Origin of the sequence: Streptomyces violascens (assembly GCF_014649955.1) — a bacterium.
GTDB classification, from domain to species: domain Bacteria; phylum Actinomycetota; class Actinomycetes; order Streptomycetales; family Streptomycetaceae; genus Streptomyces; species Streptomyces violascens.
The window spans coordinates 1-44769 of record NZ_BMUA01000042.1; the positions used below are offsets into that span (position 1 = coordinate 1).

General features: G+C 68.1%; 43 protein-coding genes and 4 pseudogenes. 26 read left to right on the forward strand and 21 right to left on the reverse strand.

Annotated features, from left to right (window positions below):
- Positions 1 to 367: 367 nt before the first annotated feature.
- Positions 368 to 607 carry a hypothetical protein gene (locus tag IE206_RS39165; RefSeq protein WP_189971011.1) on the reverse strand — a complete coding sequence of 80 codons (240 nt, stop codon included), beginning with the start codon at positions 605 to 607 and terminating at the stop codon, positions 368 to 370.
- A 163-nt stretch (positions 608 to 770) separates the two neighbouring features.
- Between IE206_RS39165 and IE206_RS39170 the strand changes: the two genes are divergently transcribed.
- The 5 genes from IE206_RS39170 to IE206_RS39190 all read left to right on the forward strand — a co-directional run bounded on the left by IE206_RS39170 (position 771) and on the right by IE206_RS39190 (position 5138).
- The gene (locus tag IE206_RS39170; RefSeq protein WP_189971013.1) at positions 771 to 911 is read left to right on the forward strand and encodes a hypothetical protein; all 141 of its coding nucleotides are present in this window, start codon (positions 771 to 773) and stop codon (positions 909 to 911) included.
- The gene (locus IE206_RS39175) at positions 911 to 1132 is read left to right on the forward strand and encodes a transposase (RefSeq protein ID WP_189971014.1); all 222 of its coding nucleotides are present in this window, start codon (positions 911 to 913) and stop codon (positions 1130 to 1132) included. Before IE206_RS39170 ends, IE206_RS39175 begins: the two co-directional genes overlap by 1 nt.
- A gap of 404 nt (positions 1133 to 1536) precedes the next feature.
- Positions 1537 to 3744: a tetratricopeptide repeat protein gene (locus IE206_RS39180; RefSeq protein ID WP_189971016.1), complete on the forward strand. Its 2208-nt coding sequence runs from the start codon at positions 1537 to 1539 to the stop codon at positions 3742 to 3744.
- 236 nt (positions 3745 to 3980) lie between these two features.
- Complete coding sequence (locus tag IE206_RS39185; protein WP_229853361.1) at positions 3981 to 4142, forward strand: hydrophobic protein; 162 nt, start codon at positions 3981 to 3983, stop codon at positions 4140 to 4142.
- A 717-nt stretch (positions 4143 to 4859) separates the two neighbouring features.
- Entirely contained in the window at positions 4860 to 5138 is a 279-nt protein-coding gene (locus tag IE206_RS39190; RefSeq protein ID WP_189971020.1) for a hypothetical protein, read from the forward strand.
- Between the two features lie 932 nt (positions 5139 to 6070).
- Here the strand turns inward: IE206_RS39190 and IE206_RS39195 are convergent.
- The 4 genes from IE206_RS39195 to IE206_RS39210 all read right to left on the reverse strand — a co-directional run bounded on the left by IE206_RS39195 (position 6071) and on the right by IE206_RS39210 (position 9168).
- Positions 6071 to 6496: a hypothetical protein gene (locus IE206_RS39195; RefSeq protein ID WP_189971022.1), complete on the reverse strand. Its 426-nt coding sequence runs from the start codon at positions 6494 to 6496 to the stop codon at positions 6071 to 6073.
- Between the two features lie 27 nt (positions 6497 to 6523).
- Entirely contained in the window at positions 6524 to 6790 is a 267-nt protein-coding gene (locus IE206_RS39200) for a hypothetical protein (RefSeq protein WP_189971024.1), read from the reverse strand.
- Positions 6791 to 7282: 492 nt separating this feature from the next.
- Complete coding sequence (locus tag IE206_RS39205) at positions 7283 to 7969, reverse strand: response regulator (RefSeq protein ID WP_189971026.1); 687 nt, start codon at positions 7967 to 7969, stop codon at positions 7283 to 7285.
- Positions 7966 to 9168: a sensor histidine kinase gene (locus IE206_RS39210; protein WP_189971028.1), complete on the reverse strand. Its 1203-nt coding sequence runs from the start codon at positions 9166 to 9168 to the stop codon at positions 7966 to 7968. Before IE206_RS39210 ends, IE206_RS39205 begins: the two co-directional genes overlap by 4 nt.
- A 144-nt stretch (positions 9169 to 9312) precedes the next feature.
- Between IE206_RS39210 and IE206_RS39215 the strand changes: the two genes are divergently transcribed.
- The 3 genes and pseudogenes from IE206_RS39215 to IE206_RS43330 all read left to right on the forward strand — a co-directional run.
- A complete protein-coding gene (locus IE206_RS39215) occupies positions 9313 to 10059 on the forward strand; it encodes an ABC transporter ATP-binding protein (protein ID WP_189971030.1) in 747 nt (248 codons plus the stop codon).
- A 169-nt stretch (positions 10060 to 10228) separates the two neighbouring features.
- Positions 10229 to 12550 (forward strand): ABC transporter permease, encoded by a 2322-nt coding sequence (locus IE206_RS39220; RefSeq protein ID WP_229853362.1) that lies wholly within the window; start codon positions 10229 to 10231, stop codon positions 12548 to 12550.
- Between the two features lie 155 nt (positions 12551 to 12705).
- A pseudogene (locus IE206_RS43330) lies at positions 12706 to 13129 on the forward strand (serine dehydratase beta chain); the annotation flags it as partial.
- 125 nt (positions 13130 to 13254) lie between these two features.
- On the opposite strand, the gene IE206_RS39230 reads toward IE206_RS43330, so the two are convergent.
- Positions 13255 to 13737 (reverse strand): transposase family protein, encoded by a 483-nt coding sequence (locus tag IE206_RS39230; protein WP_308433983.1) that lies wholly within the window; start codon positions 13735 to 13737, stop codon positions 13255 to 13257.
- Here IE206_RS39230 and IE206_RS39235 point away from each other — a divergent pair.
- The 7 genes and pseudogenes from IE206_RS39235 (at position 13640) to IE206_RS39265 (ending at position 20992) form a co-directional block, all read left to right on the forward strand.
- Positions 13640 to 14428 (forward strand): alpha/beta hydrolase, encoded by a 789-nt coding sequence (locus IE206_RS39235; RefSeq protein WP_268254468.1) that lies wholly within the window; start codon positions 13640 to 13642, stop codon positions 14426 to 14428. The genes IE206_RS39230 and IE206_RS39235 overlap by 98 nt on opposite strands.
- A gap of 175 nt (positions 14429 to 14603) precedes the next feature.
- Positions 14604 to 15797 (forward strand): alpha/beta hydrolase family protein, encoded by a 1194-nt coding sequence (locus IE206_RS39240; protein WP_189971034.1) that lies wholly within the window; start codon positions 14604 to 14606, stop codon positions 15795 to 15797.
- 41 nt (positions 15798 to 15838) lie between these two features.
- Positions 15839 to 16757, forward strand: a pseudogene (locus IE206_RS39245) (IS5 family transposase).
- Between the two features lie 301 nt (positions 16758 to 17058).
- Positions 17059 to 17589: pseudogene (locus IE206_RS39250) on the forward strand (transposase); the annotation flags it as partial.
- Between the two features lie 109 nt (positions 17590 to 17698).
- Positions 17699 to 17890, forward strand: a complete 192-nt coding sequence (locus IE206_RS39255) for a hypothetical protein (protein WP_189971036.1) — start codon at positions 17699 to 17701, stop codon at positions 17888 to 17890.
- A 537-nt stretch (positions 17891 to 18427) separates the two neighbouring features.
- Entirely contained in the window at positions 18428 to 19591 is a 1164-nt protein-coding gene (locus tag IE206_RS39260) for a hypothetical protein (protein ID WP_189971038.1), read from the forward strand.
- A 96-nt stretch (positions 19592 to 19687) separates the two neighbouring features.
- The gene (locus IE206_RS39265; protein WP_229853364.1) at positions 19688 to 20992 is read left to right on the forward strand and encodes an MFS transporter; all 1305 of its coding nucleotides are present in this window, start codon (positions 19688 to 19690) and stop codon (positions 20990 to 20992) included.
- Positions 20993 to 21055: 63 nt separating this feature from the next.
- Here IE206_RS39265 and IE206_RS39270 read toward each other — a convergent pair whose 3' ends face one another.
- The 10 genes from IE206_RS39270 to IE206_RS39315 all read right to left on the reverse strand — a co-directional run bounded on the left by IE206_RS39270 (position 21056) and on the right by IE206_RS39315 (position 31723).
- Entirely contained in the window at positions 21056 to 21616 is a 561-nt protein-coding gene (locus IE206_RS39270) for a CGNR zinc finger domain-containing protein (protein WP_189971040.1), read from the reverse strand.
- Positions 21617 to 21748: 132 nt separating this feature from the next.
- Entirely contained in the window at positions 21749 to 23350 is a 1602-nt protein-coding gene (locus IE206_RS39275) for an AMP-binding protein (RefSeq protein WP_189971041.1), read from the reverse strand.
- Entirely contained in the window at positions 23347 to 24564 is a 1218-nt protein-coding gene (locus tag IE206_RS39280; RefSeq protein ID WP_189971043.1) for a multidrug effflux MFS transporter, read from the reverse strand. The genes IE206_RS39275 and IE206_RS39280 overlap by 4 nt, the downstream gene beginning before the upstream one ends.
- Positions 24565 to 24625: 61 nt before the next feature.
- Positions 24626 to 25267: an NAD(P)-dependent oxidoreductase gene (locus tag IE206_RS39285; protein ID WP_189971045.1), complete on the reverse strand. Its 642-nt coding sequence runs from the start codon at positions 25265 to 25267 to the stop codon at positions 24626 to 24628.
- Between the two features lie 44 nt (positions 25268 to 25311).
- Complete coding sequence (locus tag IE206_RS39290) at positions 25312 to 26121, reverse strand: class II aldolase/adducin family protein (RefSeq protein ID WP_229853365.1); 810 nt, start codon at positions 26119 to 26121, stop codon at positions 25312 to 25314.
- A gap of 15 nt (positions 26122 to 26136) precedes the next feature.
- Positions 26137 to 27663, reverse strand: a complete 1527-nt coding sequence (locus IE206_RS39295; protein ID WP_189971047.1) for an FAD/NAD(P)-binding protein — start codon at positions 27661 to 27663, stop codon at positions 26137 to 26139.
- A gap of 3 nt (positions 27664 to 27666) precedes the next feature.
- On the reverse strand, positions 27667 to 28668 hold the full coding sequence (locus IE206_RS39300) for a DUF5602 domain-containing protein (RefSeq protein ID WP_189971050.1): 1002 nt from the start codon (positions 28666 to 28668) through the stop codon (positions 27667 to 27669).
- Positions 28665 to 29174, reverse strand: coding sequence for a flavin reductase family protein (locus tag IE206_RS39305; protein WP_189971052.1), 510 nt, complete (start codon positions 29172 to 29174; stop codon positions 28665 to 28667). The genes IE206_RS39300 and IE206_RS39305 overlap by 4 nt, the downstream gene beginning before the upstream one ends.
- 95 nt (positions 29175 to 29269) lie before the next feature.
- Complete coding sequence (locus tag IE206_RS39310) at positions 29270 to 30796, reverse strand: 4-hydroxyphenylacetate 3-hydroxylase family protein (protein WP_229853366.1); 1527 nt, start codon at positions 30794 to 30796, stop codon at positions 29270 to 29272.
- Between the two features lie 252 nt (positions 30797 to 31048).
- The gene (locus IE206_RS39315; protein WP_189971054.1) at positions 31049 to 31723 is read right to left on the reverse strand and encodes a TetR/AcrR family transcriptional regulator; all 675 of its coding nucleotides are present in this window, start codon (positions 31721 to 31723) and stop codon (positions 31049 to 31051) included.
- Between the two features lie 181 nt (positions 31724 to 31904).
- Here IE206_RS39315 and IE206_RS39320 point away from each other — a divergent pair, with 181 nt between their 5' ends.
- The 7 genes from IE206_RS39320 (at position 31905) to IE206_RS39350 (ending at position 38806) form a co-directional block, all read left to right on the forward strand.
- Positions 31905 to 32489 carry an isochorismatase family protein gene (locus IE206_RS39320; RefSeq protein ID WP_189971056.1) on the forward strand — a complete coding sequence of 195 codons (585 nt, stop codon included), beginning with the start codon at positions 31905 to 31907 and terminating at the stop codon, positions 32487 to 32489.
- An 834-nt stretch (positions 32490 to 33323) separates the two neighbouring features.
- On the forward strand, positions 33324 to 35930 hold the full coding sequence (locus tag IE206_RS39325; RefSeq protein WP_189971058.1) for a P-loop domain-containing protein: 2607 nt from the start codon (positions 33324 to 33326) through the stop codon (positions 35928 to 35930).
- A gap of 92 nt (positions 35931 to 36022) precedes the next feature.
- On the forward strand, positions 36023 to 36889 hold the full coding sequence (locus IE206_RS39330; RefSeq protein ID WP_189971060.1) for a WD40 repeat domain-containing protein: 867 nt from the start codon (positions 36023 to 36025) through the stop codon (positions 36887 to 36889).
- Between the two features lie 481 nt (positions 36890 to 37370).
- A complete protein-coding gene (locus IE206_RS39335) occupies positions 37371 to 37739 on the forward strand; it encodes a hypothetical protein (protein WP_189971062.1) in 369 nt (122 codons plus the stop codon).
- Positions 37736 to 37903: a hypothetical protein gene (locus tag IE206_RS39340; RefSeq protein ID WP_189971064.1), complete on the forward strand. Its 168-nt coding sequence runs from the start codon at positions 37736 to 37738 to the stop codon at positions 37901 to 37903. The genes IE206_RS39335 and IE206_RS39340 overlap by 4 nt, the downstream gene beginning before the upstream one ends.
- 117 nt (positions 37904 to 38020) lie before the next feature.
- Positions 38021 to 38218, forward strand: coding sequence for a hypothetical protein (locus IE206_RS39345; protein ID WP_189971065.1), 198 nt, complete (start codon positions 38021 to 38023; stop codon positions 38216 to 38218).
- 192 nt (positions 38219 to 38410) lie between these two features.
- The gene (locus tag IE206_RS39350) at positions 38411 to 38806 is read left to right on the forward strand and encodes a hypothetical protein (RefSeq protein WP_189971066.1); all 396 of its coding nucleotides are present in this window, start codon (positions 38411 to 38413) and stop codon (positions 38804 to 38806) included.
- 170 nt (positions 38807 to 38976) lie between these two features.
- Here the strand turns inward: IE206_RS39350 and IE206_RS43755 are convergent, their stop codons facing one another.
- The 4 genes from IE206_RS43755 to IE206_RS39370 form a co-directional block, all read right to left on the reverse strand.
- A complete protein-coding gene (locus tag IE206_RS43755) occupies positions 38977 to 39192 on the reverse strand; it encodes an RICIN domain-containing protein (RefSeq protein ID WP_373301057.1) in 216 nt (71 codons plus the stop codon).
- Positions 39193 to 39294: 102 nt separating this feature from the next.
- Positions 39295 to 39675, reverse strand: a complete 381-nt coding sequence (locus IE206_RS39360; RefSeq protein ID WP_373301058.1) for a DUF2267 domain-containing protein — start codon at positions 39673 to 39675, stop codon at positions 39295 to 39297.
- 114 nt (positions 39676 to 39789) lie between these two features.
- Positions 39790 to 40185, reverse strand: a complete 396-nt coding sequence (locus IE206_RS39365) for a DUF2267 domain-containing protein (protein WP_189971073.1) — start codon at positions 40183 to 40185, stop codon at positions 39790 to 39792.
- Positions 40186 to 40287: 102 nt separating this feature from the next.
- Positions 40288 to 40719 (reverse strand): Hsp20/alpha crystallin family protein, encoded by a 432-nt coding sequence (locus IE206_RS39370; protein WP_189971076.1) that lies wholly within the window; start codon positions 40717 to 40719, stop codon positions 40288 to 40290.
- Between the two features lie 128 nt (positions 40720 to 40847).
- Between IE206_RS39370 and IE206_RS39375 the strand changes: the two genes are divergently transcribed.
- Positions 40848 to 41480 (forward strand): type III effector protein, encoded by a 633-nt coding sequence (locus IE206_RS39375; protein ID WP_189971078.1) that lies wholly within the window; start codon positions 40848 to 40850, stop codon positions 41478 to 41480.
- Between the two features lie 122 nt (positions 41481 to 41602).
- Here the strand turns inward: IE206_RS39375 and IE206_RS39380 are convergent, their stop codons facing one another.
- A complete protein-coding gene (locus tag IE206_RS39380) occupies positions 41603 to 42187 on the reverse strand; it encodes a transposase (protein ID WP_189971080.1) in 585 nt (194 codons plus the stop codon).
- 455 nt (positions 42188 to 42642) lie between these two features.
- On the opposite strand from IE206_RS39380, the gene IE206_RS39385 reads away from it, so the two are divergent.
- The 3 genes and pseudogenes from IE206_RS39385 to IE206_RS43760 all read left to right on the forward strand — a co-directional run.
- Complete coding sequence (locus IE206_RS39385) at positions 42643 to 43284, forward strand: LysM peptidoglycan-binding domain-containing protein (protein ID WP_189971082.1); 642 nt, start codon at positions 42643 to 42645, stop codon at positions 43282 to 43284.
- A 375-nt stretch (positions 43285 to 43659) separates the two neighbouring features.
- Positions 43660 to 43785, forward strand: coding sequence for a hypothetical protein (locus IE206_RS43335; RefSeq protein WP_268254469.1), 126 nt, complete (start codon positions 43660 to 43662; stop codon positions 43783 to 43785).
- An 800-nt stretch (positions 43786 to 44585) separates the two neighbouring features.
- Positions 44586 to 44769 (forward strand): annotated as a pseudogene (locus IE206_RS43760) (HNH endonuclease); the annotation flags it as partial.

The window sequence follows — 44769 nt, forward strand, 5'->3', positions numbered from 1 at the left end:
CGTCCACGAAAGACCCACGGCTACCGCGCTCCGGCCGAGCTGACCTTCTGAACGGCGGTGATGCGCGGACCGCTTGAGCTCGCCTTCGTTTGGCGACGGGCAAGGAAGCGCCAGGCCGGTGGGGCAGCGCTGTGGGCTGCCTGCCCCGGGGCCTACGGACGGGAGCCGCGAGTGAATGCTGCGGCGTCGGTGAAGGTGTGGATGGACTGCGCCTTCTTGTCTTCCGCTCCCAGTGAAACGCGGCGCTCGCCCGGGAAGAGGCCGTGCCACGAACACCCTTCGACATGGGGCAGCTCGTGCCACGCCATGCAGACGGACGTGCGGTTGATCCAGGAACTGATGGCTTTGTTGTACTGGCCGACGAGGTCTAGGTCTTCGCGTCGTCCTGGACAAGGATCTCCCAGCCGGAGGCTTGCGCGTTGAAGTCCGGGTTCTGGAAGAAGCATGCCCATCCGTCCGGGCAGGCGTCCGCCCCGCTCACGTCGTGCGCAACGAACCAGCGGTAGGGGCCGGGCAGCGCAATCCTCCTGGCCACCGCCCGCGACCGACGCCCCACCGGCGTCCTCGCCCCGTTCAGGGCATACGCCACCGCCAGCTTCACCGACACCGGCGGCAGCATCACCGCACCCCAGGTCCTCGCAGAGATCCGCGAGCAGGGCTATCGCGGCAGCGTCCAGGCCATCCGCAAGCACTTCGCCGCCCTCCGTGACGGCACCGCCGAACCCGTCCGCGCCGACATCCCCAGCCCCCGAAAAATCACCTCGTGGATCATGTGCCGCCGGGAAGACCTCAGCACGAAAGACGAGGAACGACTCCTCCAAGTCCGGCTCGCCTGCCCGGACATCACCCGCGCCTGCGACCTCGCCCGCATCTTCCACGACCTGGTCACAAACCGCCGCGGGCATCTCTGATGGACTGGATCCGCCAGGCCGAACAGGACGCCCCCGCACCCGTCCGCAGCTTCGCCGGCTGCCTCCGCCAGGACCTCGACGCCGTCACCGCCGGCCTCACCCTGGAATGGAGTTCTGGCACCGCCGAGGGCAACGTGAACAGAGTGAAAACGATCAAGCGGAGCATGTACAACCGGGCATCCTTCCGGCTCCTCCGGATCCGCATCCTCACCCGACCATGAGCTTCACGAAACTGCGGCCAGAACCTTGAAAACGGGCCGCTCCCCTCTTCGGGTCCCCACCTAGTTGCTGTTGGCAACAAGGACCGAGGCCGCCAGCTCGTCGAGCGTGCGGACGTGACGCCCCGTCTGTCGGTTCGCTCCGCCATGAGTTTCGCTAACCATGTACGGCTCGCCTTGTGTGGGGACAACCGGAGCACGGATGAATCTTCGTACGGCCCGGACTGGTCCCAGTTCGAGCACCAGCAGCCAATCTCCGTCGAGTTCTCGTCCGAAGCCCTTACTCTCGCGCCTGCTGGGCACAATGACCTGGCAGAGGGGGCGCGATGAGCGGTTCGCGACGTCGTGCGGTAATCCGGGCAGGAGCACTGGTGCTCGTTCCCGTGGCCGCATCCGTAACTCAGGTAGTGGCGACGATCATCACGGCGCGATTTAACTGGTGGCTTTTCGCCGTGCTTGTCGTGCTCAGCGCCGCACCCGCGCTCGGGCTGGTCGTGGAAGCGCGACGCCCGGATCGCGAAGAGAGCGACCCTGCTCCTGGCAGGAGCAGCCTGCGACCAGGAGCGGGGCTGCCTCCGCCGGTCGGGACACGGGTGTTCACCGGCCGTGCCGAGTGTCTGCACCAACTTATCGGCCCCGAGGCAGCGAGGGCGACTGCAGGCCCGCTCATCCTCGCGATCACTGGACTCGGTGGCACTGGCAAGACCGAACTCGCTGCGCGAGCAACACGCGAGTTGACAGCTCGTTACCCAGACGGTCAGTTCTGGCTTGAGCTACGCACCTACGCGGCAGCCGAGTCCCGCATGCGCACAGCACAGGCGTTGCGGCTGCTGCTGAATGCCCTAGGCGTGTCTCCAGATCCGCAGATGACCGGTGCGCTGGCGTTGAGTCGGGTATGGCGCTCAGCCACGGCTGGCAAAAAGCTGCTCGTGGTGCTGGACGATGTGGACCATGCCGACCAGGTCCGGCCGCTGTTGCCAGCCGGACAGACCTGCGCCGCCCTCGTCACCAGCCGTCACGCCTTGACCGGCCTCGATCCCGATATAGCGGTCGCGTTGGACGTGTTTTCGCAGGATGAGGCACGCACGCTCGCGAACCGGATCCTGGAACGTACGGGCCACCCCGACCCGAGCACTGCCACGGTGATCGCGGCGTCCTATCGGCTGCCGCTGGCCGTGCGCCAAGTGGCCGACCTGAAGGCCGCCAATCCAGGCGTACGCCTTTCGGATCTCCTTGCCCGCGACGACCGAGCCATCAGCGAAGCCACAGCCAGCGTCGGCCTGTCGGTGCGTTCCCTGCCAGCGGAGGCCAGGCTCGTTCTGCGCCGCACGGCGAACTACCCCGGCTCACTGATCAGCCCGGAGATCGCCGCGGTCGTGGCCGACAAGCCGCTTCGCACCGCCCAGGCGCTGCTGGCGGATCTCTACCACCATGGTCTATTGCTACCCGACCGCCGCGTCGGCTACCGCATGCATGACCTGGTCCGGGCGGCAGCTCAGGGTGCTGCGACGGCCCGTGAGACCGGCAGAGAGCGAGCCGCCTGCGACGATCGTCTCTTTCGATACGCCCACGCTGTTGCATCGGAAGCTACCCGCGCGCTGTACTGTGCCGACGACGTGGCCATGCCCGCCCGGAATGACGTCCAGAACCTGCGCGTTGCCCCGCCTCATTTCCCCTCCACCGGCGCTGCGCTGGCCTGGCTGGACGACCAGCACAGCGACCTCCTCGCGATCGCGCGACGCAGCGTCGCGCAACGCTCCCCGTGCACCTGGCGGCTGATCTACCAACTGGAGTACTACCAGCGCCTGCGTGGCTTCTACGACGAGATCGTCGACTTGCACAGCCAGGCACTACGGCTGACGGAAGAGACAGGCGACCTTCTCGGCCAGGCCGGCATGCATCAAAACCTCGGCCTCGTGAGCATGCGCACGGGCAACTACCCGGCTGCCCGCACGCGCTTCCAGCGCGCACTGGATCTGTATGCCGCGACAGGGAATCCAACCGGGCAGGCAGAGATCCACCACGAGTTGCACCACATCGACTGCTGGCTCGGTGACCTGGCTTCCGCTCGCGTGCACGCCGAGGCGGAGTTCCAGTTCGCACAGGCCGGAGGAACCCTCATCGACCTGGCAGCAGCACACGTCGACCGCGGCCTTGTCGACCGTCTGGAAGGCCAGCACGACGGCGCACACCGCCACCTCTCGACCTCGTTACACCTGTACGAGCAAGCTGGCCAGCCACGAGGGATCGCCACCGCGCACCGTCACCTGGGGCTGCTTGCCGCCGATGTGGGTGAGCACGTGGAAGCCCACACCCACCTCGACCAGGCCATGGCCCGCTACCTAGAACTCGGCGACATCCTCAACCAGGCAGACACTCACATCGGGCTTGCCATCCTCCAGCGACACGTCGGAGACCTCGATGCGGCGTCTCACCACGCTTCCAGGGCCCTCGATCTGAGTGGCTCAGTCAGCCACTGGCGTGGCCAAGCCGAAGCCCACCACGAATTGGCAACCCTCGCGCAGACCCGTGGGCGCCATGACGCTGCAGCGCGCCACCGGCAGGAGGCTTCTGCGATCTACGAACGTCTCGGCATACCAACCCACCATGGGTGAGGCAGCCCGTGTCCTTGAACTCACCCTTCTCCAGTTCGCTGCACCACTTGCTCAATGCCACGACCCACCCGCCTCGGATCTTGGCTGACTATCGGATGTTTCCTCCCGTGTGGCGCTCGTCCTCAGGTCATCGGCCTGTCGGTGGGGAGACAAAGTGAGCAGGTCTGGCAAACCTCTGAGCAGGACCTGGGGAATTTCAATTTCAACGAGCCCTGATGGCTCGGAGGTTGATAACTATGGTTCCCCTGCTTCTCGTTCTTCTGCTGGCCCTGATCCTCTTCGGTGCGGGTTCCGCACTCAAGGCACTGTGGTGGATCGCCGTCATCGTGCTCGTTGCCTGGCTCGTCGGGTTCATCGGCTGCCCCAAGGGCGGAAGCACCCGCTGGTACCGCTGGTAGACACCAACCGCACATCACCACCATGTGTGGGGGCTGCCCATCCCGACGGGACGGGCAGCCCCCCACACGAATATCCACGCAGACGCCGAGAAACCCGCACGGGCACGGCCCGGGTCATGCACCGATTCCCGGGTACCAGCACTCAACGACCGCGGCGTCGGCCTCCGCGCACCGGAACCACGCCTCCAGGAAGCCGCCGCCGCGGTCACGCCTGCGATCTCTCGCCTTGGTGTCAGCATCTTGCACCTGTCGCTGCAGAATGCGGCTGTGTCGACGTTCACGTATTTCGTGCGTTCCATATGAGTTGGCTCTTGCATCGAACTGTGTCACCGCCTGCCGTGGACAGCACGCCATATGCTGCTCGGCTATGAGAGACAATCCACACGAAGCCAGCGCATGGCACCAGGGGCGCAACCCGCGGCGCAGTAAAATTGGGATACTCGGCTGGGCGCTTCTGATCCTACTCATGGCCGCGCTGTTCACACTGTGGCCGCGCTGAGTCGACGCTACCGCCGTCCAACTCACAAACGTTTCATTCTCGTGTTCACGGCAGCACCAGACACACAGGAGTCCCGGACGGGGCCGCCCGCCCAAGCAGACCCGCCACATCAACGTGATCAACGTTGATGGCAAGGTGGCCTTCCTCGGCTTCCGGGTAGGGCGAGTGAATCCCGCCAAACCGACCTACCGGGGCTACTACCTCATGAGGGCCAACTGATGCTCGACCGGAAAGAAGCACAGGAACGGGCCGCAACGTTCCTTGCCGAGCAGAGCCAATCCTGGCCGTCCAGCAACGTTCGGATCACCTCTGAGCACTGTTTCGTGGAAGGAGGGCGGTTCATTGCGCCGTACGACCGCATCGAGTTCCTCGACCACGGTGACGAGCACTCCCGACTCGCGGGCAACTTGCCAATCTGCGTCGACCTCGCCACAGGGGCGTGCGCCTTCATCACATGGGCCGAGGCAGACGACTTCATGGAACGCGATCTGCTCTGAGCGCACGCCCGGCTGACCCCATGCAGTGCCCGGCATGCACCGCTGACGATGCCGGACACTGCGCATCGAGCGGCAACATGTCCCTGACGGCCCCGGCATGCACCGCCAGGGACGCCTTGGCAGGACGAGCCAACCTTGGCACATCGAGGCTGACGTTGACACTGAAGTGCACAGGTTCTCATGTTGATGAAGCAGCTGCCGAACGGCGCCGGGCCGCCGAGGCGGAGCGGGTCTCGTCCTCCGCCGGGCCACTGTCGCCTTGCGTCACTCGCCTGGAAGGGCGGGCAGGCCTTCCCCGGCGGAACGAGACTGTGCATCGTCTTCAACAAGGCACCCGGCGACAACCCCCTGCGCCATCATCCACCGCTAGCACAAACATCGAATCCCGCGTACAGGACGCGGTGGTTGGTCGCCGTTCAGCGTAACCGCGAGTGTGAGGCCACCGATCGGCGGAATGCTCGTCTTCGCCGCCATGGCCCTGCCCGCCTGGATCAGCGCCGTACGCCGCCGATGAACCACCCCGCCAGCTCTCCCTACCGAAGCGGCGGCCCGCGGTGCCCCGGCCAGGGCACCGCGACAGTCGACGAACACCGCAAGGCAGGCTCTCGGTCCATGAACCTCGGCAGATTCCGCGTAACCACCCAGTCCGGCCCAACGGTGCGTACGTACAGGGCTACTGGGACGACAGCGAGGTGGTCGAGAAAATGTTCCTCGACCAAGTCGGCCTCTACGGCTGAGGCCACGCCGTCGTCACGCTCGCCGAGAAGACCGCCGACGGTAACTACCCGGTCATCAAGTCATGGTCACAACAGACCGGTGTGGTCACGGGATATGCGGCAGCAGCGGCTCCAGCACCGCCCACTCGTCATCCGTCAGATCTCCCCTGCTCAACATGACCCGAACAACGAATCACATGATCGGAGAGACACGACTTAGATGACGGCTGCGTCTCCTGCTGAGGCTGTGGCAGATGAGACCCGTTCCCCGGTGTACCAAGTCAGGTCGTCCGGATACCAGTTGCGTTCGCGGTCGCTGGCCCGGACCTCGGCGGCAGGCGTCGATGTGGGTGCGCTGTGGACGATGTCCCGGATGGTGAGGTCCAGGATTTCCACCGCGGTCTGCCGCCATCGCTCCCACTGATGCGCGTCGGCGGTGTTCATGCGGTTCACGTCGGTCACGCGCAGGTGACACGGCTCGGCAGGGTCGAAGTCGTGGGTCGGGCGCAGGTTCTTCAGGTCGCAGGCGCGCTCAGGGCTGAGTGTGGCGACTGCTTCGGTCAGCCGGATCTCGACCATTTTCGTGGCTCGCACTTGGAACGCGGCCTCGTACAAGGCCAGGGCTACGAGCAGCGTGGCCATATGGGCGTCGACGGCGTTCCCGCCGGCCTAGGGGTAGAGACGGGTGTAGATGTCGGTGTTCGAGGCGATGGCGAAGCTGGCCAGGTGCCGGGCGGCCCGGAGGCAGTGTGTGAATGTCGTGTCCGGGGAGATCAGACAGTTGATCTCCCATTGGACCCGGGGGTCGTCGTCCCAGTCCGGTTGCGGGGCGAGGGTCCGGTCCTCGTCGAGCGCGGGGAAGACGACAGTCCGCATCCGACCGTTCGGGAAGAACACTTCCTGTCCGATGGCGGCCCGGTGGAGCATCTGCCTCACGTCACGAACGGTGACGCGATCGTCTGTCCACTCGTGGTCGCAGGAAGAGCAGACGACCAGAACTTCGCCCCCTTGTGTGCCAAGAATGAGTGCTTCGGTCGCCCCGCATGAAGGACAGTGCAGGGGTGCGCTCAGGCTGTCTCCGATCTCCCTCGCGTATCTGGTGATCGCAAGCTCGCCCGAGAACTGAATACGACCCCAGTCTGCCAGCGCCATTGCGTCCCCTACCCCAGTGATCGGCCCCGAAGGGCCATCTCACTCTGTACGGCAGGGGGTTGCCAAGGCCTGATCATGTTTCCGGCAAGGTGAGGCCAGGGAGGTAAGGCACCGTGCAGTGGGGCAAGATCGTCCATCACGGGGAGGAGTTCGACGAGTCGGTCGGTGGGGTTCCTGAACAACCTCGCCCCGAATCCCGCCGCGGCCAGGTGGGTGAGCTCGCGCATCTGGCGAACGCGGCGAACTCGTGGTCGGCGTCGTTCTTCTCGCCCTGTCCTACCGTCTACCCGGCGTGAGTCCGTTCTCGAAGGCGATGATCGCCAGGTGGACGCGGTCCCGAGCTTCGAGCTTGGCGAACAGGCGCGCGACATGGGTCTTCGCCGTCGCCGCGCTGATCACCAACCTCTCGGCTATCTCAGCGTTCGACAGTCCCTGTCCGACCAGTGCCAGCACCTCGCGCTCCCGGTCGGTGATCCCCGCGATGAGACTCGAGCCCGCGTCGGGCTCGGCGTCCGGTTCGGGGGCCGCAGGGGTGGCGGAGGTTCCGGCGAAGTCGGCGATCAGCCGTCGGGTGACGCTCGGCGCGATCAACGCGTCGCCGGCCGCTACCACGCGGATCGCGTCCAGGATCGCGTCCAGGGCCATGCTCTTGAGCAGGAATCCGCTGGCGCCGGCGCGCAGAGCGCCGTAGACGTACTCGTCGTCGTCGAAGGTCGTCAGCACCAGCACCCTGGGCGGGTCCGGCTCGGCGGTCGCTTGCCGGGTCGCCTCGATCCCGTCCATGCCCGGCATCCGGATGTCCATCACCACGACGTCCGGCCGCAGTTCACGTACCAGGCGTACCGCCTCGCGGCCGTCGCCGGCCTCGCCGACCACCTCCAGGTCGTCGGTGTCGCCGATCAGGATCCCGAGCCCGACCAGCATCAGCGGCTGGTCATCGACCAGCAGTACCCGCACGCTCATGCCGGGAGCCTCGCCGTCACCCGGAATCCGCCCTCCGGACGCCGGCCCGCGCTGAACTGGCCGGACAGCAGCGACACCCGCTCGCGCATGCCGAGCAGGCCGAAGCCGCTCCCGCCGGCCGCCGCCGAGTGCCGGGGACGGCCAGGCCCGCCGGGACCGTCGTCCCCGTCGTCCACCACCTCGATCGTCACTCCCTCCGGCTCGTAACCGACCGCGACCCGGCACGTGGCCGCCCCGGAATGCCGCACCACGTTCGTCACCGACTCCTGGATGATCCGGAACGCCGACAGCTCGACCTCCGGCGGCAGCAGACGCCGCTCGCCCCGCCAGGCCACGTGGACCCGCACCCCGGCGTCGGCCGTGCGTTCGGCGAGCCGCGGGATATCGGCCAGGCTGCCGGCCGGCGCCAGCGGAGCGGCCTGCGGCATGGCGTCGTCCGGCTCGGCGCGGCGGAGCGCCCCGAGCATACGCTGCAGCTCCAGCAGCGTCTGGCGGCTGGTGGACTCGATGCCGGTCAGCGCCTGCCGCGTCTGCTCGGGCTTGGTGTCCACGACCCGCGCCGCCGCTCCCGACAGCACCGTGATGATCCCGATGCTGTGCGCGACGCTGTCGTGCAGTTCACGGGCGATCCGCAGCCGCTCGGCCATGACGGCGCGGGCCGCCCTCTGCTCGTGCAAGGCTCCGAGGTATCCACGGCGTTGGCGATACACCCCCCCGAAGACCCACGCGACCGCGAACCACAACGCGATCCCCCCGGTCCACTGCGCCGCGTCGCCGACAGTCTCCCCGGGGTAGCCGTGGATGTCGTTGACGAACGCGGCCGCGACGCCCACGACGGAGCCGACGGCGGCAGCCTTCGGCCGCCGGGCGGCGAGGTACCCGCTCAAGGCGACGAGCAGGACGAACACGATCACGGGCCGCGCGCCGAAGGCCGCGCCGAGGACTGATTCGCCCAGGATCACCGCGAAGACGGTCGCCGGCAGACGGCGCACCAGCAGAACCGGAAGGGCGAGCACGACGTACAGACCCACCATCTGGACGGGCTCGAGGTCGGGGAACCGGAACAGACCGTCCTCAGGGGTCGGCATCGTCCAGGGGAGCAGCAGCGCGTAGAAGCAGGCGGTGGCCGGCACCACGGCCTGTGACATCAGCCAGGTCACGCGCTTCGATGTCGAGAGACGCTGCAGAAGCTCTTCCATACGGAGATCGTATTCAGTGGCGTCGGCTCTGCGCGTCACCCCGGGGATGTACGCGGGGTACGCCGCCGGGCCGATGGCCTGGGGTAAGAGGTGACATCCGCCGGCCGACGCGATGGATCGTGGTCCGTTCATAGGTTCATGGCCATGACGAATCCGCCGATGATCGCTCTCCAAGACGCGATGAAGAAGTATGACGACGGCCCGCCCGCGCTGGCCGGTGTGACCTTGTCCGTGGCGTCCGGTGAGTGCGTGGCGATCCTCGGCCATTCCGGCAGCGGGAAGTCCACGCTGCTGAATCTGATCGCCGGTCTGGACAAGCCTTCCAGTGGCACCGTGACCGTCGACGGCACGCGCGTCGATCAGCTGGGTGAGGCCGGTTCGGCGAAGTACCGCCGGGCCTCGATCGGCATGATCTTCCAGTACTTCAACCTGCTCGACGACCTGACCGTGTTGGACAACGTCATGGTTCCGGCGCAGCTGGCCGGGATGGGCAAGGGTGAAGCGAAGCGGCGGGCCATCGCGCTGCTCGGCTCGCTGGGCATCGACCGGCATGCCAAGGCCTACCCGCAGCGGCTGTCCGGCGGGCAACGGCAGCGGGTGGCGGTGGCCAGGGCCCTGATGAACAAGCCGGCGCTGCTGCTGGCCGACGAGCCCACCGGCGCGCTGGACTCGAGCTCGGCCGAGGACGTGCGCCGGCTGCTGCTGGACCTGAACAGCGAGGGCCAGACCATCTTGTTGGTGACCCACGATGTGCAGTTGGCCGCGAGCACCGCGCGCCGCACGATCGAGTTGGTGGACGGCGCGGTCAAGCGGGACGTCGTCAACGACGGCAGCAGCGCCGGCCTGGCCGCCCGCACGCCGCTGACCCGTCCGGCGGGAGCGGTTGGATGACACTGCGCAAGCCGCCGATGCCCCGGCGCCTCTTCGAGGTCGGATTCCGGGCCGTGGCCCGCCTGCTGCCGGCGGTGAGCCGGTGAGCGTCTTGGGCAAGGTCGTACGCTCCGGCGTGGGCCGGCGTCGGGTCCAGTCCCTCGTCTTGGCCCTGACAACGTTCGCCGCGGTGACGTCCTCAGTACTCTCCCTCGGCCTGCTGGCCGTCGTGCAGGCCCCGTTCGACCACGCCTTCAGTGCTCGGAACGGGGCGCACCTGGCGGTCCAGTTCGACCGTTCAAAGGTCACGGCCGCACAGGCCACCGCCACCGCGCACGCCGCCGGCGTCACCGAGGCGGCCGGACCGTACCCGATCGCCGCCGCCCTGGACACGACCGTCGGCACGGACTGCCCCAAGAGGGATTTCGCCGGTCACGACAACCATCCGATCACCGTCACCACCCGGCCCGACCTGGGCAGCACCTCCGGGATGGACCAACTCGTGCTGACCCAGGGGCGCTGGCCGACCAGCCCGGGCGAGATCGCCCTGCCGTGGCAGCACTATGCCACCGCCTGCTTCGGCAGTTCGGTGGTGTTCTCCGCCCTGCCGGGCAAGCCGTCGTTCAAGGTCGTCGGCTTCGGCGGCTCGGTGACCAGCAGCGCGACCGCCTTCGCCACCGCCGACGGTTTCGCGCGGCTCACCGCTGCCGGTGCCAAGTCCGACGAGCAGATGCTCTACCGGTTCGCCAAGGCCGGGACCGACGCCGACATCGCCACCGACAAGCAGGCGGTGGCCGCCGTCGCACCGGCCGGCGCGGTCGAGAGCGGACAGTCGTACCTGACCGCGAAGCAGCAGGCCGGCGGCAACGCCAGGGCCTACGTGCCGTTCCTGATCGGCTTCGGGATCCTCGGGCTGTTCATGTCGGTGCTGATCATCTCGATCGTGGTCAGCGGGGCTGTGGCCTCGGGAATCCGGCGCATCGGGATTCTGAAGTCGTTGGGCTTCACCCCCTCGCAGGTGGCCCGCGCCTACACCGCGCAGGCCATGATCCCGGCGACACTCGGCCTGGTGCTCGGCACGGTTTTCGGCAACCTCCTGGCTGTGCCGATCCTGGACGGGGCCACCAAGCAGCTCGGCGCGGCCGATGCCACGATTCCGTTGTGGGTCAGCGCCGTGGTGCCGCTGAGCACCCTGCTGATCGTCAGCACCACGGCTTTGATCCCGGCACTGCGGGCCGGCCGGATGCCGACGGTGCAGGCTCTGGTGGTCGGCCGCGCCCCCAAGGCCGGGGGCGGTCGGACGGCGCAGCGTCTGGCCTCGCGGCTGCCGCTGCCCCGGGCCATGTCGCTGGGTCTTGCCCAGCCGTTCGCCCGGCCGGCCCGAGCCGTACTGGTCGGTGCGGCGGTGCTGTTCGGCGTGGTGAGTGTCACGTTCGCGGTGGGGCTGGGGACCGCGTTCAACAAGTACCTGGACACCAGTACCGCAGGCTTCAACGTCGCGTCGGAGTTCGTGATCCCCACAGCCGACGTAGGCGTGCCCTGGGGTCGCTACGGGCCCAACGACCCGCGCAGGCCGCACCTGGACGCCGCCAAGGTGGCCGCCTCGCTCGCCGAGACCCCGGGCACGAAGGCCGCGTTCGGCTGGGGCGAGAGCGGCGCGACCATCGTCGGCGCCCCGCCCGGCGGCGAACCGCCGAAGGTGTTCACGATCACCGGCGACTTCTCCTGGTCGAACATGGAGCTGCTGTCCGGCCGCTGGTTCTCAGCGCCCGGCGAGGCCGTGGTCGGCGACAAGCTGGCCACGACGGTGGGGATCCACGTCGGTGACAACGTCACCGTGGTGCAGCAGAACAAGCAACTACCGTTGAAGGTCGTCGGCATCAACTTCGACACCAACGTGGGCGACTACACGGTCATGACGGATGCGACCACTTTCACCGCCGCCGGTCTGGCCCCGCACATCGAGCAGTTCAACGTCGAGCTGGCCGACAACGTCAGCGGATCGGACTGGTCCACCTCAGCCGCCGCCGCGCTGACCCCGCTGAACGCCTCGGTCCATCCGCACTCGGACGGGGGCAAGAACATCGTGGTGATCATCATGGGCACCCTGGTGGCCACGCTCACGCTGATGATGACGGCGGTCGCCGCGCTCGGGGTGCTGAGCATGGTGGTGCAGGACACCCGGGAGCGGGTTCATGATCTGGGGATCTTCAAGGCCCTCGGGATGACACCCAAGCAGACCATCGCGATGGTGCTGACCTCGGTGTCCCTCACCGGCCTGATCGCCGGGCTGATCGGGGTCCCGCTCGGGGTCTCGGTGGAGAAGGCGACGCTGACCCCGATGGGGAACGCAATCGGCCGGCACCTGCCGCCGAGCGTGTCCCACGTCTACACCGCCGGGCTGCTCATCCCCCTGCTGGCCGGCGGGATCGTGATCGCCCTGCTCGGCGCACTGCTGCCGGCCGGCTGGGCGGCACGGACCCGGACCGCCACCGCGCTGCGGACCGAGTAGGACCGAGCAGAGCCGCCGGTCGCCGCAGCAAAAGCGGTGCTGGGCACTGCACGGCGCGGCAAGAACGCCCATGCCGACCTCCCCCGGTTGACACCCTCGGGAGGTCGGCATTCCGGCGTTTTTCCCTCAACACAAAGGCGTGAGAGGCACCCACCATGGCGGTCAGCGTTTTCGACCTGTTCTCGATCGGCATCGGCCCGTAGTGTTCACACACAGTCGGCCCGATGCGCGCGGCCCGGATGTTCGTCAAGAGCATGGACAACGAGGGCCCGCTGCCCCGGGTGACCAGGTTCCGCGCGGAACTGCTCGGCTCCCTCGGCGGCAACGGCCGCGGCCACTGCAACCCGAAGGCGGTGCAGCTGGGGCTGGAGGGACAGGTGCTGGCCACCGTGGACGTGCGGGGGCATGGAGCCGGACCTGGCTCGGGTCCGCGAGACCGGTCGGTTGCGGCTGGTGGGCACCGAGAAGGGCGCCGAGGGCGGGATCGCCTTCACCGAGGACCGCGACCTGGTGCTGCACCGGCGCAAGTCGCTGCCGTACCACTCCAATGGCATGCGGCTGTTCGCCTATGAGACTTCATTTGAAGGGCCGACCACACTGAGCGAAGGCCATCTTGAACGCCTTGGCCAGGGTGCTTATATGGCAGAGTTCGTGGGTGTTTCTGCTGTTGGTGGGCGGTGGTCGGCGGAGTTGACCGTCTGTCTTCAGTGTGCGACTTCGAGAGCGGTCAGGACGAGCAGGGCGCGCAGCAGCGCCGTGGCCCGTGCCGGGTTCAGTCGCAGCCGCGTAAGGACGCGCCAGTTTTTCAAGGCGGCGAAGCCGTGCTCGACGGGGGCGCGGGTGGCGGCGATGAGCTGGTTGGCCTGCTTCTGCCCGGCGGTGAGCTTCTTTTCCGGGTCCGCTTGACCCCGGTGATGACCACCGGGTCGTCGGGGTTGTCGTCCAGGCCAACGAAGCCGAGGTCCGCCAGGGCGCCCAGGCCGGCGGTGCGCAGATGCTCGCAGAGCTTGTCGTGGCCGGCGCATCTCATCTCGCTGGCTGCGCCGCGACGGGCGGAGGAGATCCAGATCAGGTTGCCGCGCGCAGGAAATGGTCGGCGTCACCACGCACGCGTTCAACGGCGCTCGGCCGCTGAGCGGCAAGTATCCGCTGGTGGTTCTCTCGGCGGGATGGAGCAAACCGCGCATGACGCTCACCTCCCTGGCGACCGAGCTGGTCAGCCACGGATACATCGTCGCGCTCATCGGCCACCCCTACGAGGACAGCGGTGAGACGTTGGCGAACGGCCAGACATCATCGTGCCCGTTCTGCACGGCCCCGATGCCCGACCTGGACACCGTCACCGCCAGCCGCGCACTGGACGTGTCCTTCGTTCTCGACCAACTCACCCACGGCAACCGGGCCTGGCCGCTGGCGCACCTCATCGACAAGCACGACATCGGCATGGCCGTGGTCGATCGGCGGCGCGGCGGCCGCCCCGACGATGGCCGCCGACCCGCGCATACTGGCCGGGGTGAACCTGGACGGCACCTTCCACCCGGTCCCGGCACCCGGGCACCGGCCGTTCATGATGCTCGGCGAGGACTCGACCGAGTCACCCAGCGGCATCGACACGTCATGGGGCGAAGCCTGGAACGGCCTCGGCGGTTACAAGAAGTGGCTGACCGTCGTCGGTGCCGTCACGGCAGCTTCACCGACCTCCCCGTGCTCACCGAGCAGGCCGGATTCCCGGTGCCGCCTGAGCTCTCGCCCGAACGCGGGGTGGAGATCACGCGCGACTACGTGGCAGCGTTCTTCGACCAAAGGCTGAAGGGGGTCCACAGCACCCTGCTGGATGGGCCCTCCGCCGCCAACCCGGAGGTTCACTTCCAGTCGTAGCACTACGCGCTGCCGGCATCGTCGAGCCAATGAAGACGGCGCTCGACGATGCCCCGCATAATTCCGGGGGATGACGCCGGTACCTCGCGGGGGGTATGCAACACGGAATACTGACCAAGTACTGACATCCACGGGATGATTCGAAACAGGGGGCACGGAATCTAGCGTCGATCCCATGAAACGCAATCGCCATATCAGCGCTGTCGCGGTGCTGGCGCTCGCCGCCCTCGTCACCGGGACCGGTGCCGGGTTCGCCGCCACGGCCACACCGTCGGCCACACCGGTGGCCACGCACGCGTTCGCCACCGCACCGGCCACGGCCACCGCGCCCACACGGTCCTTCCACGGCGCGCTCCCCGCGCCGACCGGTCCCTATGCCGCCGGCGAGGAGGTCATCCACCTCACCGACACGAACCGTCCCGACCCGTGGGTGCCGTCATCCGGCCCCCGCCAACTGACCGTCACGATGGTCTACCCGGCCGTCGCCGGGACCGGGACTCCGGCCCCTTACATGACCCTCGCCGAGGCAGCCGGACACATCCAACGCGCGAAGATACCGGAGAGCTCCGGCATCACCCCGCAGAATGTTTCCAGCATCACCACTCACGCTTTCGACCGCGCGCGGCCGCAGCGCGGCAAGTATCCGCTGGTGCTCCTCTCACCTGGGTTCGGGGACCAGCGCTCGGCGCTCACCTCGCTCGCGACCGAACTGGCCAGTCACGGCTACGTCGTTGCGCTCGTCGGCCCGACCCACGAGGACGGCGGCGAAACGCTGGGGAACGGCGAGACGCCGCCGTGCGCGATCTGCGATGACCCGACCCGCGACATGAAGACGGTCACCGCCAGCCGCGCGCTGGACATGTCCTTCGTGATCGACCAGTTGACGCATGGCAATACCGCGTGGCGCCTGGCACACCTCATCAACAAGCACGAGATCGGCATGGCCGGACACTCCATCGGCGGGGCGTCGGCCGTCACCACGATGATCGCCGATCCGCGCGTATGGGCCGGCGTGAACATGGACGGCTCCTTCATCCCGGTTCCGATGCCCGGCCAGATCAACCGGCCGTTCCTCATGCTGGGTGAAACCGAACGCGGCCACGACGACACGTGGGGGCGGACATGGGACGCCCTCGGCGGCTACAAGAAGTGGCTGGCGGTCATCGGCGCCAACCACCCCAGCTTCACCGACATGGACCTGCTGGAGGAGCAGGCCGGGTATCCGACGCCGCCCCTCGACCCCGAACGTGGAATCGTGATCACGCGTGAGTACGTGACAGCGTTCTTCGACCAGACGCTGAAGGGGATCCACAGTCCGCTGCTGGACGGCCCCTCGCCGAACAATCCGGAAGTACTCTTCCAGCACTAAGTCGTGCCTCTCCGATCATGTGATTCGTTGTTCGGGTCATGTTGAGCAGGGGGGATCTGACGGTTGACGAGTGGGCGGTGCTGGAGCCGCTGCTGCCGCTGAGCAACAACCGGTGCGGGCGGTGGCGGGATCACCGGCAGGTGATCAACGGGATCATTCACCGGCTCGGTACCAGCTGTCAGTGGCGTGAGCTGCCCGAGCGGTTCGGTCCGTGGCAGACGGTGCACAAGCGGCACCTGCTGTGGTCGGCCGACGGCACCTGGGAGCGTCTGCTCCAGCATGTCCAGGCCGCGGCCGACGCGTCAGGTGACATCGACTGGGGCATCTACATCGACTCCACTTCCGTCAGAGCTCACCAGCATGCCGCCGGCGCCCGCAAGGACTCACCTCCGGCACCCACCGTGTCAAAGGGGGCCCTGCACAGAGCAGTTCGCCGGAGCCTGCTGGCGTTCCTGGAGGAGGCGGTCCGGTCGGCGAGGCCCTCGGCCGGTCCCGCGGCGGTCTGAGCACCAAGGTCCACCTGGCCGCGGACGGCAAGTGCCGCCGCTGTCCCTGGTCGTCACCCCGGGCCAACGGGCGGACTGCACCCAGTTCGAACCGGTGCTGGACAAGCTCCGCGTGCCCCGCACGGGACCTGGCCGGCCGCGCCGGAGGCCGGACAGCGTCAGTGCGGACCGGGCCTACAGCAACGGCGTCATCCGTGCCTACCTGCGGCGGAGCGGCATCCGGTGCGTGATCCCGGAGAAGAGCGACAGCCGGGCCGTCCGCCTGCGCAAAGGCTCGCGCGGCGGACGGCCGCCGGCTTTCAGCCCGGCGCGGTACAAGCAGCGCAACACCGTCGAGCGGGCGGTGAACAAGCTGAAGCAGTTCAGAGCCGCCGCGACGCGGTACGACAAGCGCGGATACGTCTACCTCGGCACCGTCACCGCCGCAGCACTCCTCATCTGGCTCCGATCATGATCGAAGAGACGGAACCTAGCCGGATTGCCGCCGGGGTATTGATGGCCGTACCCGGGAGACGGGCCGCTGTCACTGAGAGGTCGCTCGGCATCGCCGGGCGGCCCCGAACCCAGCACAGCCGACACCCCGTTTCAGTCCCATTTCGGCCAACGCACCCACGAAGCGGCAGGAGAGCGGCGTGATCTGACGCCGCCGGAGCCAGCCGGGAACTACCCAGACGGATCGCTACGCGTTGAACAAGGCCTGCTCGCAAGGAAGTTGTCGGCCACCGTCGCGGATCGCCCTGCTGCACGCCACTGCCCGCTACCGCCAGGCACCCCTGAGCGTGGCCACGCACGCCACCAACCTGAGGCGCGAGGCGTTCACCGACGTCACCTGACGCCAGGACTCCCCCGGCCCGATGCGCTCCCGTTTCGCTGCCCTGCACGTGCGCCCGGCCGGCAACCCCGTCGTCCGCCCGCTCAAGCCCCGGGCCCCGGCCGAGCAGGGCCGGTGGGACGGCGTCCTGCCCGACCTGTGACTGCTGGCCCAATGGCCCACCGACGCCGAAGAGCCCACCAAGTACTGGTTCTCCGACCTGCCCACCGACACCCCACTGGAGGACCTGGTCAGCTGCGCGAAACTGCGCTGGCGCATCGAGCACGACAACCGCAAACTCAAACACGGCCTGGGCCTGGACCACTTCGAAGGACGCTCCTGGCCCGGCCGGCACCACCACGTCACCCTCGCCACCGCCGCCCACGCCTTCCTCACCGAGCAGCGGCCCTCCCCAAAAGCCCCCACGCCGGTCTCACCCTCTACCTCGTCCTCGACCTCCTCCAGGACACGCTGAGGTGCTGGACCCGCATCTGCACCACCTGCCACCAACTGCTACCCCGCTCCTACCAGCAGAGAGCGACAAGATCGCCTGAGACCTAACGGAGTCCTATTAGGAGCCCCTGATGAAGATCTCCGTGAGCCTGACCGGGGACCTCCCCATCCCAGCCCAGTGGGCCTTTGGGCACAGTCTCGAGACCAGCGGCGGGACCGCTGCGGTCGTCCGTGAGGACGTACGGGCGATGATCCTCAACGCCGTCCAGGCCGGGATTCCGCTGCTGGAGGAGGCCGACGCGGAGGTCGCGCTGAAGCCCTGACTGCCATCGCCAGCCCTCCTGAACCCCCGTTCTTCGGAACGGGGGTTTTTGCATGGAGTGGCTTCGCCGTGTGGCTGAAGGAGTGTGATGCTACCGGCGAGGATCAGCCACATACTCGTGGAAGCTGTAGAGCGTGTTCGAATAGCTGCCTAGCCCACGCGCGGGGAAGCATGGGCGATTTTACCGGAAAAAGGTCAGGAATTATTCCGCAGGGCGGAATATAACGCGCCGGTGGCGGGACGGAACGCTCCACTTGTGGAGATTTACTCGACATTTCCTCCCATTAGTGTCATCCAGCTGTTTTCGAGCTTCGAACGATCCGTTCGGGCCATTAATCTCGCTCTCGCCGCCGCAGTCCGGAAAGTATCTTCCGGATTGCGGAAGTGCCTGTTCTAGGTCTCGAGGATCCCCGCGCGGTTCACCCATACGTTGCCGTCGCCCTTCCGGCGATCGTCCGTTCCGCGCAGAGTCCCTGGGAGGCCTGTAGTGGCGGTATCACCCGGAAAACAGTCCTATTCCCAGGGGGGAAACGGGAGCATGAGTACGCGAAGAAACTTCATTGCGGCGACCACCACCGCAGCGGCGGCGGCGACTTTCCTGACCGGCGCGGGAGCCTCGCCAGCCGGAGCGGTTGCCCCGGATGCGGCGGCTCCGGCAGGCAGCGGGGACGCGGCCGGCGACCAGGTCACCGCGCGCGGCAACATCCTTCAGGTCGACACCGACATGCGCACCAACTACGACAAGCTGCGGGTCGGGGTGACGCAGCAGCTGACGCCGGTCATCGTGGTGGAGAACGGCATGCAGGGCGGTAAGTACACCCTGGTCCTGGACGGTCAGCGGTTCGTGGAGGAGCCGATCGACCAGATTTTCCAGCTGGCGAAGTCCATCGCACACGTCCCGCTGGGGATCTTCTCCGTCATCGCGCCATACCTTGACCCCCGCGTTCCAGCCGGGCAGAAGGACATGTATGCCCGGGATCTGGCGATGACCGCGTACGCGGGGCCGGGCAAGACGGACTGGGTCGACCCGCTGACGAAGTTCGTCGCCGACCTCGACACCGCCCGGCGCACCCTGGAACAGGCCGGGCTGCCCACCGACCTGAAGGTGTCCTGCGCGCACATCCTGGACGCGGGCATGACGTACGCGAACGACATCATCCGGCGCCGTACCTTCGACATGAAGGGCTTCGAGGACTTCACCGGCAAGGTCGGCGACGACATCAAGCAGAACATGTACTGGGCGGCGAAAGTCCAGATCGAGGCCGTCAAGGATCTCTTCACCCGCTGGAAGACCAAGGTCGGCGCCGACCGCTGGCACGAGCTGTACGTGGTGGTCCTGTCGATGTGGACCACCAGCGAGCTGAACCAGAACTCGATCATCATCAAGCACTTCATGGACGCCGGGATGGCCGACAGCCACCTGATCGACCTGCCCTGTCAGGCCCCGTCGATCGCGAACGCGGTCGATGTGGCCCTCGACAACCTCGCCCGCATCGTCCAGGACAACATTGCGGCCCAGATGGTGTTCTCCACCGACCAGCAGCTGGCCGACGCCCTCAAGGGCAGGCCCGACCTTCTCTCCCAGGAACTCCTGAAGCTGCTGGGTGACACCGGTGCGACCGCGTCCACCGCGTCGCTGGCGGCCTGTCCGTTCCACTCCAAGCTGAAGGCACAGCAGGCCGTACGTTCCGTCGCCGTCTGACCTTCTGCGACCGTCCCGTAAGACCCGGCGGCTTCCTGCCTCATCCTTTACCCCGGATGGGGCGGGGGGCCGTCGCCCTTTTCCCGGGGGAAAACCATGACCATGCCCTCTGTGTCCTCACGACGAAAACAGGTGTGGCTGCTGGCCGGCGTCATTTTGCTGGCCGTCAATCTACGCGCGGCAATCACCTCAGTCCCGCCGATCCTGTCGGCCCTGAAGGACGCCTTACGGCTGTCGGCGACAGCCGTCGATGTACTCACCACGCTGCCCGTGCTGTGCCTGGGCCTCTTCTCCTTCCTCGCACCCCGCCTCGCCCGGCGGATCGGAGAACGGGGCGCTGTCAGCTGTGCGCTGGGCCTGATTGCCGCCGGGGCCGCGCTGCGCGCCGTACCGTGGCTTGTGGCGCTGTATGCGGGAACGATTCTGGCCGGTGGCGGGATCGCCCTGGGCAACGTCCTGATCGTTGCCGTCATCAAACGCCACTACGCCGCCCGCCTCGGCACCGTGACCGGGCTGGCCATGATGCTGATGGCCCTCTCGGGAGCGGTCGCGGCCGGCATCGCGGTCCCGGTGTCCCAGAGCGCGGGCTGGCAGATCGCACTGGCCCTGTGGGCGCTCCCGGCCGCTGTCGGCTCCCTCACGTGGGGAGCAGCCCCGGGCGGCGAGGACCGTGTAGTCACCGCTACGGCCAGGGAGGCCGAGCCGGCCGGGGAGGAAAATCTGCTGCGCTCGCCGGTGGCCGGGGCGATCATCGCGTTTCTGGGGCTGGTGTGTCTGGCGTTCTATGTCCTGGTGGCGTGGCTGCCCGAGATCATGCAGTCCCGGGGATATTCGGCGGCGACGGCGGGCACGATGATGTCCGTGATGCTCGCTTTGGGGGTACCCCTGGGGCTGGTGATGCCGGTGGCCGCCGCACGCATGGACGATCAACGGCCCCTGGTCGTGGCCGTTTTCGCCGCGAAAGTCGTGGGCCTGGGTGGTATCTGGATCGCGCCGTCCGCGGGCTGGGCGTGGGTACTGATCCTGGGCATCGCGACGGGCGGAGCGTTCCCGCTGGCCATGACCTTGCTGAGCCTGCGCACCACGGATGCGGCGGCGACGGCGCGGCTGTCGGGTGTCGCGCAGACCGGCGGCTATCTCCTGGCCGGCTTCGGCCCGTTCGCCATCGGGTTTGTGCACAGCCTGAGCGGCGGCTGGGATGTCCCGCTGATCGTGCTGCTGGTCCTGGTGGTCCCCGAGCTGCTGGCCGGGCTGTATGCGGCACGGCCCGGTGTGGTGCGGGTCCTCCGGCGGGGACGGCACCGCAAGGGGCAGGCCAGTGCAGCGCAGCCGGTGGTATTCATCCCACGGCAGCGCAGTACTTCCTCCACGCCGGGTCGCCCGGTCCGCGAAGAACGCTGAGCGGAACAGAAAACCCCCGCTCCTTTTCCGGTTGTCCGGGGAGGGGCGGGGGTTTTGCGCTGGTCAGGCGCTGTTTCTTCGGCGGGCGTAGTGGCGGGCGACGCGGACCCGGTTGCCGCAGCCTTCCCGGGAGCACCAGCGGCGCGAGCCGTTGCGCGAGGTGTCGAAAAAATACAGGCCGCAGTCGTTGGCGCAGGTCCGCAGCCGGTCGAGGTCGCGGGTGAGGAGGGTGAGGTAGCTGACGGCGGCGAGATAACCGATGAGGTGGGCAGGATCGTCGATGTCGAGGTGCTGGACCGGGCCGGTGGGCGTCAGTTCGTGACGCATGCGGCCGTGGCTCAGCAGGGTGTTGAAGCGGGCCAGCGCGTTCGGGTCGGCGGCGTCGGCCAGGAACTGGGTGAGGATGTCGCGGGCGCGGCAGATGACGGTGAACGCGTAGTCGTCGGCGAACTGGTAGGGGTCGGGGTAGTCCTTGAGGTGGCCGCTGGTGTGCAGCCATCGGTTGAGGGCGGCCCGGGTGTTGATCAGGTCGATGTGCCCGGTGCGGTCACGGTAGCGGGTGTTGACGAGGTCGAGGGCGACGGGTTCGCCGGGCAGCGGGCGCAGGTCTTCGTGCAGGGGCATGACAGAGGGGTTCCTTTCTGGGCGGAACATGGCAGGAGGAAGGCGCGGCAGCCTGTCCCGAAGGGGGTGGGATGAGGCTGCCGCGCCTGGGAGAGGGCCGCACAGGGCCGGGGAGTGCGGTCTTCTCCCGCTTTAGGGGACGGGTGTCCAGGTGGCTTCGGGGGTGCTTTCGTAGCGCTGGCGCAGCGGGGCACGGCGGAGCTTGCCGATGCCCGTTTTGGGGATGTCGTCCTTGCCGACGGGCAGCAGGCGGGCACCGGTGATGCCGAAGCGGGCGGCGAGCATGCCGTGCAGGGTGCCCAGTTCGACAGGGGTGGGGTGGCCGTTTTTCGGGTGGAAGAACACGGCGAGGTTTTCCCCGGCCGTTGTGGTGACGGGAGTGGCCACCGTGTAGGTGGGGGCGGCGATGTCGAGTTCTTCCACGGCGGCTTCGATTTCGTGGCCGTGGTAGATGACGCCGGCGAGGGTGATCCGGTCGTCGGCGCGGCCGGTGACGGTCAGGATGGTGCCGTCGATATAGCCGAGGTCCCCAGTTGTGAACCAGCCGTCGGGGGTGAAGGACTGCCGGGTCTGGTTGTCGCCGTAATGATATCCGTCGGTGACGGCGGCTCCGGCGACCTGGACGTGGCCGAGGGTGTTTTTGTCGGCCAGGTTGCCGTCGTCGGTGACGATGCGGATGCGGGTGCCGGGTTGGGGGCGCCCGACGGGTACGTAGCGCTGGCCGAGATATTCGGTGAACCGGCAGTCGGTGATGCCGGAGGAGGTTTCCGACATGCCCCAGCCCGGATACATGGCATCGCGCGGCAACCCGTAGAGAGCCAGGCCGGTCATGAAGTTCTTGATGACGTCGGCGTGGAGGGGTTCCCCGCCGTTCATGATGTAGGTCAGGCAGGTCAGATCCCACGGGGTACCGCTGACAACTTGGAGGGCGTCGTTGACGAGCGCGAAAGCGTAGTTGGGCGCCCAGGTGCAGGTGATGCGGTGGGTGTGGACGGTGTCCAGCCAGCGCAGCGGGTAGTCCAGGATCCACCGTTGGGGGGCGTGGACCTGGTAGGCGCCCAGGTAGGTGTCGCGGGTGTGGAACATGACCAGGCCGCCGACATGGTCCAGGGGCATCCAGTTGAGAGTGCGCTGGCGGTGGTCGAGGTGGTTGACGTGGGCAGTCGCCGCGGTGCGGGTCAGGATGTTGCGGTGGGTCAGGCGCACGGCCTTGGGGGTGCCAGTGGAGCCGGAGGTCAGCAGGAGCAGCGCGAGGTCTTCGGGCCGTCCCTGGTGCTGGTGCAGGTCGGGGGCATGGCCGAGAAGGTATTCGTAGGTTCCGGTGGCGTAGGGGGTCATACCAGGGGGGATGGTGCGTCCGCTGCCGGTGATGAAGCGGGGCTGCCCATAGGCGGTCCACACCTGTTCGAGCAGGCCGTCCCGGTCGGGCACCGGCAGCGGGACGTAGCCGCCCAGGTGGCAGGCCCAGTAGGCGGTGACCAGCTCCCGGGGGTCGGGAGTGTCGAGAAGGATGATGTCGCCGGGCTGGTTGAGGGTGCGGCGCAGGCCGGCGAGTATTTTCCGCGCGTTGTCCAGCAGCTGGCCATAGGAGAGCGCGGTGTGCGTGCCGTTGGTGTGGAGGAAAACGATTTTCTGCTGGCCGTGGCACTGCGCGGTACGTATCAGTGCGTCGGCGAGCGTGGCCACGGCGGGGGTGATGGCGGGGCCGCCGTTGAGGAAAGCCTTCCCAGTCATGACACTGCCTTCACCGGCTGCGGTACCACGCGGGCGGGGGCCGACTTGGTGCGGGTGAGGGCGAAGGAGGCCAGCGCTGCCAGACCGAGGGCGGCGGTGAGGATGCCCATGGGCACGGCAGAGGTTTTTCCTGCCAGGCCGACCAGCGGGACCATGGCGGCGCCGATGACGTGCTGGAAGAAGCCGATGAGAGCGGCAGCCGACCCAGCGATGTTGCCATGGTCGTTCATGGCCAGCCCCATGGAGGTCGGCATGATCAGGCCGACGGAGGCGACCACCACGAACAGCGAGACGAGCAGCGCGGCCAGCGGGGCGTCGGTGAAGGCGCAGGCGAAGGTGGCCACACCTCCCAGGGCGCAGGCGGTTACTCCTACCCCGAGAAGACGCCGGGGTCCGGTCTTGTGGACGATACGGCCGGTGATCTGGGCGGCGATGACCAGACCGAGGGCGTTGACGCCGAACACGTAGGAAAACCCCTGCGGGGACAGGCCGTGGATATCTTGCAGGACGAAGGGGGCGCCGGCGATGTAGGCGAACATGGCGGCGAATCCGAACCCGATCGACAGCAGGCAGCCCACGTAATTGCGGTCGGCGAGCAGGGTCTTGAAGGCGCCCTTGGCTGCCGGGCCCCGGCGGCGGTTCGGGGCGGGATGCGTTTCGGGCAGGAACATCGTGCAGGCCAGGCCGATGACGACACCGACCAGGGCCAGAGCCAGGAAAATACCGCGCCAGTCGGTGAAGCGCAGCAACTGCCCACCAGCCAGCGGGGCGAGGGTGGGCGCGAGTCCGGTGACGAGGATCAGGGTGGAGAACAGGCGTGCGGCTGCTGCGCCTTCATGGCGGTCGCGGACGATGGCGGAGGCGATGACGATGCCGGTGGCACCGCCGATGCCCTGGATCAGCCGCAACACCACCAGCAGCCAGATGTTGGGGGCAAAGGAGCAAGCCACCCCTGCGGCGATGAACAGGAGCAGTCCGGCCATGAGGGGGCCGCGTCGCCCGAGACGGTCGGAGATGGGTCCGGCGATCATCTGGCCGGTGCCGAGTCCGACCAGGCAGGCGGTCAAGGACAACTGGGTGGCGGAAGCCGAGGCGTGCATCTGGTCAGCGATCTGCGGCAGGCCGGGCAAATACGTGTCGTTGGCCAGGGGCCCGAGTGCGGTCAGGGCGCCGAGGAGGATGGTGAAGCGGACGGTGGCTTGGGTTTTCGTCATCGTTTTCTCCAGGAGCCCCCGGCCCGTGTGCAGCAGGGCCGGGGGGCTGTAGGGGGAAAGGTCAGTAGGCGAGGCTGATACGGGCGCGGATCGCGGAACCCCGCTCGACCTCGTCGGCGAAACCGATCGCGAAGTCGGGGATGCTGATCTTCGAGTCGCCATTCGCGGTGGTCAGCAACTCATCGCCGCCCTTGCGGTAGGCGCCGGTCCGCTCCCCGGGCTCGATCAGCTTGGGGGGCGAGACGAACGTCCAGTCCAGGTCACTGACCTGCCGGTACATTTCCAGCGCCTCGTTCTGGGCGGAGGCGTTCGCCTTCCACATCTCGGGGAAGTGCGGGGAGTCGATGACGCGGACACCGGGCGCGGTCAGCAGACTGCCCGCGCCGCCCAGGACCACCAGGCGCGTGACGTCGGTCAGTCGCAGGCCGGAAATGAGGGCTGCGGTGGCGCCCACGATGATGTCGCGGTCCTCGTCTCTCCCGTCGTGGCGGGGGCCGATCGCGGACACCACCACGTCGTGGCCTTCCGCCAGGTCGGCCACGGTGCGGGCGTCACGGACGTCGCCGGCCTGGGCGGTGTAATTTCCGGTGGTGGTGGTGTTCCCGGAGCGGGTCACACCGGTGACGTGGTGCCCACGGGCGATGAGTTCGTGGGTGATCGTCGAGCCGATGTTCCCGGAAGCGCCGAACAGAAGGATTTTCACGGGTTTTCCCTTCGCAAATGCAGACGTAGGGGCGCGGATGCGCCTTAGCTTTCGTTGAGGAAATCGGGCTGGTCGTGGGTGATCTCGTCCCAGAGCAGCTCGAAGCTGAAGCGGGCCAGCTGCGTATCGCCGAACCCTTGGGCGGCGGCCTCGGCCTGGGCGGCGGTGAAAGCGTGGGGTTTTCCGGCAGCGCGAGCCAGCAGCTGCACCTGGGCGCAGGAGTCATAGGTGAAGAACCGGTGGACGGCTTCCTCGATCGAACCGCCGACGGTGATCAGGCCGTGGTGGCGCAGCACCAGGGCGCTGTTGTCCCCGACGTGGGCAGCGATGTCGCGGCCCTGCTCCACAGTGACCGAGGGACCCTCGTACGCCTCGTACAGGGCCTGGCGGCCATGGAAGGCGGCCGATTCCTGGTCGATGGGCTCCAGCAGCCGGCCCAGCGAGCCGAGCGCGCGGGAGTAGGGCGTGTGGGCGTGCGCGATGGCGTGCAGGTTCGGGTACTGCTGGTGGATCGCGGCGTGGATGACAAATGCGGACGGATTCACCTTCCGCGATCCCGCCACCACCCGGCCTTCGAGGTCGACACGGATCATGTCGGCGACGGTGACCCGGTTGAAGGACACTCCGAACGGGTTCACCCAGAACTGGTCGGTGTACTGGGGGTCGCGGACAGAGATGTGTCCCGATATTCCCTCCCCGAAGCCCTCGCGGCCGAACAGGCGCAGGGCGGCGGCCAGGCGCTGCTTGACGTGACGGCGGTGCTCGGTGACGGTGGCGAATGTCTTGTCGGCGGGGATGGGCAGCCCGGTGGCCGTATCCGCGAGGAAAACAGGGCGCACGCCTTCGCTGGTCACGGTGTTCTCCTTGGGTCAGGCGCTCACCAGCGCGGGCGTCAGCGCGGCGGCCGTCTGGTGGGCGGTGATGGCGTCGGTGATGTCGCGGGCCCGGTCGACCAGCGAGGGAATTCCCCAGGTGAAAAACAGAGCGCCGGCCGCGAGGTCTCCCAGCGCATACAGGCACGGATCCGTCTGTCCGGCGACCGTCAGGCGGCTGGTGGCGCGTTCGATGGTCAGGCCTCCGTAGGGGTTGACGGCCACGTTGCGCGAGCGCAGCAGGGAGGTGACCAGGCGCTGGGCCGCGTGCGGGATGCGCTGGGCGGAAGGGCTGATGGTGTTGACGATCCGGTCGGCCGTGAAGGTGCCGCCAGCCGTGGTGAGCGTGAAACTGGCATTGCCTTCTGGGGCGATATGGCGCAGCCCCCCTTGCACGGACAGCTGTCCTGCGTCCGCCAGCTCCAGCAGCAGGGCGGCCGAGGCGGGCGGCATCGGGCAGCACAGGCTCATCAGCGCCCGGTGGTGATGGCGCAGCAGATGCTTCTTGTCCTTCTCCGTCAGCTGCGGCCACACGTCGGGCCCGGTGTCGGGAATGGCTCGCTGCAATATGCGCAGCCCCAGATCCGTGTCGTCGACCAGAGACAGCTGACGGCGCAGCCGGTCCAGCGGCTTTTCGGTGAACGTGGAACCGATTTCCGCGAAAACCCTGTCCGGGTCACTGTCGGCCTGGACGAGTTCGCTGCGGCACATGGCGGCCAGCTCGGCCAGCGACAACGTCCCGCCCTGCGCCGCGAGGGCCTGCATGCGCGGCTGGGTCAGGTTTTTCACCGTGAAGTCAGCCGGCCGCTGCCGCACCGCGGGCAGCACCCCGTTGCGGGAGACCAGCGTGATGCTGCCTTGATGCCCCGTCGCGGCCAGGTACCGCACGGTGTCGACGGCCGTCAGCCCGCTGCCGAGGATCGCCACGTGATCGTCCATGCCGATCTCGTGAAGCCGGTCGACCGCCGGATACGGATCCCCGATATATCCCTCGGCCCCCGCCAGACTGTAGAGATCCTCCGGCGCCCCCCTCCCTACGCACAGCACGGCGTAGTCGAAGACACGGGCCCGGCCGTCTTTCGTCTGGAGCATGACCCGCTGCGCACAGCGTGCAGCCGAGGTCACCGGCGCGCCGATCAGATCGACACGCCAGCCTTTGCGGCGCAGCCTGCCCATGGCGCTGTACGCGGTGTGTTCGAGGTATTCGCCGTAAATGGTGCGAGCGATGAAGCGGGCCCCAGAGTGCGGATCGGGCACCGTGACGCTTTTCGTGATCCGGTCGCGGCCGGCGAGCCAGTACGCGAAATGCTCCGGATCCCCCGCGCGTACCGACATGTCGGCGGGCACCATGTTGATCGTGAAGGTTTCGGTGTCGACCTGGTAGGGCCTGCCCCGCCACAGGTGCGGGGACGGCTCGAACACGGTCAGGGAGCCGGGCGCCAGCGTGGAGGCGGCCAGCGCATCGAGCAGGCACACCGCCGCTGCGCCGCCCCCCACGACGGCGATGGATGATCCCCCGTTCACCTCTCACGCTCCCGGGGCGGAATAGAAGTCGCGGAGCGACACGGTGAAGTCGTCGCGGCCCTGCTCGTAGTTGATGCAGTACTGGCGGGGGTAGAACCCGGTGTTCTTCCACGCGGCAGGCTGGTTGATGGCGAAGCAGCCGTTCGCGTTGGTCCCGGCAGCGAGGCCCGTAAACCACGCCTTGGTGATCATCGGCTCTTCGAACAGGAGGTCTCCGTCCCACCCTCCGTACATGAAGGTGTGCGTGAACGGCTGGCCGTGCCATTCGGGGGAGTCGTCGGTGTCCATGAGGTGGTTGCCCATGGCGCCTTCGGCGGCTTCCTTGTGGTCCATGTAGCCGGCCGGCATGTACGGGGCAGGGATTTCCTTGGTCGCCGTGGCGTAGTCGTCGCAGTTGATGACGAGCCCGCACGGCCCGGTACGGATCGCGTCCCGCACCGACTTGGGCTTGAGGTAGAAGTGAAAATCGAAGTGCGGGACGTCGTAAATGCCGGGCAGGCCGTGCCCCTTCGGGTTGTAGTTGGTCAGTACCCACTGGGAGGACAGGCCCGGCGCCGCTGTGGTGGTGGCCGACGGCAGGACAAGGGGGTGCTCATAGCCGCCGACACATTCGGTGTCCTGGTCCACGCGCCCGTCACTGTTGACGTCGTAGCAGTGGTGACGGTCGTTCATGTCGGTGGGCAGGCCCGCCAGCGCATCCCGGGTGAACGTCACCCCGACCGCGTAGGGGGTGCCGTCCTGGTTGGTCTGGGTGTAGGAGCGCAGGTTGCCGTTACCGAGATCCTGGGCGGGGCCGAACGCGGCACACGGCCCTTCGTACGAGCGGGTGCGCTGCTTCAGGGAGGCGGCGGCCTCGGGCGCAACGGCGGTGGTCTTCCCGCCGTCCATGCTGTCGGTGACGCACATGACCCTGGTGGTACTGCCTCCGGTGGCGTGCGCGGTGGGGGTGGTGAGCATGCTCGTGGCAATCAGGGCGGTGGCGGCGAAAATACGGGTGCGGTTCATGAGGCGGCGCTTTCGGTGTCGAGGCGGTGAAAACCACCACCGAGGAAAATCAGCGGAGTGTGCGCGGAGCCGGCAGCACCCAGGGCGACGGCCTCGCCGATCACCTGGACGTGGTCACCGACCGCGTAGTGGTCGTAGTAGCGGCACTCCATCCACCCGGCCCCGGCGAACAGCAACGCCCCCGTACGCTCCCCGGGACGGGTGGCGGCGGTGCGCAGGGCACGGTCCCGCTCGGGCCGCCGCCCGGAGAACGTACGAGCCGTCCCTTCCGCATCCGCGCCGAGGATGGAGACGGCGAACACGCGTGAGGCCAGTGCATCGGCGAGAAATTCGGAGTCCGCCCGGAAACTCAAGCTCACCAGTGGCGGGGTGAGGGACAGCGAGGCGAGAGAGTTGACGGTGATCGCGTTGTGGCGGCGGGCACCGGCCCGTGTGTAGCGGCAGGTTGTAGCGATGCATACACCGGTGGCGAACTGGCGCATGACGCTGCGCAGGTCGTCAGTCACGGGAAAAACCTCCAGAGCATGAGCAGGAGGGCAGCCGGGTGCCGGCGGGGGAAGGGGGAGACGGCACCCGGCTGCGTCTGTGGGAGACCCTGCGGTCAGCGGTCCTCGGCCCAGCGGCCCCGGGTGAAGCCGTCCAGGTCGTAGTCGCCCATCGCCTTGTCGACCTGGGCGCCGTAGGCGTCGAGCAGCCCCATCGCCTGCGCGGCGTTGGCGGTGTCGAGGCGCACCTGGTCGGGGCCGCCCGCGTAGTTCAGCTCATACAGCTCATGACGGCCGCCGAACTCGCTGCCGATCGCGTCCCACGCGAGCTTGAACAGTTTGATCCGCTCCTCCGCACCCCCGGCCGAGCCCCGGTAAAAACGGTCCAGCAGCGGGCGCAGCTCGGTGTTCTGCAAGTCCTTGTAGCTGGAGCCGGTCATCAAGAGCGAGCCCGCCAGGTGCTCCTCGAAGAAGTCGTGGACCCGGCGCCAGGACAGAGGGGCCAGCACCCGGTGGCTGGCGGCATATTCCAGCTTCGGCAGCACCGTTCCCGCCGGACCCTCCTCGGGGTCCATGGCCATGGCGGTGGTCATCGCGCACGTCAGATGACGCCACGCGAGGAGTTCGCCCAGTCCGGCCTTGACGCCCCGGAAGTCCTTGGTGCCGTTCATGCGGGTGCCCTTGTCGAGGAGGCCCGCCATGAACTCCAGCTTGACCGCCATGCGGATGGCGCCCTGGAAGAAGCCGCGCGACAGCAGGCCCGACCGGGGGAAGTACTCGTGGATCTTCTCGGTGTCGCGGTAGATCAGCACGTTCTCCCACGGGATGAACGCGTTGTCGAAGACCAGGACCGTGTCGTTCTCGTCGAACCGGCTGGAGAGCGGACTGTCGAACGGGGACGTGGCCTTCTTCTCGTAGGAAGGACGGCAGATCACCTTCAGGCCCGGGGTGTTCATCGGCGCGATGAACGCCAGCGCCATGTCTTCGGCCTTGCCCTTTTGCAGGTTGCCCAGGTGGATCTGGCCCACGAACGCCGCGTTCGTCAGGGCCGAGCCGGTCGCCATCAGCTTGGCGCCCTCCACCACGATGCCGTCGTCCCGCTCCTCGACGACCGTGATGAACACGTCCGAGATCTCGTGCGAAGCCCGGTTGCGGTCCACCGGCGGGTTGACGATCGCGTGCGAGACGGCCATGCCCTGCTTGACGTACTTCTCGTACCAGGCCCGCGCGTTGGAGTCGTAAGGGGCGTAGAAATCCTGGGTGGAGACGAGGCCGGCCATGAAGGAGGCCTTGTAGTCGGGCGTGCGGTTCATGAACCCGTAGCTCATGCGCGCCCAGTGCTCGATCGCGTCCCGGGCCTTGAGCAGTTCCTCGGCCGAGTGCGCGGGGGTGAAGAACCGGTGGACGCGATGGCCGGTATACCGGTCGACCGTCGTCATCAAGTCCTTCGTCTCCGGCGCGTGCAGCGCGTCATACAGGTGCGCCGACGACTTCGCGGCTCCGGCGAACGCCGGATGGGTGGTGACGTCCTTGACGACCTCCCCGTCCACGAAAACCTGACGCCCGTCCCGCAGGCTCTCCAGAAAGGAGTCGCCCGTCATCAGCTCGTTGGGCGCCTCGTCAGGCATGGGTACAGCAGACATATCCGGTCCCCTCCGAAAAAATGGGCATGCAGAAGAAAGAGGTGCTTTCCGGGCAGGCCGGAAGGGACAAAAAGGCTCCTGACGTCCCCCCGTGACGCACTTCTCCCGCGCAGCAGCGGTCGCCCCTCAAGGGCGGGTCGAGCCCTCCCCAAGGTGTTCACGAAGCTAACACATCGCGTAAGCGTTGGTAACACTCCCGGGCATGAAAAAGCCCCGCCCAACCCGGACGGGGCCTCTCTGACCTGCGAAAATCTAGGAATCAAGCGACCGCGACAACGCCTGAACCACTTCGTCCTCCACCGTCACGGTTCCCGACAGCGCCCCCACCAGCGCCCGCGCCAGCACCGCCGCGGCCGCCTGGCCCGCACCCCCGCCCTCCTGCGCCTGACCCGTCACCTTCCCGAGGACCGCATCACGCACCACCTCAGAAACCGCCAGATCCCCGAACAGCTCGGGAAACGACAGCATCATCAGGCACACGCCCACGTTCGCCGCCAGAATTGCCTGGCCCGCGACCGCCGGCGCCAGCACCAGCCGCCCCGCTGCCTCGCAGCGCCCCAGCACTCCCAGCAGCAACGCCTGAGCCTCCTTGACCGCCTGCGGCTTCGGCTCCCCGTCCGGCGTGAACATCAACCGGTACAGATGCGGATTCTCCAAGGCGAAACGCACGTGGCTGTCCCATGCCGTCCGCACATCCGCCACCGGATCCTCCGTCCGGGGGTTCTTCCGCTTGCTGGCCAGAAAACGCTCAAAGCCACGGTCCGCCACCACCGCCATCAGCCCCCGCTTCCCCCCGAACTGCCGGGAAATCTCAGGGGCCCCCACCTGCGCCTTCGCACAAATCGACCGCGTAGAGATCTCCTCCGCACTCTGCGAAGCAATCAGCTCGGTCGTGGCGGCCAGAATGCGCTCTCTCGCTGTCGACATGAAGCCATGCTAACAGTTCATGTACGAACCGCTAACGCCCCTGACCAGGTAAAACCACCATCCCACACAAACGGAGCCACTGGCACCGCGTACACCCTGCTTACATCTTGTGTTAGCGTCGCCAACACCACAGGGCGCTCATCAGCGCTACTGCCTTCCACATTCCTCAAAGGGGACCCCCATGGGCACCACCACGCTGCGCCAGCTCAACAAGTTCGACGAGACCCCCGCCTCCCTGGCCGACGCCACGGTCATCCTCATCGACTTCCAGAACACCTACACCCACGGCACCATGGAACTGGACGGATGGAAGGACGCCGTCGCCGAAGGCAAGCGCCTCCTTGCCGCAGCCCGCGCCGCGGGCGCCACCGTCATCCACGTCCAGGACAAGGGTTACCAGCCCGACACCGAAGACGGTCAGATCATCGCCGACGTCGCCCCCATCGCCGGAGAAGGCCGCGTCATCAAGTCCGTCCCCAACGCCTTCCACGAGACGAACCTCGCCACCCTCGTCAAGGAAGCCGGACACGAGAACGTCATCCTCGCCGGCTTCATGACGAACATGTGCGTCCTGTTCACCGCCCAGGGCGCCTTCCTCAACGGCTTCCGCCCCACCGTCGTCGCCAAGGCCTCCGCCACCCGCTCCCTGCCCACCACCGCCGCAGGCCAGGAGCACATCTCCGCCCAGCAGATCCACGACGGCGCACTCGCCACCGTCACCGAGCTCTACGGCATCGTCGTCCCCACCGTGAACGACCTCGCCTGACAGCCCCCGACACCGTCGGGGGAAGCTGGACGGAGTTTCCCCCGACGGCCCGCACCACCCAAGGCGCCCCGCTCTCCGATCGTGCCGGAGACGGGGCGCTGTCGTGAGTAAAGATCAGAAGGCGGTGCGGTGCGATTCCCATCGCCGCGCAGGAGCGGGCATCTCCCCCAGCTTTAGATGGCGGCGCACTTGCCGACCCCGAAGGCAGTTTCACTTCATTGGCGTGATGCCTCTGGCTTGAGTGATCCGCGCCACTCAAACATCGATGGCACCCGCTCAAAGTTCCCTACGTTGTCTGCGGGACCGGGCGAGCCCTTGGAGGGTAGGACGAGCTCAGAGGCCGCGCGCACGCGCTCTCGGCTGGCCACAGGGATGTACCGGGACCCACGGCCACTTGTGGATCTCCTCTCACTCCATGCGGCGCTCCGCAGCGCCTCATCGTCCGGGACCGGCGCGCCGCTCACGCCGCCGGTTCCGCCTGAGCATCAGGGGCCGCCGTAGGAGGATGCCGAGGACGTCGCGTGCCGCCCGGCGACGGGCCGGAGTGGGCGCGAGTACCGCGACGAGGGCGCTGACGGTGATGGTTGCGCTGTAGAGCAGTGCAGCACCCCCCGCAGACAACGCACCGTCATGCAATACCGACAACTGGACCATGAAAGTGCCCCCTTCGGAGTAAGTTGCCGTGCCATGGCACGGTTCCACCCCCAACCGCCGTCGCGCGACGCACGGCCCTCCGGTCACGGTGCGTCTTCGCAGCCCGAGGACGGTGCAGAAAGTGTCACGGGATCGTCCGGCGACACGGGTGACCACCGGACGCGCGACGACGACCCGGCTGTGGCCTTCGGGAAGAAGCTGCAGGAGCTGGTGAGCTCCAAGGGGCTGACGCTCGGTCAGGCAGCGCAGCGAGGCAGACAACGGGGGCTGCAGATCACCAAGCAGCAGCTGAGCCGGTGGCAGCGGGGTGAGAACATCCCCGAGTGGCCACCCGTACAGCAGCTTCTGTCCGTGGTCCTGCTGCCGAACGGGAAACTCGACAAGGATGCGGAGCGGCGGTGGTACGACCTGTGGCACGCGGCTCGCGAGTACCGCCAATCCAACAGGCGCAGACCGCAGACGCCCGGCACACGTGCCCGGACGTCGTCCGCGACGCGGGCCGGCACCCCGCCGGCGGCGTCGCACCGGCCTCGAACGGGAGCCTGGCCGCCGGCCTACTGGGCGACCGTGCGGGACATCCGGCGTCGTACACCTCAGCTCAAGGGCCGTGACGAGGAGCTGTCCGTGCTCACGGACGGTACGGGCGGCTACACCTGGGTCGTCGGTGAGCCCTACGCCGGCAAGACGGCGTTGCTGGCGGCGGTGGCGACGGATCTGCGCGAGGCCGGGAACACCGACGTCGTGTGCTACTTCATGTCACACCGCGAGGCCAACGCGGACGGTGAACGACTGCTGTCTGCAGTGGTCCCGCAACTGGCCGCGCTCCTCGACGAACCGCCACCGGTGGCGGACTCGATCAATCTGCAGGCCCTCTGGGAACGTGCCTGCGACCGCGCGGAGTCGACCGGGCGCACCCTGCTGCTGATCGTCGACGGGCTCGACGAGGAGCGGCCTTATCCAGGGCGGCGCTTACCGGCGTACGGCCTGCTGCCGTCCCGGGTGAGCGGCCGTGTCGCCGTTCTGCTCAGTACCCGTCCCGGTTTCGACATGTCCGAACTGCCCCTCGGTCATCCGATCCAGGACCACCGGCGCATCGGCTTGCCGACGCTCGAGGAACCACGTCGGGCCGCTGTGCTCGCGCGCCGCGAGATGGACACACTGCTCGACTCCGCGGACGACGAAGCGGTCGACATCCTCGCACTGCTCGCGGCGGCCGGCGGACCGATCGGGTCCGACGACCTCCTTCAGATCCAGCAGACACCCGCTGAGCCGCACCGGCGCCGCCGGCTGCGCCGCATCCTGCGCGGCGACCTGGCGCACAGCCTGGAACGTGTCGGTCCTCCGGACGCAGTGCGTTATCAGTTCCGGCACTTGTCGCTGCTCGAGCATGCGCAGAAGCACCCTGATCTTGGCGCACTGGAGGTGAGGCAGCGGATCCACGCGTGGGCTCGCGGCTGGAGCGAGACGCGGTGGGACCCCGCACGCACCCCGGCGTACCTACTGGATACCTATCCCGCCACGATGATGGAGGAGCCCGGACTGCTGTACGAGCTCACCCAGGACGTCAACTGGCTGGTCACCGCGCTTCCGGTGGCCGGCGTGGACACGGTGATCGCGTTCCTGCGGCGAGTGGACGGCGCTGGTCTCACCGATGCCGACCGGTCCGCCCACGAGGCGCTGGTGGGCGCCCTGTCGGGCCAGGCTTCGCAGCTGAGGGGGGCAGGGCCACAACAACGTCTGTTCGTGGCCCGGCAGTTGATGTTCCGGGCGCTGGAGGACAGCGCGGGCCGCCTGGCCGGAAAGCTTCACACGTATCTGAGCGACGGGCCCGGACCTCACCTCTACCCGTTCCGCACGACGCGGCACAGGGAACCCGCGCTCCTGGCCCGCAGTGGCCGGCTGGACAGGGTCAGGACCATGGCTGCGCTCCCCGACGGGAGGGTGGTGGCCGGTCTGGGGGAACGGCTCGTGGTGTGGAACCCGGCCGAACCGTCGGCTGCCACCGAGTTGTCCCGCCACACGACCCACGTAGCGGCAGTCGACGTGCTGCCCGATGGCCGGGTCGCCGCCATCGAATGGGACGGCCGCGGAATCTGGGTGCACGACCTGGCAGAACCCGGCGGCAAACCGGTTGAGCTCGGCCGGGCAGCCGGTACGCCGCTGCCTCACAAGCTGGGACCCGACGCCGCCACCGCTCTGGCCCGGCTGCGCGAGTTGCGCAACGCCATCACAGTGCACTGGATGGCAGCGCTGTCGGACGGCTGCATCGTGACAGACGCGGGAGGCAGCGACGGCCGCTTGGTCCGATGGGATCCCCACCGGCCGGGTGCGGACCCGATCGAGGTCGGCCGGCATGACGCTCCGGTACGAGCCCTGGCGGCGCTTCCGGACGGTCGCCTGGCCACCGTGACCGGTGAGAAGAAGCTCAGCCAGGTGGGTGAGAAGGACGAGAGCCGGGTGTGGGTGTGGGACTCCGGCATGCGACCTGGGCCACCGATGGAAATCGGGCGGCATTGGGCAGCGGTCACGGCAGTCGCCGCCCTCGCGGACGGCCGGGTCGTCACCGGGCACCGGACCGGGCACATCCTGTTGTGGGATTCGACGGCTCCCTCGTCCGGTCCCGTCGAGATCGGCACGCACCCCGACTCGGTCTCCGCGATCGCGGTCCTCGACGACGGCCGGCTGCTCACCGCAGGCGAGTGGGGCGGCTGGCTGCTGGCGTGGAACCCCGATGAACCCGTGTCGAGGCGGTCCTGGGCCGGCAGCCCGGCGGAGTGTCGGCCATGACCGTGCTGGGGCGCCAGGTCGTCAGCGGCAACCGCGAGCTCATGGTGTGGGACTCCGACGAGAGGTATCTGACGCACCGGCGGGTTCCAGTGATGACCGACCCGACGAGAAACCTGTTCATCAACCCGGACCACGGCTACCTGAGCCGCCGCGAGCCACCCCGAGACGAGCACGTGAGGGAGCTCGGGCACTACTCGTTCGGCAGCAACACCGTTGCTCAGTTGACACGGGGCTTCGTGGCCACGGGCGGCGTCGGAGGATGGGCTTGGTCCCCGACCGGCGACGAATCGGGCGAGGAGTTCGTGTTCTGCACCGGACCGATCAGTTTCGTCGGACTCGCGGCGGTCTTTCCGGACGGACGGTACGTTCGCTGCGACAAGGACGGACACCTCACACTCCTTGATCCGAACGATTCGGCACGCAAGCCGATCCCCATCGGGCGGCGAGGTACCGTTGCGACGGCCATGGCCGTGCTGCCGGACGGACGCGTGGTCACAGCTTCAGAGTCCAGGAGCAAATTCCGCAGCCGCATCCTGGTCTGGCACCCGGATGCCCCGGACCCCGTGGATCTTGGCGAGCAGCCGACAGCCACAGCGATCGCCGTACTCCCGGACGGCCGGGTGGCGACCGGCGCCCTCCTGGACGACCGGATCCGGCTGTGGGACCCGAACGACGCCGACCGTGGTTCCCGGGAACTCGGACGGCATGACACCACCTACCACGTGTCAGCTCTGGCCGTCCTCGCGGACGGCGGTCTCGTGTCCGCAAGCCGGAACGTCGTTCAACTGTGGGATCCGTCCGCCGGTGAGGTGCGGGCGAGGATCAACTGTCCGGTGGAAAGCCTGGCAACGGCAGCCGTGGGCGAGGACGCGAGTGTCATCGCGATCGCCCATCCCGGCTCGGACTGGTCGTTGTGGTTCCACGGCAAGGGATACCTGCTGATCAAAGAAAGCAAGTGACCGAGCCGAGTGCTGTCCGCCCCGTTCCCGCACACCACAGACTGGCCGGGTCCGGGCACGGGAGGCGATGGGCACCGGTGAACTCCTGCGCCCCCTCGGCCAGAAATGGCTCCAGGACGTCCCCCTGGACGGCGGCAAACCACTGGCCCCCAGCACGGAACGGGCCCTGTGGCGCCAGTGCAGCAGACGTGGCCGAAAGAGGTACCCGCGGCGGCTGCTGGTCGGGCTGGCTCGGTGACCCGCCGCGCCTTCCGCATGCCCTCACCGCTGCCTCGACGCGCCTTCTCCCGGGCTCGCAGGACCCCGCCGCTCCCAGAGGGCTAAACAGCTGCAGGGCTGCCCCGCCCCTGAGACAGAAAAGGGGCTGCGGATCGCCTCGGCCGCCGGGCCCTGCCTGTGGCCCGTGGTTGCCACGCAGCCTCGGGCGCGGAGTCCGGTGTCCATGGTGACCTGCCCGGCCGGGCAGGCGATGATCGGGGGTATGGCTGTCACGTCCTCCCGTTTCCCGGTGCCCAACGCGGGCGAGATCCTGCGCGCCCGCTACATGCGGCGGCTGCCCGCCCGGCTGGAGGATCTGCGCGGTCCCGCGCACGGCACGGTCGGCCTCCCGCTGCATGTGGTCTGGTCCGGCCAGCGCTCCTTCGACGTCGATGCGGTGCGCCCCCGGATGGGCCTGTACCGGACGGTCCTGGCCGAGGGCCAGCAGCAGGACGTGGTGGACTTCCTGAATCGGGACTTGCCCATCGCCCAGTGGCCGGTGCTGCGGACCCTGATCAGCCGGCTGGTCCGAGACGTGTGGGAGGACGCCTTCCCCGAGCTGACGACCATCCGGGCCGCGACCGCTGCATGAACCTGCACGTCCTGCTCCGCCGCCTCCTGGCCATCGGCACCCCTGTCCCCGGGGCGTCCGACAGGGTTCTTGCCGGTGATCTCGGAGTGCTGGTCGGCGACGACCGGCTGCACGTCTGCGACTTCAGTACGGACCTGAGGTCCGCAGCATGGCGGCGCCTCTAAGTGCGATGATCACGGTTCTCCCCCGCTGGGGTGAACCGGCCTCCGCTCGGCTCGACTTCGGCCTGTGGTCCTCGCTACGAAGATCATTCCATGTGAGTGATCTCCGGAGGAGTGTTCATGAACGCAGGCAGGATGATGGCCGTGGGGATCGCCGTGCTGGCCGTCCTCGCCGGCTGGCCGACGGCGGCGAGTGAGGAGCCCTGCCGGATCAACACCGACGCCGCGGTCATCCGCGAGCAGCCGTCGAAGACGGCGGCGAAGGCCGGGATCAGCTACCGCGACCAGACGTGGCCGTTTCCACGACTACACCCGTGATGTGGCCTGGGCTCACATCACCACGAAGAACTCCGGCGTGAACGGCCGGGTCAACCGCAATCTGATCTCCACTGCCAAGGAACAACTCGCCCGAACCGCTCCCTGATGCGCTTCCCGCACGGGCTTCGCCGGCTACTCGCAGGGCTGGCTGTTCTGGTCTGCACGGGCTGCGTCACGGTCCCCTCCAGGACCGTGACGCCCGCGCGGGAGGTGGTGCCCGACGGGGGCCGCTTCGCCACCGTGGCACCGGGTCCGCTGTGGCCCGACCCCGTCCAGCCGCCCGCCCGCGAGACCCTGGCACCCGCCTACAGTCCAGCCCCGACCACCACCGCCACCGAAGCCGCCGAGCCGCTGGACCGGCCCGGCCGGGAGCACCCAGCGCGCGACGCCGACGCCGGGCATCACGGGCCTGCCCAGCATGGCACCGGTCACCCGCCGGCTGCCGTCCGCCGTCCCTCCCCCGTGCCCCGCCCGCCTCGTCAGCGCCCCCAGCCCGACTACGACCCCGGGACAGTCTGTTCCTGGGCACAGGGCGCGGGCATCGATCCGCCCGTCGTACGCGCCTGTCAGCAAGAGCTCGCCCGCTGAGCCGATTCCCCCGGGGCCGTTGGTCTCCTCCCGCGGGTGTCAGGGCCGTTGTATCGACAGGTATGGGCGCCACACCCGCGGTGACTTTCCGGTCGCGCAGATGGTTGGACTCAGCATCGTCTGCCGTTCAGGAGGTCTTCCCTGTGCCGAGGTTTCTGAAGGTCCGCGCGTCAGCGGCCGGTGCGCCGGCTGTCTGGTCGTCTCCTCCTGGCACCGAGCCAGCTCCGGGCAGCGCACTGTGAGCACCAGCGACTGCGAAGCAGACGAAGAACCGTCTCCCATTTCGACCCGGCCTGCCCTTTGCAGTCCCACTGCTGAACGCGAGCACCGTCGTTCGTGCTGGAGTTGTCGACCTCCAGGCACTTGCCGCTCACTTCACTGACGATCTCGCCTGCCTGGTCAGCAGCATGGCTGACGGCAGGGACAGCTCGCCGAGTACCGGTGGGCCGGGACGCGGCGGGGCTGGCCCCGAGCGCGTACGTCGCCGTCTACGCGGCGGGGGTGAGTTCGGCGCGGCCGAACAGCAGGGCGTAGCCGGTGGGGAGCTGGTGGAGGATGCGGGTGATCAGGCCGGGGTCGGCGTAGGCGGCGACGGCGGAGAAGACGGATCCGGTGTCCCAGCGGGTGGTGGCCAGGGAGGCGCCGGTGCGGGCGGAGAGGTCCTTGACGAAGGCCCAGCCGGTCAGCGGCTGGGTGTCGGGGATCTGCGCGGTCAGCACGAGTGCTGCCTCCAGGGGCAGGCAGGCGGCCAGCTCGACGCGTTCGTCGCCGGTCAGCTGGCGCCCCAGTCCGGCAAGGACGAGTCGGACGGCTTCGTCGGCTCTCTCGCGGGTGGGGTAGGCGCCCTCGTAGCGGACCTTCTCCAGCATCTGCTCGTATGCCGTCGCGTACGGCTGCTGGGTCGGTCCGTGCCGGTCGGAGATCACGGGGGATGGTTGCCTTTCTTGCCGTGGCCGGTGTCCGGGCACCGGCGTGCGGGATGGTCAGGTGGGCTGGGGGCGGCCGAAGAGCAGGTCGTAGCCGACGGGGAGCTGGAGCAGGATCTGGTGCAGCAGGTCTTCGCCGGCGGCGTCGGCGACGGTGGACAGCACAGCGCTGACGTCCCAGGCCGCGGTCTGCTCGGTGGCACCTTCGATCCACGCGGCGGTTGCGCGGACGAACCGCTCCGGGGGCAGCGGCTCGGCGCTCTGCAGCGGGTTGAGCAGGATCAGGGCGAACCCCTCTGGCAGGCGCGCCGCCAGCTGGGCGCGGACGTCACCAACCAGGTGCGCGCCGAGCAGGGCTAGCACCACGCGGGCCGCGCGTTCGGCTTCCTGCAGGGTGTCGTACTCGCCGCGTTCTTTCACGTGGGCGAGGAACGCTTCGCGTCGCAGAGTCATTGAGGCCGCCACCCCTTTCTTGCTTTTCAGACTGCCGCAGGGGTGCGGAGGGCGGGCTGGGGGGAGATCAGGTGCCCGCCCTCCGCACTCGTCCGGCTGGCGTCAGCCGGAGATCTCCTTGCGGCCGGACCCGGCACCGATGGAGATCTTGCGGGGCTTGGCGCGCTCGGCGATCGGGATGCGCAGGGTGAGCACGCCCGCGTCGTAGTCGGCCTGGATGTGCTCGGTGTCGAGGGTGTCGGCGAGCACGATCTGGCGGGAGAAGACGCCCAGCGGCCGCTCCGACAGTTCCATCTGCACGTCGTCGGCCTTCGTCGCGGGGCGGCGCTCGGCCTTGACGGTCAGCATGTTGCGTTCGACGTCGATGTCGATCGCGTCCGCGTTGACGCCGGGGAGGTCGAAGGCCACCACGTACTGGTCGCCCTCGCGGTAGGCGTCCATCGGCATCGGGGACGGCCTGGTCCAGGTGCCCGGTCCCATCAGCTGCTGGGCCAGCCGGTCCAGCTCACGGAAGGGGTCGGTGCGCATCAACATGGGGAAACACCTCCAGGAAGGTTCGGGCAGTTGCTGCCAATGCGCTTCACTGAAACCGTTGTAGCATGTCATCCAATGGATGACAAACATGATGTCATCGACATGATGACGACACGAGGGAGGTGCCCGTGACCGCAGCCGACCAACCGCCCACGACCAGCACGAATGCCCACAGTCCGGCGTCGTTCCTCGCCGCCGCGGCCGCCCTGCACGCCATAGACGACGCCCTGCGCGACGCCCAGCAAGAATCCCTGGACATCCCCGATGCACCCGGCCCTGGACCGGAGCAGGCGCTGGCCTCCCTGATGCTGTTGCGGCAGGTCCGCGAGCAACTCGCCGGATGGGAAACGGGCCTGATCGAGACCGCCCGCGACGCGGGAGCCAGCTGGGCCGACCTCGCCCACCCCCTCGGCGTCGCCAGCCGCCAGGCCGCCGAGCGCCGCTACCTGCGCGGCCGGCCCGGCCCTGCCGGGACTACCGGCGAACAGCGCGTCCAGGCCACCCGCGAACGCCGCGCCGCCGAACGCACCACCGCCAGCTGGGCCCGCCGCAACGCAGCCGACCTGCGCCGCATCGCCGGCCAGATCACCGCCCTCACCGACCTGCCCGCCACGGCCCACCTCCCGCTCAGCCAGCTCCACGCGGCCCTCGCCCACGACGACCCCGCCGAGCTCATCCGCCCTCTCAACGCCACCCGCCTCCACCTGACCACCACCCACCCCGACCTCGCAGTACAACTCGACACCCTCATACACCCCTGAACCCACACAGGCCCCGATCCGGCAGCAGGCAGGCAGGCAGGCAACGGTCCGGTGCCCTATGAAGCGCAAAGGATGATCCGGGGGTGCTGCCGCCGGTCCTGGTGGCGCCGGCTGGTCGCTACTCAGGTTGAATCCGCTGTGTCCGGTGTCTCGAGCAGTCCTGTGAGGTCGAGGCCGGTGGGCGGTAGGCAGCCGGTGATCAGGTGAGGCCGGTACGGGATCTTCTTCAGTTTCCGCTCGATGTCCCGGGTCAGGTGCGTCAGGTCGGCCGCGGCGAAGTCGGCCAGTGTCCGCTTGACCAAACTCCAGATGCCTTCATGCGGGTTGATCTCCAGTGCGTACGGCGGCAGACGAAAGATGACCAGCCAGTCCTTGTGCTCCTCGGCAAAGTCGAAGATCTCCTGCTGCAGGTGCACCGACAAGTTGTCCCACACCCACACCAGCGGGGTGCCGAGCTGCAGGTGCATCACGCGGATGAAGTCCCGGTAATCGCTCCAGAGGAACGTCTTCGCCTCGCCCCGTCGGCGCCGGTAGACATGGAGTTTGAAGAACATCCGCGGGCGACAGCCGGGCTTGAAGCACACCGCACCCGCGATGTTGACCCGGCCACCACGACGGCCGGCCACCCGCACCATCGGTCTCGCACCTCGCGGAGCCCAGGTCCGCCTCACCGGGTTCCCCACCCGCTGTTGGGCCCCTTGCAGCATTCGGGCGGGCTTGTGCAGCTGGCCTCGGCGCGTGTGGCGCAGCCATGCCGGTGGATGTACTCGACCGTGATCTGCGGCTCACCTCAGACGGAAGTGTTCTGGTTCGCATGCCCACTTGACAGGCACGCGTTCAACCTAAGGAGGGCTGCGCTGGTGACACCAGGCCTCTGGTCCGGCTGGATTTCGGGCCGGCACCTCCCCCCTCCAAAGACCTTTGAGGCCTGTTCGCTGCGCTAAACCGCCAGCCAGCCAGTTCATTCGATCGGGGGAACAGTGCGGCCTCGATGGTGCAGACGGCAGCTGGTGGGGGGCCGACGCGCTCTGTCCCGGCGGCCAGGAAGGGTGGTTGCCTCTACCGAAATGAAAACCATGCCATCTCACGAGGTTCGTGGCAGAAGAGAGCTCGTGAACTGCACCGGTCCACGTGAGGGGCACTAGCAACAGAGGGGGCTCACATGATTTGTTCCGCGGCAGCAGAAACGGCCGGCCGAGGCGGCCTTGTAGGAAGGGGGAGGTCCCGCCGCTTCAGTTTGGCCATTGTCGCCTTAGCCGTCGGCTCACTGAGTCTGGGGACGGCAGAGCGGTCCGAGGCTCATGGTGGTGGTATGTGGGACCGTATCGCCCAGTGCGAGAGCGGTGGAAACTGGCACATCAACACCGGCAACGGCTACTACGGCGGGCTCCAGTTCGCGGCCGGGACCTGGCGGGCGCACGGCGGCTGGGCGTACGCCTCCACCGCCGACAGGGCCAGCAGGGCCCAGCAGATCGCCATCGCCACGAAGGTCCAGCGCTCGCAGGGCTGGGGCGCCTGGCCGGTCTGCTCGCGCCAGGCGGGGGCCTACGGCAGCGCCCCTGCGGCGGGGAGGCTTGTCGCCGCGCAGGCCAAGCCCTCCAAGCCGCAGGAGGCGCCCGCGGCGCGGCACCCCGCAGCCCCGAGCGCATCCGGAGCCGGCGCCTACACGGTGCGCCCCGGTGACACACTCATCAGTATCGCCGTGGCGCACCACACCCTCTGGAAGGCGCTGTACCACAGCAACAGGTCCGTCATCGGCACTGACCCGAACCGCATCCTGCCTGGGCAGCGTCTCTCGCTGTGAGCCATCGACTGTTCCCTCAAGGCCATAGTCCACGATGTTGCAGATCGTGCAGGGGATGATGGTCACCATGCGTAGACCGACGGAGCTCGCTGGCACAAGCAGTCGACCAAGACGGCTTGTCGCCGCAGGCTCCGTTGGCCTGCCCGGATGTTCTGCCAGCCGTCGCGAACCACTCCTACCCTCAAGTCCAGCGGGTTCACCGGTCACTTCACGTCGGCATGCGGGAGCCGCAGTGCCGTTCGAACTCGTTGACGCGGTCCTGGACCAGCCTCGCGGTGCGCACAGCTGAGGTCTGGACGATGGAGCTGCACAAGCCCCCAAGACTTCGCCAGCCGACCCGGTTGAACGCCCACGTAAGCCGAATCGATCTTCGAGGTGAAGGCATACCCGCCGGCCGAACTCCTGGAGTCTGACGAGCTCGCCCGTGCCCGCGTCGTCAAGGCCGATGCTGAGGGCGCCGAAGCCGGGGTCGTCAGCGGCCTGGCAGACCGAAGGGTCTAGCTGATGTCAGGTCAACGTCGTTCTCCGACAAGACCGTTCACCGACATGAACGGCGCGGCACGGCCTGTTTCCCACGGACGTATGCGGACTCCGAGCCCGCCTCCCAGAACCGTTCACAGACGGCGAACGCCCCGTCCGTGAACGGCGGACAAGCTGCTCACCGACCACTGCACTCGTCAAGCTCGGCCCTAGTCAGACCGTATGGAGAGTCGACGAACTGTCCGTCGACCGACTCGGTTTGCCGCCGCCCCGGCCTCCCGCCCTTCCCGCCACATCCATCCGTAGCTCTGGCGGGCGGACCGGCACATTCCGCGCAGCGCGGTCGCGATCATCAAGCAGAAGCCGGGCGCTGGGGCCGGGTAGCAGCAACCGCACCCACACGAACCCACTCCGCACGAACGGCCCCACGTCAGCGCCAGTGGAGGTGCGTCCCCGGATGAGTGGTGAGATCCCACGAGCGCCATCACCGCACGCCCGGGACGCGATCTCTTGTCGCATGATCACTTCTCGCGGGTGGCTGCGCGCCGCCATCACCCTGCGGGTCTCTCCTCGGTCCTGGCTACCGCCGCCCCGGCATCCGCCGCCGCTGCCCCCCGCCCCTGTGCTGCGCCGGGCCCTGCCCGAACGCCTCCCGCCGACATCGCCCGGGACGAGCTCGGCGACTTGAATGTGGAAGCCCCGCATGCGATGACCGGCTACACCCGGACCAAGTTCCCGCACTGGGCCACCCAGTACGGCCAGTGCGACACCCGCGAGGTCGTCCTGCAGCGCGACGGGCACAACGTCGCTCAGGACGACAAGTGCCGCGCGGTCCAGGGACCTGGTTCAGCGAGTACGACGGGAAGACGCTGACCGTGGCGAGCCAGGTCGACATCGACCACATGGTGCCGCTCGCCGCCAGCTGGCGCGCCGGCGCCGACCTGTGGGACACCGCCAGGCGCAAGGCCTTCGCCAACGACCTCACCCACTCCCAGCTCATCACCG

What these genes read in the sequence shown, in the direction of transcription:
- IE206_RS39370 (WP_189971076.1), bottom strand. Translation starts at nt 40,719, where the DNA reads ATGTTGATGCGCACCGACCCCTTCCGTGAGCTGGACCGGCTGGCCCAG.
- IE206_RS39185 (WP_229853361.1), top strand. Translation starts at nt 3,981, where the DNA reads ATGGTTCCCCTGCTTCTCGTTCTTCTGCTGGCCCTGATCCTCTTCGGT.
- IE206_RS39265 (WP_229853364.1), top strand. Translation starts at nt 19,688, where the DNA reads ATGACCATGCCCTCTGTGTCCTCACGACGAAAACAGGTGTGGCTGCTG.
- IE206_RS39215 (WP_189971030.1), top strand. Translation starts at nt 9,313, where the DNA reads ATGACGAATCCGCCGATGATCGCTCTCCAAGACGCGATGAAGAAGTAT.
- IE206_RS39240 (WP_189971034.1), top strand. Translation starts at nt 14,604, where the DNA reads ATGAAACGCAATCGCCATATCAGCGCTGTCGCGGTGCTGGCGCTCGCC.
- IE206_RS39255 (WP_189971036.1), top strand. Translation starts at nt 17,699, where the DNA reads ATGAAGATCTCCGTGAGCCTGACCGGGGACCTCCCCATCCCAGCCCAG.
- IE206_RS39365 (WP_189971073.1), bottom strand. Translation starts at nt 40,185, where the DNA reads ATGACTCTGCGACGCGAAGCGTTCCTCGCCCACGTGAAAGAACGCGGC.
- IE206_RS39190 (WP_189971020.1), top strand. Translation starts at nt 4,860, where the DNA reads ATGCTCGACCGGAAAGAAGCACAGGAACGGGCCGCAACGTTCCTTGCC.
- IE206_RS39260 (WP_189971038.1), top strand. Translation starts at nt 18,428, where the DNA reads ATGAGTACGCGAAGAAACTTCATTGCGGCGACCACCACCGCAGCGGCG.
- IE206_RS39320 (WP_189971056.1), top strand. Translation starts at nt 31,905, where the DNA reads ATGGGCACCACCACGCTGCGCCAGCTCAACAAGTTCGACGAGACCCCC.
- IE206_RS39175 (WP_189971014.1), top strand. Translation starts at nt 911, where the DNA reads ATGGACTGGATCCGCCAGGCCGAACAGGACGCCCCCGCACCCGTCCGC.
- IE206_RS39345 (WP_189971065.1), top strand. Translation starts at nt 38,021, where the DNA reads ATGAACGCAGGCAGGATGATGGCCGTGGGGATCGCCGTGCTGGCCGTC.
- IE206_RS39235 (WP_268254468.1), top strand. Translation starts at nt 13,640, where the DNA reads ATGGTCGGCGTCACCACGCACGCGTTCAACGGCGCTCGGCCGCTGAGC.
- IE206_RS39170 (WP_189971013.1), top strand. Translation starts at nt 771, where the DNA reads ATGTGCCGCCGGGAAGACCTCAGCACGAAAGACGAGGAACGACTCCTC.
- IE206_RS39385 (WP_189971082.1), top strand. Translation starts at nt 42,643, where the DNA reads ATGATTTGTTCCGCGGCAGCAGAAACGGCCGGCCGAGGCGGCCTTGTA.
- IE206_RS39205 (WP_189971026.1), bottom strand. Translation starts at nt 7,969, where the DNA reads ATGAGCGTGCGGGTACTGCTGGTCGATGACCAGCCGCTGATGCTGGTC.
- IE206_RS39335 (WP_189971062.1), top strand. Translation starts at nt 37,371, where the DNA reads ATGGCTGTCACGTCCTCCCGTTTCCCGGTGCCCAACGCGGGCGAGATC.
- IE206_RS39195 (WP_189971022.1), bottom strand. Translation starts at nt 6,496, where the DNA reads ATGGCCACGCTGCTCGTAGCCCTGGCCTTGTACGAGGCCGCGTTCCAA.
- IE206_RS39330 (WP_189971060.1), top strand. Translation starts at nt 36,023, where the DNA reads ATGACCGACCCGACGAGAAACCTGTTCATCAACCCGGACCACGGCTAC.
- IE206_RS39230 (WP_308433983.1), bottom strand. Translation starts at nt 13,737, where the DNA reads ATGCGCGGTTTGCTCCATCCCGCCGAGAGAACCACCAGCGGATACTTG.
- IE206_RS39315 (WP_189971054.1), bottom strand. Translation starts at nt 31,723, where the DNA reads ATGTCGACAGCGAGAGAGCGCATTCTGGCCGCCACGACCGAGCTGATT.
- IE206_RS39270 (WP_189971040.1), bottom strand. Translation starts at nt 21,616, where the DNA reads ATGCCCCTGCACGAAGACCTGCGCCCGCTGCCCGGCGAACCCGTCGCC.
- IE206_RS39360 (WP_373301058.1), bottom strand. Translation starts at nt 39,675, where the DNA reads ATGCTGGAGAAGGTCCGCTACGAGGGCGCCTACCCCACCCGCGAGAGA.
- IE206_RS39310 (WP_229853366.1), bottom strand. Translation starts at nt 30,796, where the DNA reads ATGTCTGCTGTACCCATGCCTGACGAGGCGCCCAACGAGCTGATGACG.
- IE206_RS39340 (WP_189971064.1), top strand. Translation starts at nt 37,736, where the DNA reads ATGAACCTGCACGTCCTGCTCCGCCGCCTCCTGGCCATCGGCACCCCT.
- IE206_RS39210 (WP_189971028.1), bottom strand. Translation starts at nt 9,168, where the DNA reads ATGGAAGAGCTTCTGCAGCGTCTCTCGACATCGAAGCGCGTGACCTGG.
- IE206_RS39380 (WP_189971080.1), bottom strand. Translation starts at nt 42,187, where the DNA reads ATGCTGCAAGGGGCCCAACAGCGGGTGGGGAACCCGGTGAGGCGGACC.
- IE206_RS39280 (WP_189971043.1), bottom strand. Translation starts at nt 24,564, where the DNA reads ATGACGAAAACCCAAGCCACCGTCCGCTTCACCATCCTCCTCGGCGCC.
- IE206_RS39275 (WP_189971041.1), bottom strand. Translation starts at nt 23,350, where the DNA reads ATGACTGGGAAGGCTTTCCTCAACGGCGGCCCCGCCATCACCCCCGCC.
- IE206_RS39300 (WP_189971050.1), bottom strand. Translation starts at nt 28,668, where the DNA reads ATGAACCGCACCCGTATTTTCGCCGCCACCGCCCTGATTGCCACGAGC.